This window comes from Oceaniradius stylonematis, from assembly GCF_003149475.2.
Taxonomy (GTDB): domain Bacteria; phylum Pseudomonadota; class Alphaproteobacteria; order Rhizobiales; family Rhizobiaceae; genus Roseitalea; species Roseitalea stylonematis.
Window position 1 is genome coordinate 285774 of sequence record NZ_QFWV02000008.1, and the last position, 56027, is coordinate 341800.

56 protein-coding genes, 1 tRNA gene, 1 other RNA gene and 1 pseudogene (2 of these 59 cut by a window edge) are annotated in these 56027 nt (G+C 66.9%); 25 read left to right on the forward strand and 34 right to left on the reverse strand.

Features of this window, described 5'->3' with window-relative positions:
- From mraY to DEM25_RS14590, 14 genes and pseudogenes are all read right to left on the reverse strand, one after another.
- Positions 1–461, reverse strand: a pseudogene (gene mraY, locus DEM25_RS14530) (phospho-N-acetylmuramoyl-pentapeptide-transferase) (its annotated part extends 511 nt beyond the left edge of the window); the annotation flags it as partial.
- 27 nt (positions 462–488) lie between these two features.
- Positions 489–1922 carry a UDP-N-acetylmuramoylalanyl-D-glutamyl-2,6-diaminopimelate--D-alanyl-D-alanine ligase gene (locus tag DEM25_RS14535; RefSeq protein ID WP_109766425.1) on the reverse strand — a complete coding sequence of 478 codons (1434 nt, stop codon included), beginning with the start codon at positions 1920–1922 and terminating at the stop codon, positions 489–491.
- Positions 1919–3370: a UDP-N-acetylmuramoyl-L-alanyl-D-glutamate--2,6-diaminopimelate ligase gene (locus tag DEM25_RS14540; RefSeq protein WP_109766426.1), complete on the reverse strand. Its 1452-nt coding sequence runs from the start codon at positions 3368–3370 to the stop codon at positions 1919–1921. Before DEM25_RS14540 ends, DEM25_RS14535 begins: the two co-directional genes overlap by 4 nt.
- Before the next feature lie 36 nt (positions 3371–3406).
- Positions 3407–5122, reverse strand: a complete 1716-nt coding sequence (locus DEM25_RS14545) for a peptidoglycan D,D-transpeptidase FtsI family protein (RefSeq protein ID WP_109766427.1) — start codon at positions 5120–5122, stop codon at positions 3407–3409.
- A gap of 2 nt (positions 5123–5124) precedes the next feature.
- A complete protein-coding gene (ftsL, locus tag DEM25_RS14550; RefSeq protein WP_109766428.1) occupies positions 5125–5499 on the reverse strand; it encodes a cell division protein FtsL in 375 nt (124 codons plus the stop codon).
- Positions 5496–6506, reverse strand: a complete 1011-nt coding sequence (rsmH, locus tag DEM25_RS18225; protein WP_281004554.1) for a 16S rRNA (cytosine(1402)-N(4))-methyltransferase RsmH — start codon at positions 6504–6506, stop codon at positions 5496–5498. The genes ftsL and rsmH overlap by 4 nt, the downstream gene beginning before the upstream one ends.
- Positions 6497–6952, reverse strand: coding sequence for a division/cell wall cluster transcriptional repressor MraZ (mraZ, locus tag DEM25_RS18230; protein WP_245412926.1), 456 nt, complete (start codon positions 6950–6952; stop codon positions 6497–6499). Before mraZ ends, rsmH begins: the two co-directional genes overlap by 10 nt.
- Before the next feature lie 400 nt (positions 6953–7352).
- Positions 7353–7739, reverse strand: a complete 387-nt coding sequence (locus DEM25_RS14560) for a hypothetical protein (RefSeq protein WP_147393333.1) — start codon at positions 7737–7739, stop codon at positions 7353–7355.
- A gap of 142 nt (positions 7740–7881) precedes the next feature.
- An RNA gene (gene rnpB / locus DEM25_RS14565) (RNase P RNA component class A) lies at positions 7882–8276 on the reverse strand.
- Between the two features lie 51 nt (positions 8277–8327).
- Entirely contained in the window at positions 8328–9476 is a 1149-nt protein-coding gene (locus DEM25_RS14570; protein WP_109766430.1) for a Gfo/Idh/MocA family protein, read from the reverse strand.
- A gap of 54 nt (positions 9477–9530) precedes the next feature.
- A complete protein-coding gene (gene yacG, locus DEM25_RS14575; protein ID WP_109766431.1) occupies positions 9531–9734 on the reverse strand; it encodes a DNA gyrase inhibitor YacG in 204 nt (67 codons plus the stop codon).
- 3 nt (positions 9735–9737) lie between these two features.
- Positions 9738–10385 carry a Maf-like protein gene (locus DEM25_RS14580; protein WP_109766432.1) on the reverse strand — a complete coding sequence of 216 codons (648 nt, stop codon included), beginning with the start codon at positions 10383–10385 and terminating at the stop codon, positions 9738–9740.
- 11 nt (positions 10386–10396) lie between these two features.
- Positions 10397–10615, reverse strand: a complete 219-nt coding sequence (gene infA / locus DEM25_RS14585; protein ID WP_109766433.1) for a translation initiation factor IF-1 — start codon at positions 10613–10615, stop codon at positions 10397–10399.
- A 166-nt stretch (positions 10616–10781) separates the two neighbouring features.
- Complete coding sequence (locus DEM25_RS14590) at positions 10782–11669, reverse strand: LysR family transcriptional regulator (RefSeq protein ID WP_109766434.1); 888 nt, start codon at positions 11667–11669, stop codon at positions 10782–10784.
- A 97-nt stretch (positions 11670–11766) separates the two neighbouring features.
- On the opposite strand from DEM25_RS14590, the gene DEM25_RS14595 reads away from it, so the two are divergent.
- Entirely contained in the window at positions 11767–12840 is a 1074-nt protein-coding gene (locus tag DEM25_RS14595) for a sodium-dependent bicarbonate transport family permease (RefSeq protein ID WP_109766497.1), read from the forward strand.
- Between the two features lie 65 nt (positions 12841–12905).
- On the opposite strand, the gene DEM25_RS14600 is transcribed toward DEM25_RS14595, so the two are convergent.
- The 7 genes from DEM25_RS14600 to DEM25_RS14635 form a co-directional block, all read right to left on the reverse strand.
- Positions 12906–13973: a hypothetical protein gene (locus DEM25_RS14600; protein WP_147393334.1), complete on the reverse strand. Its 1068-nt coding sequence runs from the start codon at positions 13971–13973 to the stop codon at positions 12906–12908.
- A 514-nt stretch (positions 13974–14487) separates the two neighbouring features.
- Complete coding sequence (locus DEM25_RS14610) at positions 14488–15162, reverse strand: trypco2 family protein (protein WP_109766436.1); 675 nt, start codon at positions 15160–15162, stop codon at positions 14488–14490.
- A gap of 186 nt (positions 15163–15348) precedes the next feature.
- Entirely contained in the window at positions 15349–15840 is a 492-nt protein-coding gene (locus DEM25_RS14615; RefSeq protein ID WP_109766437.1) for a UPF0262 family protein, read from the reverse strand.
- The gene (gene hisD, locus DEM25_RS14620; protein ID WP_109766498.1) at positions 15830–17146 is read right to left on the reverse strand and encodes a histidinol dehydrogenase; all 1317 of its coding nucleotides are present in this window, start codon (positions 17144–17146) and stop codon (positions 15830–15832) included. Before hisD ends, DEM25_RS14615 begins: the two co-directional genes overlap by 11 nt.
- A 17-nt stretch (positions 17147–17163) precedes the next feature.
- Entirely contained in the window at positions 17164–17601 is a 438-nt protein-coding gene (locus tag DEM25_RS14625) for a DUF2948 family protein (protein WP_109766499.1), read from the reverse strand.
- A gap of 90 nt (positions 17602–17691) precedes the next feature.
- Positions 17692–18981 (reverse strand): UDP-N-acetylglucosamine 1-carboxyvinyltransferase, encoded by a 1290-nt coding sequence (gene murA / locus DEM25_RS14630; RefSeq protein WP_109766438.1) that lies wholly within the window; start codon positions 18979–18981, stop codon positions 17692–17694.
- Positions 18982–19271: 290 nt separating this feature from the next.
- Positions 19272–19454, reverse strand: a complete 183-nt coding sequence (locus tag DEM25_RS14635; RefSeq protein WP_109766439.1) for a hypothetical protein — start codon at positions 19452–19454, stop codon at positions 19272–19274.
- Positions 19455–19654: 200 nt separating this feature from the next.
- Between DEM25_RS14635 and DEM25_RS14640 the strand changes: the two genes are divergently transcribed.
- Positions 19655–19729 (forward strand) — tRNA-Thr (locus DEM25_RS14640).
- A gap of 98 nt (positions 19730–19827) precedes the next feature.
- Here the strand turns inward: DEM25_RS14640 and DEM25_RS14645 are convergent.
- Positions 19828–20109 carry a hypothetical protein gene (locus DEM25_RS14645; protein WP_120222773.1) on the reverse strand — a complete coding sequence of 94 codons (282 nt, stop codon included), beginning with the start codon at positions 20107–20109 and terminating at the stop codon, positions 19828–19830.
- Positions 20110–20363: 254 nt separating this feature from the next.
- Between DEM25_RS14645 and DEM25_RS14650 the strand changes: the two genes are divergently transcribed.
- Both DEM25_RS14650 and DEM25_RS14655 read left to right on the forward strand, forming a co-directional pair.
- Positions 20364–21338 (forward strand): ABC transporter substrate-binding protein, encoded by a 975-nt coding sequence (locus DEM25_RS14650; RefSeq protein ID WP_109766441.1) that lies wholly within the window; start codon positions 20364–20366, stop codon positions 21336–21338.
- Between the two features lie 3 nt (positions 21339–21341).
- Entirely contained in the window at positions 21342–23054 is a 1713-nt protein-coding gene (locus DEM25_RS14655) for an ABC transporter permease (RefSeq protein WP_245412927.1), read from the forward strand.
- Here the strand turns inward: DEM25_RS14655 and DEM25_RS14660 are convergent.
- Entirely contained in the window at positions 23051–24073 is a 1023-nt protein-coding gene (locus DEM25_RS14660; protein ID WP_109766501.1) for an ABC transporter ATP-binding protein, read from the reverse strand. The two genes, DEM25_RS14655 and DEM25_RS14660, sit on opposite strands and share 4 nt — an antisense overlap.
- A gap of 139 nt (positions 24074–24212) precedes the next feature.
- On the opposite strand from DEM25_RS14660, the gene DEM25_RS14665 reads away from it, so the two are divergent.
- The 6 genes from DEM25_RS14665 (at position 24213) to DEM25_RS14690 (ending at position 31524) form a co-directional block, all read left to right on the forward strand.
- Positions 24213–25046, forward strand: coding sequence for an HAD-IIB family hydrolase (locus DEM25_RS14665; RefSeq protein WP_245412928.1), 834 nt, complete (start codon positions 24213–24215; stop codon positions 25044–25046).
- 34 nt (positions 25047–25080) lie between these two features.
- Positions 25081–26301, forward strand: a complete 1221-nt coding sequence (locus DEM25_RS14670; protein ID WP_109766442.1) for a glycosyltransferase family protein — start codon at positions 25081–25083, stop codon at positions 26299–26301.
- Between the two features lie 165 nt (positions 26302–26466).
- Positions 26467–27294, forward strand: a complete 828-nt coding sequence (locus tag DEM25_RS14675) for an alpha/beta fold hydrolase (RefSeq protein WP_196780393.1) — start codon at positions 26467–26469, stop codon at positions 27292–27294.
- Positions 27295–27591: 297 nt separating this feature from the next.
- Positions 27592–29316: an AMP-binding protein gene (locus DEM25_RS14680; protein WP_109766443.1), complete on the forward strand. Its 1725-nt coding sequence runs from the start codon at positions 27592–27594 to the stop codon at positions 29314–29316.
- A 6-nt stretch (positions 29317–29322) separates the two neighbouring features.
- The gene (locus tag DEM25_RS14685) at positions 29323–30204 is read left to right on the forward strand and encodes a bile acid:sodium symporter family protein (RefSeq protein WP_120222774.1); all 882 of its coding nucleotides are present in this window, start codon (positions 29323–29325) and stop codon (positions 30202–30204) included.
- Positions 30205–30321: 117 nt separating this feature from the next.
- Complete coding sequence (locus DEM25_RS14690; protein WP_196780394.1) at positions 30322–31524, forward strand: OmpA family protein; 1203 nt, start codon at positions 30322–30324, stop codon at positions 31522–31524.
- A 12-nt stretch (positions 31525–31536) separates the two neighbouring features.
- On the opposite strand, the gene DEM25_RS14695 is transcribed toward DEM25_RS14690, so the two are convergent.
- The 5 genes from DEM25_RS14695 to DEM25_RS14715 form a co-directional block, all read right to left on the reverse strand.
- Entirely contained in the window at positions 31537–33396 is a 1860-nt protein-coding gene (locus DEM25_RS14695; protein WP_109768190.1) for a sugar phosphorylase, read from the reverse strand.
- Between the two features lie 94 nt (positions 33397–33490).
- Complete coding sequence (locus DEM25_RS14700; RefSeq protein WP_109768191.1) at positions 33491–35353, reverse strand: CHASE2 domain-containing protein; 1863 nt, start codon at positions 35351–35353, stop codon at positions 33491–33493.
- A gap of 6 nt (positions 35354–35359) precedes the next feature.
- Positions 35360–36283 (reverse strand): FecR family protein, encoded by a 924-nt coding sequence (locus DEM25_RS17960; protein WP_196780395.1) that lies wholly within the window; start codon positions 36281–36283, stop codon positions 35360–35362.
- Positions 36284–36293: 10 nt separating this feature from the next.
- Complete coding sequence (locus DEM25_RS14710; RefSeq protein WP_158585282.1) at positions 36294–37598, reverse strand: tetratricopeptide repeat protein; 1305 nt, start codon at positions 37596–37598, stop codon at positions 36294–36296.
- A 341-nt stretch (positions 37599–37939) separates the two neighbouring features.
- Positions 37940–39142, reverse strand: a complete 1203-nt coding sequence (locus DEM25_RS14715) for a pyridoxal phosphate-dependent aminotransferase (RefSeq protein WP_109768194.1) — start codon at positions 39140–39142, stop codon at positions 37940–37942.
- A 190-nt stretch (positions 39143–39332) separates the two neighbouring features.
- On the opposite strand from DEM25_RS14715, the gene DEM25_RS14720 reads away from it, so the two are divergent.
- The 5 genes from DEM25_RS14720 to DEM25_RS14740 all read left to right on the forward strand — a co-directional run bounded on the left by DEM25_RS14720 (position 39333) and on the right by DEM25_RS14740 (position 43151).
- Positions 39333–40184, forward strand: coding sequence for an EAL domain-containing protein (locus DEM25_RS14720; protein WP_109768195.1), 852 nt, complete (start codon positions 39333–39335; stop codon positions 40182–40184).
- Positions 40185–40264: 80 nt separating this feature from the next.
- A complete protein-coding gene (locus DEM25_RS14725; protein WP_109768196.1) occupies positions 40265–40888 on the forward strand; it encodes a glutathione S-transferase family protein in 624 nt (207 codons plus the stop codon).
- 145 nt (positions 40889–41033) lie between these two features.
- On the forward strand, positions 41034–41366 hold the full coding sequence (locus tag DEM25_RS14730) for a hypothetical protein (RefSeq protein WP_147393336.1): 333 nt from the start codon (positions 41034–41036) through the stop codon (positions 41364–41366).
- A 97-nt stretch (positions 41367–41463) separates the two neighbouring features.
- Complete coding sequence (locus DEM25_RS14735) at positions 41464–42618, forward strand: PQQ-dependent sugar dehydrogenase (protein ID WP_109768287.1); 1155 nt, start codon at positions 41464–41466, stop codon at positions 42616–42618.
- Positions 42619–42644: 26 nt separating this feature from the next.
- Entirely contained in the window at positions 42645–43151 is a 507-nt protein-coding gene (locus DEM25_RS14740) for a DUF1499 domain-containing protein (protein ID WP_109768198.1), read from the forward strand.
- A gap of 42 nt (positions 43152–43193) precedes the next feature.
- On the opposite strand, the gene DEM25_RS14745 is transcribed toward DEM25_RS14740, so the two are convergent.
- The gene (locus DEM25_RS14745; RefSeq protein ID WP_109768199.1) at positions 43194–43778 is read right to left on the reverse strand and encodes an HD domain-containing protein; all 585 of its coding nucleotides are present in this window, start codon (positions 43776–43778) and stop codon (positions 43194–43196) included.
- On the reverse strand, positions 43775–44857 hold the full coding sequence (locus tag DEM25_RS14750; protein ID WP_109768200.1) for a DUF1176 domain-containing protein: 1083 nt from the start codon (positions 44855–44857) through the stop codon (positions 43775–43777). Before DEM25_RS14750 ends, DEM25_RS14745 begins: the two co-directional genes overlap by 4 nt.
- 184 nt (positions 44858–45041) lie before the next feature.
- On the opposite strand from DEM25_RS14750, the gene DEM25_RS14755 reads away from it, so the two are divergent.
- The 3 genes from DEM25_RS14755 to DEM25_RS17830 all read left to right on the forward strand — a co-directional run bounded on the left by DEM25_RS14755 (position 45042) and on the right by DEM25_RS17830 (position 47096).
- The gene (locus tag DEM25_RS14755) at positions 45042–45953 is read left to right on the forward strand and encodes a DMT family transporter (RefSeq protein WP_109768288.1); all 912 of its coding nucleotides are present in this window, start codon (positions 45042–45044) and stop codon (positions 45951–45953) included.
- 333 nt (positions 45954–46286) lie between these two features.
- Positions 46287–46538, forward strand: coding sequence for a DUF1344 domain-containing protein (locus DEM25_RS14760; RefSeq protein ID WP_120222776.1), 252 nt, complete (start codon positions 46287–46289; stop codon positions 46536–46538).
- A gap of 318 nt (positions 46539–46856) precedes the next feature.
- Positions 46857–47096 carry a DUF1344 domain-containing protein gene (locus tag DEM25_RS17830; RefSeq protein ID WP_158585283.1) on the forward strand — a complete coding sequence of 80 codons (240 nt, stop codon included), beginning with the start codon at positions 46857–46859 and terminating at the stop codon, positions 47094–47096.
- Positions 47097–47148: 52 nt separating this feature from the next.
- Here the strand turns inward: DEM25_RS17830 and DEM25_RS14770 are convergent, their stop codons facing one another.
- Positions 47149–48363 carry a mandelate racemase/muconate lactonizing enzyme family protein gene (locus DEM25_RS14770; protein WP_109768204.1) on the reverse strand — a complete coding sequence of 405 codons (1215 nt, stop codon included), beginning with the start codon at positions 48361–48363 and terminating at the stop codon, positions 47149–47151.
- Between the two features lie 2 nt (positions 48364–48365).
- On the reverse strand, positions 48366–49457 hold the full coding sequence (locus tag DEM25_RS14775; protein WP_109768205.1) for a Zn-dependent alcohol dehydrogenase: 1092 nt from the start codon (positions 49455–49457) through the stop codon (positions 48366–48368).
- A 162-nt stretch (positions 49458–49619) separates the two neighbouring features.
- On the opposite strand from DEM25_RS14775, the gene DEM25_RS14780 reads away from it, so the two are divergent.
- Positions 49620–50015, forward strand: coding sequence for an acyl-CoA thioesterase (locus DEM25_RS14780; protein ID WP_109768289.1), 396 nt, complete (start codon positions 49620–49622; stop codon positions 50013–50015).
- 6 nt (positions 50016–50021) lie between these two features.
- Here the strand turns inward: DEM25_RS14780 and DEM25_RS14785 are convergent, their stop codons facing one another.
- On the reverse strand, positions 50022–50807 hold the full coding sequence (locus DEM25_RS14785) for an extensin-like domain-containing protein (RefSeq protein ID WP_109768206.1): 786 nt from the start codon (positions 50805–50807) through the stop codon (positions 50022–50024).
- Between the two features lie 232 nt (positions 50808–51039).
- Here DEM25_RS14785 and DEM25_RS14790 point away from each other — a divergent pair, with 232 nt between their 5' ends.
- From DEM25_RS14790 to DEM25_RS14800, 3 genes are read left to right on the forward strand one after another with little or no spacing between them, the layout of a single operon-like run.
- The gene (locus DEM25_RS14790) at positions 51040–52281 is read left to right on the forward strand and encodes an HlyD family efflux transporter periplasmic adaptor subunit (RefSeq protein WP_158585284.1); all 1242 of its coding nucleotides are present in this window, start codon (positions 51040–51042) and stop codon (positions 52279–52281) included.
- Positions 52278–53453: an FtsX-like permease family protein gene (locus DEM25_RS14795; protein ID WP_109768208.1), complete on the forward strand. Its 1176-nt coding sequence runs from the start codon at positions 52278–52280 to the stop codon at positions 53451–53453. Before DEM25_RS14790 ends, DEM25_RS14795 begins: the two co-directional genes overlap by 4 nt.
- Position 53454: 1 nt before the next feature.
- Positions 53455–54183, forward strand: coding sequence for an ATP-binding cassette domain-containing protein (locus tag DEM25_RS14800; protein ID WP_109768209.1), 729 nt, complete (start codon positions 53455–53457; stop codon positions 54181–54183).
- 48 nt (positions 54184–54231) lie between these two features.
- On the opposite strand, the gene DEM25_RS14805 is transcribed toward DEM25_RS14800, so the two are convergent.
- Complete coding sequence (locus DEM25_RS14805; protein ID WP_120222777.1) at positions 54232–54831, reverse strand: hypothetical protein; 600 nt, start codon at positions 54829–54831, stop codon at positions 54232–54234.
- Positions 54832–55002: 171 nt separating this feature from the next.
- Here DEM25_RS14805 and DEM25_RS14810 point away from each other — a divergent pair, with 171 nt between their 5' ends.
- The 3 genes from DEM25_RS14810 to DEM25_RS14820 form a co-directional block, all read left to right on the forward strand.
- A complete protein-coding gene (locus tag DEM25_RS14810; protein WP_109768211.1) occupies positions 55003–55362 on the forward strand; it encodes a hypothetical protein in 360 nt (119 codons plus the stop codon).
- 97 nt (positions 55363–55459) lie between these two features.
- The gene (locus DEM25_RS14815; protein ID WP_109768212.1) at positions 55460–55816 is read left to right on the forward strand and encodes a hypothetical protein; all 357 of its coding nucleotides are present in this window, start codon (positions 55460–55462) and stop codon (positions 55814–55816) included.
- Between the two features lie 113 nt (positions 55817–55929).
- On the forward strand, positions 55930–56027 hold the 5' end (the start) of the coding sequence (locus tag DEM25_RS14820) for a zinc metallopeptidase (protein ID WP_109768213.1). It continues 589 nt past the right edge of the window; 98 of the gene's 687 nt are visible here — the first part of the coding sequence; it begins with the start codon at positions 55930–55932; its stop codon lies off the right edge, out of view.

Consider the following 56027-nt stretch of genomic DNA (forward strand, 5'->3'; position numbering starts at 1 on the left):
GTCGCGCCCGCCCGCATGATCACATAGGCCGCAAGCCCCGCGATCACGAACTCGATCGCCAGCCGGGCGCGGCCGGAAAAGCCCTTGTCGGTCTGCTTGGTGACCTTCAGATAATCGTCGTAAAAGCCGATCGCGCCAAAACCGAGCGTCACCGCGACGACCACCCAGACGTATGGATTGGTCAGATTGCCCCACAGGAGCGTCGCGCCGATGATGCCGAACAGCATCATCAGCCCGCCCATCGTCGGCGTTCCGGCCTTCTTGAAATGGGTCTGCGGCCCGTCGGCGCGGATCGGCTGTCCCTTGCCCTGGCGCAGGCGCAGCGCATCGATGATGCGCGGTCCGGCCAGGAAGACGATGAAGGCCGAGGTCAGAAGCGCCCCGCCCGTCCGGAACGTGATGTAGCGGAACAGATTGAAGAACTGGACCTGATCGGAAAATTGCGTCAGCCAGTGAAGCATATGGTCGGTTCCCTCAGGTCGGGCCGCTCAGGCGCGCGGCTTGGCGTTCTCGAACATCGACACCAGCCGCGAAAAGCCGATCCCGTTGGATGATTTGATCATGACGACATCGCCGGCCGATACGTCGCTCCGCAGCGCTGCGGCAAGCGCGTCGACATCGTCGAAATGGTCGGTGACCGGCCCGTCCTGGCCGATTGCGGCGGCCAGCGCGCGCATTTCCTCGCCCGCCAGGTAGAGCCGGTCGATCCCGGCCTTGCCGACCGGTTCGGCAAGCCCTTCATGCAGACGCGCCGAATGGCTGCCCAGCTCCAGCATGTCGCCCAGAACGGCGATCCGCCGCCCGCCCGACTTGGGTTCCAGCGCGGCCAGAAGTTCGAGCGCGGCGGCAACCGACGCCGGATTGGCGTTGTAGCTCTCGTCGATCAGCGTGAACGGCCCGTCGCCCGCCTCGAACGCATACTGCCGGCCGCGGCCGTCCGGCGCCTGCAAGTCCGCCAGCGCATGGGCAACCGTGGTCATGTCCGCGCCCATCAGATGGCAGGCGGCGAGGACGCCCATCATGTTCTGCACCACGTGGCGTCCCGGAAGGCCGACCTTGAAGGCGACTTCCTCGCCGAAGACCCTGGCCGTTACGGTCGAACAGTCGGCGTGATATTTGGCGTTGACCAGCCGCGCATCGGCCTTCTTGTCGGCGCCATAGCCGATGATCTTGTTGACGCCGGCCTGCCCGGCAAGGTCGGCAAGCAGCTTGAACCGCTTGTCGTCGCGGTTGATCAGCGCCGTGCCGCCGCGCACCACGCCGGCAAAGATTTCCGCCTTGGCGTGCGCGATGCCGTCCAGATTCTTGAAATTGCCCAGATGGGCGGCGGCGATCAGCGTGATCATGCCGATATGCGGCCGCACCAGCTTGACCAGCGGCGTGATCTCGCCGGCATGGTTCATGCCGATCTCGAAGACGCCATAATCGGTGTCGGCTGGCATCCGGGCCAGTGTCAGCGGCACGCCCCAATGATTGTTGTAGGAGGCGACAGAGGCATGCACCTTGCCGCAGCGGCCGAGCACATGGCGCAGCGCATCCTTGGTGGTCGTCTTTCCGGCCGATCCCGTCACTGCGATGATCTGCGCCTTGGTGCGCGCGCGCGCCGCCCGGCCAAGCTGGCGCAAGCCTTCCAGAACGTCCGGCACGACCAGCAGCGGCACCGTCAGCCCGCCGAGCGCGGCCAGCTTGCCCTCCTGCACCACAAGGCACGATGCGCCGGCCGCCACCGCCTTGGATGCAAAGGCATGGCCGTCATGCACATCGCCCTGAATGGCAAAGAACGCGTCGCCCGGCTGGAGCGTGCGCGTGTCGATGGAGATGCCGGTGACGGCATCGGCAACACCGCCGACCGGCCGGCCGTCCATCGCGTCCAGCATGTCCTGGCCGGTCCACAGCGGGGTTGGTTCTATCTCCGCGCTCATGCGGCCACCTCGGACAGGGCCGCCCGCGCCTCTTCATGGTCGGAGAAGTGCCGTGTGACGCCGCCCGTGGTCTGGCCGGTCTCGTGGCCCTTGCCGGCGATCACCAGCGTGTCGCCGGTCGAAAGCGCCGCCACCGCCGTGCGGATCGCCGCGCGCCGGTCGCCGATCTCGGTGGCGCCGGGCACGGCTGCCATGATCGCCGCGCGGATCGCCGCCGGATCTTCAGAGCGCGGATTGTCGTCGGTGACATAGACGAGATCGGCCAGCCGGGAGGCGATCTCACCCATGATCGGCCGTTTGCCGGGATCGCGGTCGCCGCCGCAGCCGAAAACGACGGCGACCTTGCCGGTCGTAAAGGGCCGCACGGCCTCAAGCACCTGTTCGAGCGCTTCGGGCTTGTGCGCATAGTCGACATAGACCACCGCGCCGTTCCTTGCGGTGCCGATCAGGTCGAGCCGGCCCGGCGCGCCCTCGATGTGCTCGAGCGCGCCGAAAGCGGTCTTCGGCGCGACGCCGGCGGCGATCGCCAGCCCCGCCGAGACCAGCGCGTTGGCGACCTGGAAGTCGCCGGCGAGCGGCAGCACGATGCGGTGGGTTTCGCCGTCATGGGTCAGTTCGACCACCTGCTTGTGCTGTTCGTGTTCGACACGCTTGAGCGTGATGAACGCGCCCTTGCGGCCGACCGTGAGAACGTCGCAGCCGGCGGCCTGCGCGGCGTCGATGGCACGCGCCGACCAGGCATCGTCGGCGAAGATGACGGCCGGTTTGCCGGCGCCGAGCAGCGTGTCGAACAGGCGCATCTTGGAGGCGAAATAGCTCTCCATGTCCGGATGGTAGTCGAGATGGTCGCGGCCCAGATTGGTGAAACCGGCTGCCGCGAGTTCGACGCCGTCGAGGCGCCGCTGGTCGAGCCCGTGGCTGGATGCTTCCATCGCGCCGTGGGTGATGCCCGCTACCGACAGGTCGGCGAGAATGCGGTGCAGCTTGACCGGGTCGGGGGTCGTCAGCGCGCCCTCGATGGAAACGCCCGGCGCGATCACGCCGGTCGTGCCGATCGCGGCGGCCTTCAGGCCCGCTTGTGCGAAGATCTGCCGCGTGAAGGCGGCGACCGAGGTCTTGCCGGCGGTGCCCGTCACCGCGACCATGGTTTCGGGCTGCGGGCCGTACAGCTTCGCCGCGATCAGCGCCAGCGCGCGGCGCGGGTCTTCGGCGCGGATGACGGGCACGTCTACGGACACTTCGGCGTCCGGGCTGCACAGGACGGCGACCGCGCCCTTGACGGCGGCATCGGCGGCAAAGGCGGCGCCATCGGTCGTCGACCCGGGCAGCGCCACGAACAGGTCGCCTGCCGCCACGAGCCGCGAATCCGCCGTCACGCCGGAAAACCCGCCTTCGGGCAGGGCATCCGGTGCAAGGCCGGCGACGGCGGTCAAATCGGAGAATCTCATATGCCGTTCCGTCAGAATCGGGCTCCTTGTTAGCGCCTAATACGACACAAGCAAGGCGTCACGGTCCGCCTCGTAACGCGGCGTCAGCCCCAGAAGCGGCACCGCGCGGCGGATCACCCGGCCGACCGTGGGCGCCGCGTTGAGGCCGGCCGTCGCGCTCGGCTGGCCCTCCTCGGGCTTGGGTTCATCGATGATCACCAGCACCACATATTGCGGGTCGTCCATCGGAACGGCGCCGAGAAACGCGTTGAACCGGTGATCGCTCGAATAGCGGCCATTGATCACCTTTTCGGCGGTGCCGGTCTTGCCGCCGACGAAGAAGCCGTCCACCTCGGCGCGCCGGCCAGACCCGTTTTCGACATTGAGCCGGAACAGATAGCGCATCATCGCGCTGGTCTCGGGCTTGATCACCTGGGCGGCGACGGCGTTGGCCTGCGCCTGGGACCTTGGCAGGAAGCTCGGCGGGATCAGCTTGCCGCCATTGACGAGCGCGGCGGCGGCGACGGCGGTCTGCAGCGGCGTCGTCGACACGCCATGGCCGAAAGAGATGGTGATCGAGTTGAGCTGCTTCCATTCGGACGGCTCGGTCGGCCGCGCCACCTCGGGCAATTGCGTGTCCATCCGGTCCAGAAGGCCGAGCCGGGCAAGGAACTCCCGGTGCCCCTCAATGCCCACCACCTCGGCCATCTTCGCCGTGGCGATGTTGGACGAGTAGATGAAGGTTTCCGGCACCGACAGGATGCGCCGCTTGGCGTGGAAATCATCGATCGTGAAGCGGCCGTATCGGATCGGATTGCGCGCGTCGAACCGGCTTTGAAGATTGACCCGGCCGCTGTCGAGCGCCATCGCGGTGGTGAACGCCTTGAAGGTCGAGCCCATCTCGAACGTGCCCGCCGACATGCGGTTGAGCCGGTCCTTGTCGTGCGCGTTGAACGGATTGTTGGGATCGTAATCGGGCAGCGAGACCATGGCGACGACTTCGCCCGTCTTTGCATTGAGGATCACCCCGCCCGCCGCGATCGCCTGGTAGCGCTGCATCGCCTGCACCAGTTCGTCGCGCAGGACATGCTGGACGCCCGTGTCGATGGAAAGCCGCACCGGTTCCAGGGCGTCGGACTGGTCGAGACCCAGATCCTGCAGCGTGCCCAGCCCCTGATCGTCGACATATTTCTCGATGCCCGCCGTGCCGGCATTGTCGACATTGACCAGACCGACAATGTGCGAGGCGGTTGCCCCGCCGGGGTAAAAGCGCCGCGTCTCGTTGCGGAAGCCGATGCCCGGAATGCCGAGCGCCATCACGTCGGCCTGCTGTTTGGGCGTGATCTCGCGCCGCAGCCAGACGAAGCCCGCGCCCGAGGACAGTTTGCGGTGCCAGTCCTGATAGTCGACATCCGGCAGGACGCTGGCAAGCGCCTCGACGGCCTCGTCGGGATCGATGACGCGGCGCGGTTCGCCGTAAAGCGCGGGCACGCGAATATCGGTCGCCATCAGCTTGCCGCGCCTGTCGATCAGGTCGGGCCGCGCGGCGAGGATACGGTCGTTGACGCCATAGTTTCGGGCGTGGTCCAGATCGGTCAGCCCATACTGGACGAGCCGGCCTCCGATCACCGCATAGACGGCGACGAAACAGACGATCGCGATGCCGAGCCGGCCGCGCCCCATGCGCAAAAGCGCATCGCTGCGCCGCAGCGGCGGCCGTGCCGGGCCACCGCCGAAACCGCCGAACCGCAAACGGGGAAGCGTCAGCGCCATTCTCACCGCTCCCCGCCGATCGAGCCGGTCGTCAGCGCGTCATCCGGTTCACCGGCAATGATGTCGCCGACCGCGTCGCCGGGATCGAATTGCGGCGGACCGGGCAGTTCGCTGGCCGTGATGAACTGGCTGGCATCCGGCGTTTCGAGGCCGAGCTCTTCGGAGTAGCGCTCGGCCAGCGCCTGCAGGCGCTGCGGGTGGCTCAAATGCGCCCAGTCGGCGCGCAACAGGTCGATCGTCTCATGTTCCAGCGCGATCAGCCGTTCGAGCTTGCGGATTTCGGCCAGCCGCTGCTCGGATTCGTGCTTGACCGAATAGGTCCAGGTGGCGGTCGCGATCACCAGCGCGATGAGCGCGATGTTGACAAGACGCATCATGCGGTCGGCTTTCCCTGTTCGCAATCGCCCGGCCAGGGCAGGTCGGGCAGGCCGAAGATCGCCATGTCGGCGTCGCGGGCCGGCGCTTCGGTGCGGGTGGCCGCGCGCAACTTGGCCGAGCGCGCGCGGGGATTGACCTCGACCTCCGCGGGCCCCGCCGCCACCATCGCCTTGCCCCTGACCTCGAATGTCAGAGCACGCGGCTCCGCCGCCGGCAGATGGCGCGAGCCCGATGCCTGGCTGGTCCGGTCGGCGATGAAGCGCTTGACGATCCGGTCTTCCAGCGAATGGAAGGTGACCACGACGAGCCTCCCGCCCGGTTTCAGGCAGGTCTCGGCGGCAAACAGCGCCCGGGCCAGCTCCCGCAGTTCGTCATTGACGAAGATGCGCAGGCCCTGGAACGTCCGCGTCGCCGGATGGATGGTGTCTTTCGCCTTGCGCGGCTGCGCCTTTTCGATGAGCGCGGCGAGCTGGCCGGTCGTCTCGAAGGGCGCTTCCTCTCGTGCGCGGACGATGGCGTGGGCGATCCTCGGCGCGTTGCGCTCCTCGCCCAGAATGCCGATGATCCGGATCAGATCCTTGACGCCGAAATTGTTGACGATGTCGGCGGCGCTCGGCCCGGACTGCGCCATGCGCATGTCGAGCGGACCGTCCTGGCGGAACGAAAAGCCACGCCCGGCCTGATCGAGTTGCATGGACGAGACGCCGATATCGAGCACCAGCCCGTCGAGCGAGGCCGGCGCGACATGATCGGCAATGGTGGAAAACGGCGCTTCGACCAGCCGCAGCCGGCCGTCGCTGGCGTCAACCAGCGCATGTCCGGCGGCAATGGCATCGGGATCGCGATCGAACGCGACAACGTCGGCCCCGGCATCGACAATGGCCCGCGTGTAGCCGCCCGCGCCGAACGTGCCGTCGGCCATGGTCTCGCCGTGCGCCGGATTGAGCGCGGCCAGAACCTCGGCCAGCATGACGGGAATGTGCGGCGCGTCGGCGCTCACGGCGATTGCGTCCCGGCCTGCGCCTCGCGTTGAGCCAGAAGCCGCGCCCGGACGGTCTTGCGATGCTCGGCAAAGCGCTCGGGCGACCACATCTGAAAGAACTGGCCGCGCCCGACGAAATGGACCTCGTCCGAAATGCCCGTATGTTCGCGGATGAAATCGGTGACCGTGATCCGGCCCGTGCCATCGAGCTTCAGGAACGCCCCATCGCCATGCACATAAAACGACATGTCGTCGGACGCGCGCATGAACGGATCGTCGTCCGCCAGCCGCTGCTCGAACCGTTCCAGAAGGTCCATGCCGCCCGCATCGATCGCCGCCATGTCGATCGATTGCAGTGCGTACAGATCCGTCAGCCCCCTGGCCTGCAGCACGGAGCGGAAATGCGCCGGAACGGACACCCGCCCCTTCGCATCGATCCGGTTCACCGCATTCGACAGAAACCGCTCCACGCACGACACCCGCTGTTTCCGTCCGGCCAAGAGCCCTGCCACGAGCCATTGCCAAACCTGTCCCCTTCACCGCGGATCCCGATCCGCCGGCGGCCCCGCCGGCCGCTGCAACGGCATCGTTCCGTTGCGCCTTTTGCTGTGATGCACCTGCGCGTTCGCGCACGCCCGGGGTCTCCGGACATGGGCTGCATGCCGCATCACAAAACGCTGAAAGAACGAATACGCCGTTGCTGCTTGGGGTAACATGGGCTGGCATGGGCGTCAACGGGATCAAGCAACCCGGAAGCGGGTACGAGCCGCGCGAACGGGCGCTTCGGCGCAACCGCACCGTTTATCCACGGTTAACCTTAAGGAATGGTTGAAGTGCGGACGGCGGCCCGCGCGGCAAGCGATCCGGCGTTTACGGTTCGCCGCGCAGCGAAACGATCTCCGCCATCTCCCAATCGTCAAGCTCTTTGCGGATCTCCGGCAGATACTGTTCCACATCCCAGCGGATCGCCGCAAAATCGCAGACCAGCCCACGCACGTTGCGGATGGCGTACCAGACATCCTGCGACAACACCGTCGCGGCATCCTTCAGGCGCTCGGGGTTTCCGGAATTGCCCAGTGTCCATGAGCCGGTGACGCAGAGCTTGTGTCCGGTGAAGTCATGGTCCGGGTCCCGCAACTGCTCATTGTACTCGGCCGGCGAGAAATATCGGAACACGATCCGGCTGTCCTCGGCATGGGCGACCGGCGCCGCGGCCACAAGCAGGACCGCCGCAATGAGCGCTGTCGTTTTTCGCATGGCCATTCCCCTCCGGTTCAATTGCCGTCCGCTCGCGGCCGACACGACGCACCAAGCCGTGGGCACGGCACTATCGGGCAGGCGCGGGGCAATGGCAACGGCGGCGCCATGGAGCGCCGAAGCCCGCCTTGGCGAGGGAAACATTGCCAGCCGGCCTGTAAGCCGGGTTCTGTGAGCCGCAAAGCGGCCCGGCAGCCATTCATCTGGGACGGCCATCGCTGACCGCCTCATGCAACCCACCCGGACGACTGGTGCGGAGCCACCGGGCCAAGGCCCGCGCCGTCCCTATTCGGTCTTGCTCCCGGTGGGGTTTACCCTGCCATGACCGTTACCGGCCACGCGGTGGGCTCTTACCCCACCCTTTCACCCTTACCTCAGCAACTTGCGCAGCAAATGCGAAGGCGGTTTGCTTTCTGTGGCACTTTCCCTGGGGTCGCCCCCGCCGGACGTTATCCGGCACCGTTGCTCCCTGGAGCCCGGACTTTCCTCGACGCCCGCCTTTCGGCATTGGAACGCCGCGGCTGCCCGGCCGACTGGCAATGATCGTATGTAGTTGAACCAACGCCCGACCGCAACGCGCCCGAACGGTCAGAGCGCGCTCTGCATCGCATAGCGCCCGCCATGGTCGGCAAGGCAGTTGAGCGCGAGCGCGGCCTCGGTGACATGCAGCGCCTCGGCGGCAAGCCGCGTGCGCCCTTCCCCGCCGGCCGCGATGCAATCGGCGATCGCGGCGATCCCCGCACAAAAGTCGATCTGCGACGGATAGGCCGGAAGATGGGATCGGTTGGCTGGCGCGCGATAGACGAGCTTTCGCCCGGCCGCCAGCCGGAGCGGCAGCGGCCGCCCCAATTGCCGTTCGAGCCGCCGGACGATACGATGGCCGAACGCGGCCTTCTTTCCGGCCGCCTCGAGATGGATCGCCGCGCGATTGTCCCACAGATCGGCGACGGTCAGCGTGCCGGTTTCGCCCATCACGGTCAGCGCCCGGTCGCGCGGCGCGGCAAGGCCCGAGGTCAGCCGTGCCATCACGCCATTGTCGAACTCCAGCAGCGCGCAGGAGAAATCCGGCGCCATCTCATTGGCCGGAATGCCGGCGCCCTTGTCGAAGAAGAACGTGCCGGACTGGCCCGTGATGCGCCGCACCGGGCCGAACAGGCCGATCAGCCAGGTCAGCGCGTAGCCCGCATGTTCGAGCGTGCAGCCGATGCGGAACTCGTGCGCGCCCGGCCATGGCGCGCCGGAGACCGAACGCCAGTCGCGCCAGTTGAGGCGGAACACCGGCCCGTCCTCCATCTCGGCATAGACGAGCTTGGGCGCACCGATTGCACCAGCGTTCAGTGTCGATTGCATCAGCGCGAACGCGTCCGACCGTGCATTGGCCGGCGCGCCGGCCAGAACGAGCCCGGCCTTTCCGGCCATCCCGGCCAGTGTCCGCGCATCGTCGAAGGACATCGCCAACGGCTTTTCGCAGTAAAGATGCTTGCCGGCGCCGAGCACGGCCATGCCGATCTCGAAATGGCTTTCGGGATTGGTCAGGACCGCGACCGTTTCGACCGTTTCGTCCGCCAGAAGCGCGGCCTGCGACCCAAACGCCGGCACATTCCAGTGGGCGCAGAACTGCGCCAGCCGCGCATCGTCGCGGTCCCACACGCCGGCCAGGTCGAGGCCGGGATGGTTGGCAAGCGTCGTCATGTAATAGTCGGCGACGAACCCCGTGCCGATGATCGCAAAGCGCATGAACCGGTCCCCAGATCAGGACCGAAGGCTAGCGCCGATCAGCGAAAAAACCGTTTACGGCTGCGGATCGGCCGAGCCGGACGGCACGTCCTCGTCCTCATCGTCGCGCGCCGGGATCACATAGGCCCCCGACAGCCAGCGGTTGAGGTCGACATTCTTGCAGCGCGTCGAGCAGAACGGATAGGTCTCGCGCGACGAGGGTTGGCCGCATTCGGGGCATTTGCGCTTCGGGCGCAGCGGTTCGACGGTGGCGGACATGGCTCAAACGCCCCCCGACAGCCAGTTGAAATGCACCCGGTAGCCCTCGCCTGTCAGAAGCGCGACGGTCTCGGCCAGCGGCAGTCCGACGACATTGGTGTAGGAGCCGACCAGCTTGACGACGAACGTGCCGGCAAAGCCCTGAATGGCATAGCCGCCCGCCTTGCCCTTCCATTCGCCCGACGCCAGATAGCTCTCCAGTTCCTCGCGGGTCAGCCGCTTGAAGCGGACCCGCGTCTCGACGACGCGCTGGCGCATCTGGCCCCTGGGCGTGACCAGCGCCAGCCCGGTATAGACGCGGTGCGCCCGGCCCGACAGCATGCGCAGGCATTGCGAGGCTTCGTCCAGAAGTTCGGCCTTCGGCATGATGTTGCTGCCGACGGCGACCACCGTGTCGGCGGCCAGCACATAGGGCGCAGCACCGCGCTCGTCTTCGGGCAGCGCCTTGCGCTCTTCGTCGATCAGCGCGCGCGCCTTGTGCGCCTTCTCGCCGGAAAGCCGGCGCGCCAGCGAGCGCGGATGCTCCGATTTGAAGGGCGTTTCGTCGATGTTGGCGGGCAAAAGCCGCTCGGGCTCGATGCCGGCCTGTGCCAGAAGTTCCACGCGCCGCGGCGAGCCCGAGGCCAGAACCAGTGTCTGCGGCGCATCCATGGCGGGTCTGGTTACTTGAAGCGGTAGGTGATGCGGCCCTTGGTCAGGTCATAGGGCGTCATTTCGACCAGCACCTTGTCGCCGGTCAGCACGCGAATGCGGTTCTTGCGCATCTTGCCGGCGGTGTGGGCGATGATTTCGTGCTCGTTTTCCAACTGTACGCGGAAGGTGGCGTTGGGCAAAAGCTCCGTAACGACACCGGGAAACTCCAAAAGTTCTTCTTTCGCCATGCGATCCTGTTCGATCCCTGTTCATGTGGCTGGAGGGGAATGCCCGGCGGCGGCCGGACCCCGCCGCCCGGATGGGCGGGTCTTTAGCGCAAAGATGGTGATTTGAACAGCGGCTTTGAAGGGGCGGCGCAATCGGGCTTTCCGGGACTGGCGCGTTGCCCGGCCATCAGTACGGCACGCCCGCATCGGACCGCGCCAGAAGCCGCGGCAAGGCCGGATGGGGATATTTGCGCGGCGCGGTGACCGCATAGAACGGCTCGACGATGTCGAGCGCGAACGGCGCGGTCTTCACGCGGCCCGTCCGGATCTCGTCGGCCAGCACGACCGAGGGCGCCACCGCAAGGCCCGCATCCTCGCGCGCCAGCAGGCGGACCATCGCCATGTCGTCGACAAGGGCGGCGATGCGCGGCGTCACGCCGTGCCTTGCGAACAGCCCTTCGAGCTGCTGGCGGATGTCGCCGCCCGTCGGCACGATGAGCGGTTCGTTGGCCAGAAGGTCGGTCAGCGTGGCATGCCGGTCGACACGGGCGGGCGCGCCGTGCACGCGCACAGGCTGCTCGTCGAGCCGCTGCACGGCGAACCCGGCATCGTCCTCGCCGACCGGCGCCTGGGTGGTCAGAACGACGTCGAGCGACAATGTCTTCAACCCATCCAGCAGCACCGGCAGGCTGCCCGACCGCAGGACGATATCGACGCCGCCCTGCGCCATGGCCGGCCTCAGGAAGGCGATCTGGAAGTTGCGCGACAGGGTCGACAGCGCCCCGACGCGCAGCGGCGGCTCGGCCGAACCCGACCGGTCGAGCGTTGCCAAGAGCTCCTCGCCGACGCCGAAAATGCGATCGGCATGGTCGAGCGTGATGCGCCCCACTTCGGTCAGGACCAGCGTCCGGCCGATGCGCTCGAACAGGGCATGGCCAAGACGGGCTTCCAGTGTCCTGATCTGGCTGGACAGCGCCGACTGGGCCACGTTCAGCCGTTCGGCCGCGCGGCTGAGATTGCCCTCATGGGCGACCTCCCGAAAATAGCGCAGATGGTGATAGTTGAGCCGGTCCATGTTCTTAAAAATAGAACGAAATGTGAAAAAAGATATGTTTTTCTGAGGAAATCGCGGCCTGTATCCGAAGCGGCGTCAACAAATGGAGGGACGCCGCATGGAAACCGTGTCGGACATCGCATCATCGATCCTCAACCAGTTCCAGAAGCCCACGCTCGCCTTTCTGATCGGCGGCATGGTGCTGGCCGCGGCGCGCAGCCGGCTGGAAGTGCCCGAGGCGATCTACAAGTTCATCGTCGCGCTGCTGTTGCTGAAGGTCGGCATGTCCGCCGGCATGTCGGTGCGCAGCGCCGATCTGATGGCGCTGCTCGTCCCGGCGGTCATGGCGATCGCCGTCGGCGTCGGCATCGTGCTGCTTGGCACCGTAACGCTGACGCGGATTCGCGGCGTCGCGCCCATCGACGGCTATGCGACGGCGGGCCTGTTCGGCGCGGTCTCCGCCTCGACGCTGGCCGCCGGCATGGCGGTGCTGGAGACCGAGGGGATCGCCTATGAGGGCTTCATCGGCGCACTCTACCCCTTCATGGATGTCGCCGCGCTGATCACCGCGATCGTGCTGGCGCGCATGGCGACAGCGCGGCGGGTGGCCGCCGCCGGCGTCTCGCCGGACGGCACGATGGTGCTTGGCGGCGGACGGCCGGCGGCTGCGCCGGGCCAGCCGGGCAAACCCGGTCTTCTGAAGACCATTCTTCTGGACACGGTGCGCAGCCCGGCCATTTCGGCGCTTTTCCTTGGCCTCGCGATCGGCCTGCTGTCGAAACCCGAAAGCGTCTATCAGAGCTTCTACGAGCCGCTCTTCCGGGGGCTGTTGTCCATCCTCATGCTGATCATGGGCATGGAGGCCTGGGCCCGGCTGTCGGAATTGCGCAAGGTTGCCCACGCCTATCTGGTCTACGGCCTTTCGGCGCCGATCATTCACGGGCTCGTCGGCTTCGGCGCGGGGCTGATCGCCCACCATCTGACCGGGTTTTCGCCCGGCGGCGTGATCCTTCTGTCGGTGATGGCCGCATCGAGCTCGGACATTTCGGGCCCGCCCACGCTGCGCGGCGCACTGCCCGAGGCAAACCCGTCCGCCTATGTGGGAACGTCGACCGGCATCGGAACGCCGATCGCCATCCTGTCGATCCCACTGTGGGTGGCGCTTGCCGATCTCACCATCGGGCTCGGCTGAAACGGACGAGGCGTCCGCCCCTCGCAGGCGGGCGCTTGCGGTGCGGTTCAAAGATCCGAGTATTGTTAGCTGGACTGTCCAGTTGCCAGATCGAACAAAAACTGCTCGCTCGGGACGCCGTTACTCAACTGCTCAGCAATATCCGGATTGCCCGACGCGGCGTAAAACAGCGTATCAGCGTTGAGCGCACGCCATTGTGGGCTGGTGCCCACAGCCGAACCCACTGCCGCGGCAGTTATCGCCGCGTCAGTTGTGCCTTCCGAAAAGAGGAAATAGTCCGCATGCCCCGAACCCGACATAGCATCGGTGACAAACTGTCCTCTGGACGCAGCGCGCGCAAAATCGTGCAAAGCAACGGCTAACCGATCAGACGTATAGGTCTTGAAACGGTCGATGTTCTCGGGCGACACGTTCACAACAATGTTGTCAGGCGACTTTACACCCAACCTGCCAGCAAGTGCTGCCAGCTCGCTCTCATATTCAAGAGAGCGGTCACCCGAGCTTGCTCGCGCAAGCAAACCTGCAAACGCGCGCTGGGCCCCGCCTTCGCCCAAGATGGAGGCAAGCTCGCGACGGTAAGCATCAATCGCAAGGTCGTAGGCAGCAGCCGCCACGGCAAGATCACCGCCAGCTTCAAGAGAAACCGCTCGGTTCAAAATCTCCGGCGCCGGCAGGTCCGCCCATTGCCTGCTCAGAAACTCGGCGATCATGATGCTTGCGTACTGACCAATTTCTCGCTCTTCCGCAGCTTTGATGAGGGGGCATGAAAGCAACTCTCTATCGAGTCGACTGATAGAGTCTTTCAGCTTCATCTCTCTGATGGCCGTCACCCACTCAATGTTGGATACGCTGCCATCCTGGAAAAGCATGGCAATTTCGCGCCGCTCGATCGAATTGCCGCTGGAATGACTGACCAGTCTCTCGACGAAACTCGACACATCATTCTCCAAGCGGAATACGTTTATCAGTCGATCCTCATAGCGATACATGGGATGAACCAACGCTTGACCCGAACCCATCTGCCGCAACACCAGTCCTATGACGTTGCCATTGCGCAGAAAGACGGGCCCGCCACTGTCTCCACCGTCAACCGATGCCGCAATCCTGTAGACGCCCTCTTCGAGCCGGGCCAAATCCCATTCGCTGTTGTCGATTATGCGCGGCGCCACGNCGGATGGCCAGTTCCAGCGGATTGGCGTCGGCAGGAAGCTCAAAATCGATCAGCCTCAAAAGCGCTAGGTCATCAACCTGATATGCAAGCTGCCCGTCATCCGAACTCTGGCCGCCGGCAAACACATCGACGAGTTCAAGCTTGAGGCGCCCTTCGCCAACGAGCGGGTTGCGCGCGAAGACAAAAGGAGCTTGACCGTTGGCACGTCTTTGCTCCACGCGCTTCATGACGACATGCGCAGCAGTCAGATACAAGCCGTCGGCATCGATAAGGAAAGCGGTCCCTCGGGCATCATTGTCATTTATATATAGAAGTGATTTTTCGTAACGCTGCTCCATCTCAGATGGGCTCAAATCGCGCTTACCGAAGAAGAAGGCGCATTCGTCGGCATGCGCATCATTACTTGTGAAAAAAAATGCAACAAGAAGATATGGCAAAAAAGAGAATCTGGAAAAAAATGATCTCATGACCATTTTCTAACATTCACTAGAGCAAAATTTCAAATGAATCTCATGAGTTTTTACACTCGAAACTCCGCCTGATACATCAACCGTCAGCGGGAGAATTTTGAATCCGGCGCCAGCAGTCCCGTCTAGCTCGACGATGAACTTCAACGTGGACTCTATGCTGTCCAGCCGGAGCGGCGGGTCGCTCAGTTCGGCCGATGCAACCGCACCATGCGCTTCGATAATTGCCTGTGCCAACGCATCGCCGACATCGGCAACCGGTATGTCGTCACCCGAAGCCGGCGGGCGCAAATTCATGACCAATGACTGAGTGCTGGCTTCCTCAACCGAGCCGCCAGCCGACACGACCCAAAGAGACAGCTTGCCGCCAGCTTCCTGCCGGTAGACGGTCGATAAACTCAGGCGCGCATTCGTTAACCGCAGACCATCATTGGTGCCCTCACGAACGCGAATAAGCGTGTCGCGAACCTGATAGAGCAATGAATCAACAAGAACACCTGTCTCTCCATTGCTTCGTTCCGCCGCAACGGCCGAACTCACAGTTAAACCGCCAGCTGCAAGAGCAGACACCGCGCAAATCACAAAGGCTCTTGAGAAATTTGCAAACATGGCAAAAAATTCCAGAAGCTCCGGACCACCATCATTGTAGACAATTTTCCGGAAAACTCCAGTTATTCGTTCCAAGTCGCAGAACAGATAAACGAAAGACGAGAATCCAATGGCGTTCGATCTGCGCGAGTCGACAAGGCGCCTGCCATCCAACTCTGGCCAAGCCGGTAAATGACAACTGCTCGCGATCGATTGGCGCTTGTGTTTGTCGATGATCGGTATTGGGGCGTTGATTGTCCCGCCCCAGCGGAAATCCGCCCCTCACCCCTTCCAGTGCAGCACGCAGACCAGCGTGAAGAGGCGCCGGGCGGTGTCGAAATCGATGGCGATCTTGCCGTCGAGCCGGTCCATCAGCGTTTCCGAACCGTCATTGTGAACGCCGCGCCGTGCCATGTCGATCGTCTCGATCTGGCTCGTCGTCGCGCTCTTGATCGCCTCGTAATAGCTCTCGCAGATCATGTAATAGTCCTTGACGATCTTGCGGAACGGGCCGAGCGACAGGATGTGCGTGGCAACGTCCTCGCCACCCTCGCGCCTGACGGCGAAGACCAGCTTTCCCTCGATCACCGACAGATGCAGCGTGTAGGGGCCATTGCCCGCATCGCCCACCGGCTTGAACCGGTTTTCCTCGATCAGGTCGAAGATCGCGACGGCGCGCTCATGCTCCACATCGGGCGTCGACCTGCCGATCGAATCGTCCAGCGTCAGATCGCTCAGCCGGTCGTCCGGCGCAAAATCGGTCTCATCCGCCATCGGGCCCTCCCGGGTTCATGCGGATGGCGACCGAGCGCGCATGGGCGCCAAGACCCTCGGCCTCGGCGAGCCGGATCGCGGCGGGGCCGAGCGCGCGAAGCTGGTCCGGGCCGAGTTTCAGGATCGAGGTGCGCTTGACGAAATCGAGCACCGAAAGTCCCGACGAAAAACGCGCCGACCGGGCCGTCGGCAGCACATGGTTGGAGCCGCCCACATAGTCGCCGATCACTTCGGGCGTGTGCCGGCCGACGAAGATCGCGCCCGCATTGGTGACCCGGTTCGCCAGATCGTCGGCGTTCTCGCAGGCGAGCTCCAGATGTTCGGCGGCGATGCGGTCGATCAGCGCGAGCGTGTCGCCGGAATGGATGTCGTCGACCGTGACGATGCCGCCGAAATCGCGCCAGCTCGCCGCCGCGGTCTCGCCGCGCGCCAGCGTGGTCAATTGCCGCTCGACCGCGCCGGCCACCGCGTCGGCAAAGCCCGCATCGTCGGTGATCAGGATCGATTGCGCGTTTGCGTCATGCTCGGCCTGGGCCAGAAGGTCGGCGGCGATCCAGTCGGGGTCGTTGTCGCCGTCGGCGACGACCAGCACTTCGGAGGGGCCGGCGATCATGTCGATGCCGACCGTGCCGAAAACGGCGCGCTTGGCCGCCGCCACATAGGCGTTACCCGGTCCGACGATCTTGGCAACGGGTGGAATCGTCTCCGTGCCATGGGCCAGCGCGGCCACCGCCTGCGCCCCGCCGATCCGGTAGATCTCGGTGACGCCGGCCAGATCGGCCGCCGCCAGCACCAGCGGGTTGAGCACACCGTCGGGCGACGGCACGACCATGACGATGCGCCCGACGCCGGCGACGACCGCTGGCACCGCGTTCATCAACACAGACGAGGGATAGGCCGCCGTCCCGCCGGGAACGTAGAGCCCGACCGCCTCGACGGCCGTCCAGCGGCCGCCAAGCGTCACGCCGATCGCGTCGGTGTAGATGTCGTCCTTGGGCATCTGCCGGCCATGGTGCGACCGGATGCGGTCGCGCGCCAGGGTCAGCGCCTCCAGCGTTTCGGCGTCGATCCCGGCGACGGCTTCAGCCACCTCGTCGGCGCCGACGCGCATCGGCACCGCACTCAAATCCAGCCGGTCGAACTTCTTGGTCAGCCGCGCCAGCGCTTCATCGCCGTTCTGGCGCACATCGTCGATGATCGCGCGCACTGTCGCTTCGACATCGGCCGACACTTCCCGCTTCAGCCCCAGAAATGCACCGAAACGGGCGGGAAAATCGCGGTCTGCGCTGTCGAGAAAATGCGGCACGGCGAACGATCCTGTTGTCAGCCGGCCGGGTGGCGGGGTTTGAAGCGTGTCTCCCACGCAGCGCCCAGATCGGCCATCTGCGCCTCAATCACCTCGACATCGAGCCGGATCGCCGCGTCGTCGGCAAAGATCAGTTCGATCGTGCCGGCCGGCGCCTCGCCGGGATGAAAGCGGATCGCCAGAAGCGACAGCGCCTGGCTGTCATCGCCGCGCCGGATGCCGATGGTTCGGACACCGGTGACGCGGGCGAAGGAAAGCGCGGTCTTGCGCCGCTCGTGCGTGGTTGAGCGGGCGCCGTATTCGGCGTCCCAGGCAAACCGGTTGGCGACGATGGTCAACCGCTTTGCGCCCGGCGCGTAGTCGATCTGGTCGGGCTTGGTGATCGCGTCCTGCATCTGCGCGGAGATCACCGTCAGATCGGACGCGTCCAGCGCCATCAGTTTCAAGCCGTCCATCGGTCCGTCACGCGCCTGCCGGTCGGGGAAAAGGGTCTGATCGACTGCTACGCCTTTCGCTTTCGCGGTGCAACAGGAGCGCTGCCGCAATCAGCCCGAAACGCGGGCGATTTCCGCGCCGCAGGCGCCGAGCTTCTCTTCCAGGCGCTCAAAACCCCGGTCCAGATGGTAGACCCGGTTGACACGGGTTTCGCCTTCGGCGGCAAGGCCGGCAATGACCAGCGACACCGAAGCGCGCAGATCGGTCGCCATCACCGGCGCGCCCTTGAGCACCGGAACGCCGGTCACGGTCGCCGTCTGGCCGTTCAGCGTGATGTCGGCACCCAGCCGCGCCAGCTCCTGAACATGCATGAACCGGTTCTCGAAGATCGTCTCGGTGATGTGCGAGACGCCGTTCGCCTTGGTCATCAGCCCCATGAACTGCGCCTGCAGATCGGTCGGAAAGCCCGGAAAGGGCTCGGTCGTCACATCGGCCGCCTTCAGCCCGTTGCCGTTGCGGTAGACGCGCAGGCCGTCCTCTTCGGCCGTGATGTCGATCCCGGTCTCGCCCAGAACGTCGACGGCCGTCTGCCAGCTCGACGCTTCGGCGCCCTTGAGCAGCACGTTGCCCCCGGTCATGCCGACCGCCATCGCATAGGTGCCGGTTTCGATCCGGTCGGCGATCACCCGGTGCCGCGCCCCCGAAAGCGAGGTGACGCCGTCGATGGTGATGGTGCGCGTGCCGGCGCCTTCGATCTTCGCGCCCATGGCGTTCAGGCATTCGGCGAGGCACACCACTTCGGGCTCGCAGGCCGCATTGTCGATCACCGTCTGGCCGTTGGCGAGCGAAGCCGCCATCAGCGCCACATGGGTCGCGCCGACCGAAACCTTGGGGAAGCGGTAATGCGCGCCGGTCAGCCCGCTGCCCGCCGTCGCATGCACATAGCCGTTTTCGATCTCGATCTGCGCGCCGAGCGCCTCGAGCACCTCGATGAACAGATCGACCGGCCGGGTGCCGATGGCGCAGCCGCCCGGCAGCGACACGCGCGCCTCGCCCATCCGCGCCAGAAGCGGCCCGATCACCCAGAAGCTGGCGCGCATCTTCGAGACAAGCTCGTAGGGCGCGGTGATGTCGACGATGTCGCGCGCGGTGAAATCGACCGTGCGGGCATAGCCCTGCCCCTCGGCCCGGCGCCGGCCCTTCACCGCATAGTCGACGCCATGATTGCTCAGAATGCGGATCAGCTGCTCGACATCGGCCAGATGCGGCACGTTCTCCAGCGTCAGCGTATCGTCGGTCAGGAGCGAGGCGATCATCAGCGGCAGCGCCGCGTTCTTGGCGCCCGAAATCGGAATTGTGCCGTTCAGTTCATGGCCGCCGACGATGCGAATGCTGTCCATCTGGAAACTGGTCCCCTTGCTGCGTGCGCCCCTTCACCGGAACCCGCCGGTCCGCGGCATCGGCGCCCTCTAGACGATGATCGGGGCCGGTTCAAGGCAGGCGCCCCTGCGCCGCCAAAGCCGCCATGGCGGTCAACACGGCGGGCGGACGCGAACCCTTTGTGTGCCAAACAGGATTGAAGGGATGGTTAACGCATGGTTGACCGCAACGGCCGCATTTGACGGAACCGGCCATCCGGACGGCTCTGCGGCAGCGGCGGCGCCGCCCGACGCCCGCCTCGCGCGCCGCGCTAGCCGCCCTCGCCGCCTTCGGCGCCCGGCTTGGTGTCCTTGGCGGCGGCAATGCCCTCGTCACGGCAATCGGCATCGCCCGCCCGGCGGGCGCGCGCCTGGGCCTTGCGCTTTTGCAGATTGGCGCGCAGTTCCGCCGCCAGCCGTTCCTGCCGCGCCCTGGCGCTTTCGTTCTTTGCCATCGGCCTTCGCCTCCTTGCCGCCAGCGCCGCGCGGCGCATCGGTCCGCCGCTTCGCTCCGGACATGCGCCGGACTGGCCATCCGCCGCCCATGATGTCCGTATCGCGCATGTGGTCAATATCGCTTGACGCGGGCAATTGACGCCTTGATATGCGAAATGGGCTGTGGCACAAGCCGCCCGTCGCGGACACCGCCGCCAATGCTGCTATAGCTCAGGGGTAGAGCACTCCCTTGGTAAGGGAGAGGCCGTGAGTTCAAATCTCACTAGCAGCACCATTTTTCAGCATCATAGCGCACGTGGGCGCCATCGCTTGGCAAGCCCGTTTACGGGAGCGGCCGCCACGGGCGGCCGCTCCCGCGCCCCATCGCTCCGATCATTCGTCGACGCAGTGGTAGGAATGGTTGGTCCGGGTGCCGTCGGGCAGTTCGTCATACATCACGAAGACATTGCCGGCGCCGCCGCAGGCCTCGAACGCCTTGCCCGGCGTCGGATAGCCGTCGGCGGCCGACCCGCCTCCGGCCTTGGCAGCCAGCTGCATGGTGCCGGCGGCGGCAATGCCGTGGCGCTTCATGCCGGCATGGCCGGCGGTGGTGGCCGCCGTGGCGATCAGCGCGGCGCCGGCGGCAAGGGCGGCAAACTTGGAAAGACGGGTCATGGCAAAAATCCTCTGTGCTGTGCGGCGCGTCCGGTGCGCCCTCAACCGCAACGCTAGCGCTGCACGGCCCGCGGCCCTGTGCACTTGCGCACATGCCGCAACACCATTGGCGCGAAAACCCGGCCAGGGCGGCATCCAGTGCGATTTTCACCGGAATCCATCGGCTTGGCCCGATGGTGATCTGGACTTTTACACCGCTGTCACATTGGGTTGTTAGCCGCGCCCTGTCTCCCACCCATCAGAGGACCTCACCCATGCGCACGCTTCTGTCCGCCCTTGCCATCGCCACCATGCTCTCCGGCCCGGCCCTTGCCGCCTCGGGCAAGCTGGTGCTCTACACCTCCCAGCCCAACGAGGACGCCCAGGAAACAGTGGACGCCTTCACCGCCAAGCACCCCGATGTCGAGGTCGAGTGGATCCGCGACGGCACGACAAAGGTCATGGCCAAGCTCGCCGCCGAGTTCGAGGCCGGCGCGCCGCAGCCCGACGTGCTGTTGATCGCCGACATGGTCACCATGGAAGGGCTGAAGGCCGAAGGCCGGCTGATGGCCCATGAAGGCGCCGACATCTCCGCCTACGACCCGGCCATCATGGACGACGAGAAATTCTATTTCTCCACCAAGCTGATCACCACCGGCATCGTCTACAACACCGCCGCCGAGATGGTCCCCACCTCCTACACGGACCTGCTGGACGAGGCGGCGAAAGACAGGATCGCCATGCCTTCGCCACTGACCTCGGGCGCCGCGACCATCCACATGGCGGCGCTGACCGCCAACCCCGATCTCGGCTGGGCCTATTATGAGGGTCTGGCCGACCAGGGCGCCAACCCGCAGGGCGGCAATGGCGGCACCTACCGGGCGATCGCCGGCGGCGAAAAGCTGTACGGCTTCGTCGTCGACTTCCTGCCGATCCGCGAAAAGGCCAACGGCGCGCCGGTGGAGTTCGTCTTCCCCGAGGAGGGCGTCTCCGCGGTCACCGAGCCGGTCGCCATCCTGTCGACCGCGCAGAACCCGGAAGCCGCCAAGGCCTTTGTCGACTTCCTCCTGTCGCCCGAAGGCCAGCAACTCGCCGCCGACCAGGGCTATCTGGCCGCCCATCCGGACATTGCGCCGCCCGAAGGCTTTCCGGCCCGCGACCAGATCAAGCTGATGGACTTCGATCCCGCCGCAGCCCTTGAAAACGATGCCGCAAACAAGGAACGGTTCGTCGACATTTTCGGCGGCTGACCCTTGAGCGAACGCATCCTGCCAAGACCCGATGGCGAGGGGCTGACCCTCGCCATCGTCATTGCGGTGGCGCTGGTCCTGTTCGTCATGCCGCTGGCGCTTCTGGCGCGCGCCGGGCTGACGCTGGACGGCGCCGTGACGCTCCAGCCCATCCTCGATGCGCTCGACAGCCGCTCGGTGCCGCGCGCGCTGATCAATTCGCTCGACAGCGCTTTCTTCTCCGGCCTGATCGCGCTGGTCCTGGGCACGATGATCGCGCTGGTCATCGGGCTGACGGACGTGCGCGCCAAGGGCATCTTCACCTTCCTCTTGCTGATCCCGATGATGGTGCCGCCGCATGTGACGGCTATCGCGTGGATCCAGGCGATGGGGCCGTCGAGCCCGCTGCTGCAAATGCTCGGCATCGCGCCCGAACCGGGTTCCACCCATCCGCTCTATTCGCGCGGGGGCGTGATCGCGCTCCTGTCGATCCAGCACATGCCGCTGGTCTTCCTCGTCGTGCTGGCCGCACTGCGCGCCCTGCCGCGCGAGATGATCGAGGCGGCGCGGATCGCGGGCGCAAGGCCGCTCGCCGTCTTGCGCCGCATCGTGCTGCCGCTGCTTGCGCCGATCCTGATCTCGGCCTTCGCGCTCGCCTTCGTCTCGGCGCTGGGCAATTTCGGCATCCCGGCGCTGCTCGGCATTCCGGCGCGCTACACCACGCTGCCGGTGCTGCTGTGGCAGCGCCTTGCCAGTTTCGGCCCCGATGTCCTGACCTCGGTCGCGGCGATCGCCGCGCTTCTGGCCGCCATCGCGATCGCCATCATCGCCGTCCAGATGACGCTTCTGGCGCGCACCCGCAGCCCGCTGATCGGCCCGCCCCAGCCGCCGCTCGCAATCCGGCTCGGCGCGCAGCGCCCGCTGGTCGAGACGCTGCTAGCCCTTCTGGTCGCCGCAACGCTGGTCCTGCCGGTTGTCGCGCTGACGACCACGGCACTGATCCCGACCTATGGCGTGCCGTTCAACCTGACGACCATCACCTTTGCGAACTTTGCCGAGGTGCTGTTCCGCCAGCAGGTCACGCTCAGGGCCTTCGCCAATTCGACGCTCGTCGCCGGTCTTGCCGGGCTGATGCTCGCGGTGATCGCCATGGCCGTCGGCCATTTTCTCAATGCGCGGCAGAAGGGCTACCGGCGCGCCGGAACCGCGCTCGCGACCCTTGCCGAGACGACCTATGCCATTCCCGGCCTCGTCATCTCGATCGCCTTCATCCTCGCCTTCATCCGGCCGATCCCTGTCATCGACGTGTCGATCTACAACACGCTGATCATCATCGGCCTTGCCTATGTCTGCGCGTTCCTGTCGATCGCGCTCAAACCGGTGACGGCCGCCTGCGCCCAGCTCGACCCGGCGCTCGACGAGGCCGCGCGCATATCCGGCGCACGCTTTTTCATGCGCATGCGCCGCATCTTCGCGCCGCTGATCGCGCCGGCCGCCGCCTCCGGCGCCATCCTCGTCTTCCTGACCGCCTACAATGAGATCACCGTCTCGGCGCTTTTGTGGTCGACAGGCAACGAGACCATAGGCACCACGATCTACAATTACGAGGATGGCGGCTACACGACGCTGGCCGCAGCCATGTCGGCGGTAACGGTTGTTGCCACGATCGCGCTGATGGTGGCGCTCGACCGCTTCGGCAAGCGCCTGCCGCCGGGTGTGGTGCCCTGGCGGATTTAAGCCGGCAGCACCCACGCCTTGTCGAACGCCACGCGCACCGGCTCGCCGGCCGCCAGCGGCTCCGTGCTCGTCGCCTGAACCGGAGGCTCGATCCCCGGCAGCAGCACCGTCGCCTCCCAGTGCCCGCCCCGATAGAGTGCAGCGCCGACACGCCCCTCCATGCCGCCCGCATTGCCGAGCGTCACATGTTCGGGCCGGATGAAGGCCGTCGCCGGCCCGTCGGCAGGCTCTCCGTCAACCGCGACCGAATGCCCGTTCACCGTGGCGCGGCCGCCATCGACCGTGACCGGCACCAGCGTCCCGCGCCCGATGAAGCGCGCCACCGCCGCATTGGCCGGCCGCTCGTAAATCTCGCGCGGCGTGCCGACCTGTAGGAATCGACCCTTTTCCATCACGGCCACCCGGTCGGCGACAGCCATCGCCTCGCGCTGGTCATGGGTGATGTAGACGGTGGTCACGCCCGAGGCGCGGTGAAAGCGCGTCAGCTCCTCTTCCATCACCGCGCGCAGATGCGGGTCGAGATTGGCGAGCGGCTCGTCCATCAGGATCGTGCGGGCGCCGCCGGCAAGACACCGCGCCAGCGCCACGCGCTGCCGCTGCCCGCCCGAAAGGGCCGCCGGCTTGCGGTCGGCGAACCCGGTCAGCGACACGGTTTCAAGATGGTCCATCGCCTGCCGGCGCGCCTCGGCCTTGCCAAGCCCCTGCGCTTCTCCGGGAAAGGCGACATTGTCGCGCACGGACAGATGCGGCCATAGTGCATAGGACTGGAAGACGAAGCCGGTCCGGCGATCCTCCGGCGGTACATGCCGGTCCGGACCGGACATGGTTTGGCCGCCGAGCGCGATCCGGCCCTGATCGGCCATTTCCAGCCCGGCGATCAGCCGAAGAAGCGTTGATTTTCCGCAACCCGAAGCACCCAGGACGCAGAAGAATTCGCCCGTCGCGATCTCGGCATCAACGCCGGCGACCGCCCGGTCGGCGCCGAAGCTCTTGTGCACATTTTCAAGAACGACGGACATTGATACACGCGGCGGGTTGGCAACGGCCCGATCCATAGGGCGCTCCGGCCGCCGGCACAAGCACGTCCGGCTTTCGCGCGGCCCGGCCTTGGGTGCGGCGCACAAAAAGTGTTAGCCTTGTCGCATCCCTGTAACAGAGTTGCGTTTGTTCACCGCCATGCCCGCCGCCGCGCCCGACCGCCCGCTCATCGTGTTCTCCGATCTGGACGGGACGCTGCTCGACCATGAGAGCTATGACTGGCGGCCGGCGGAACCGGCGCTCGCCGCCCTGCGTGAGCGCGCCATCCCGCTCATCCTCGCCTCATCGAAGACCGCCGCCGAGATCGCGCCGCTGCGGGCCGGGCTGGGCTTTGCGCATTGCCCGGCCGTCGTTGAGAACGGCGCCGGCATCCTGCCCGCCGAGGGCGAAGACGCTGGCGACGGGCAAGCCCGCTATGCGGAGCTGCGCGCTGCGCTCGACCGCGTGCCGGCCAGGTTGCGCCGGCATTTTTCCGGCTTCGGCGATCTGGGCACCGTCGGCATCGCCGCCGCGACCGGGCTCGACGACCGCAGCGCGCGGCTGGCCGCCGAACGCCGCTTTTCCGAGCCGGGCCTCTGGGCGGGAACGGACGGCGACAAGGCGCGTTTCGTCGAAGCGCTGGCGGAAATGGGGGTCAAGGCCCGGTCCGGCGGCCGCTTCCTGACGCTCTCCTTCGGGGGCACCAAGGCCGAACGCATGACCGAGATCACCGCCGCCCTGTTCGGCGCCCGCCTGCCGTTCATCGTCGCGCTCGGCGATGCGCCCAACGACACCGAGATGCTTCAGGCGGCCGACCGCGCCTTCATCGTCGCCAACCCGCACGGCACGCCTCTGCCGCACCTTGCCGGCGAGACAGATGGCACCATCAGCCGCACCGCCGAACCCGGCCCCGCCGGTTGGAATGACGCCGTGCTGCCGCTAGTGTCGGCCTGGCCCCAGGCGGGCGGCGCCTGAACAATGCAAGTGTAACCGGAGTGCGATCGGACCCATGGCAGATTTTCACCAGAACGGCGCCGTCGCCACGCTTCACAATCTGCGCACCCGCACGCCCGAGGATCTCGAGCGCGAACTGATCACCATCACCGGCCGCCAGAAGGTGACGCTGATCCTGCCCTCGCTCTATTCCGAACTCGAAGGCCCCGCCCTGCCCGCCATTCTGGACGAACTCAACACGGTCAAGTTCGTCCACCATGTGGTGATCGGCCTCGATCGCGCGACCAGGAAGGAATACAAGGCCGCGCGCAAGTTCTTCGACCGGCTCGAACTGCCCCACTCGGTTCTGTGGAACGACGGGCCGCGCCTGCGCGCCATCGACGAGCGCCTGGCCAGCGCCGGCCTGTCGCCGACCGAGCCCGGCAAGGGCCGCAATGTCTGGTATTGCATCGGATACACGCTGGCGCGCGCCGAAAGCGACGTGATCGCGCTGCACGATTGCGACATCCTCACCTATTCCAAGGAGATGCTGGCGCGGCTGGTCTATCCGGTCGCCAACCCCGAATTCGCCTACCAGTTCTGCAAGGGCTATTACCCCCGCACCGCCGACGGCAAGATGAACGGCCGCGTCAGCCGGCTTCTGGTCGCACCGCTGCTTGAAGCCATGCGCAAGACCATCGGCGAACGCGACTATCTCGATTATCTGCGCTCGTTCCGCTATCCGCTCGCCGGCGAATTCGCCATGCGCACCTCGATCCTGCCGGCCATGCGCATCCCGTCCGACTGGGGGCTGGAGATCGGCACGCTGTCCGAAGCATGGCGCAATCTCGCCCCGCGGGCGGTCTGTCAGGTGGAGATTTCCGACGCCTATGACCACAAGCACCAGCCTTTGTCCGAGGACGATGCCAAGAAGGGCCTGTCGCGCATGTCGACCGACATCTGCAAGGCGCTCTACCGGAAGCTGGCGACCGACGGCACGGTGTTCTCCAAGGAGACCTTCCGCGCGCTCAAGGCGAGCTACTACCGCACCGCGCTCGACTTCGTCGAAGCCTATTACAACGACGCCCGCATGAACGGCCTGCATGTCGACCGGCACAAGGAGGAGCGCGCGGTCGAGCTGTTCGCCGGCAACATCGTCGATGCGGGCAAGACCTTCCTCGACAACCCGATGGAGACGCCCTTCATTCCCGCCTGGTCGCGCGTCCAGGCCGCCGACCCGGACCTGGTGCGGGATCTGTTCGAGGCGGTGCAGGCGGACGATGAGGAGTTCGGATAGGGGCGCCCGACCTCTACACAGACAACCCGCCGCGGTCTGACCCGGTATCGGCGGCCAACACGGTCAATCGCGCTTAAAGGACCGTTCAGCGTTTTTGGCTGGCCGAAACGGCTGTTCAATGCTCGGTAACGGCAGCCAAAGCCTGACAATCCGGGAGTGCCGCTCATGTCCGTGCTCGACCTGCCCAACCGTTTCCTACATCGCGGCGCCAGCATCGCCTGGGGTCGCCTCGGCGAGGGGCCGCCATTGGTGCTGGTTCACGGCACGCCCTTTTCCTCGCAGGTCTGGCGCCGAATCGCACCGCTTCTGGCGCGGCACCGGACGGTCTACTGGTTCGACCTGATCGGCTATGGTGCCTCGGACAAGGGCGCCGGCCTCGATGTTTCCCTCGGCGTGCAGAACGGCCTCATGGCGGCACTGTTCGGCGAATGGCAACTCGACCGTCCGGACGTGCTGGCCCACGATTTCGGCGGCGCGACGGCGCTGCGCGCGCACTATCTCGACGGATTGGCCTACCGGACGCTGACGCTCGTCGATCCCGTCGCCGTCGCGCCGTGGGGCTCGCCCTTCGTCTCCCATGTCCGGCAACATGAAGCCGCCTTTGCCGGACTGCCCGCCTATGCCCATGAAGCGCTGCTGGCCACCTACATTGCCGGCGCCGCCCATCGGCCGCTCGACGAAGACGCGCTGGCCGTCCACATGGCGCCCTGGCTCGGCAAGGCCGGACAAGCGGCCTTCTACAGCCAGATCGCCCAGATGGACCGGCGTTTCACCGACGAGGTCGAGCCGCGCTACGGCCCCGCCGGTTTTCCGGTCACGCTGCTCTGGGGCGAGCAGGACACATGGATCCCGATCGAACGCGGTCATGCGCTGGCCGAAAGGCTGACAGGCGGCCGGCTGGTCGCCGTGCCCGAGGCGGGCCACCTGGTACAGGAAGATGCGCCCGAAGCCATCGTCGCGGCCATGGTCGCGATCTTCGCCGACCGGGCGTGATGCGTTGACCGGCATGCCCCTGTCGGCATCCTTCGCCGTGGCAAGGACGCGCCGCATGCCTGGCCGGAAAATCCGCGCTCGGCAAAGCGCCTGTCGCGGCAATGCGACCGCCAGGGCAGCAACCGCGTCAGTCAACGAACAAGGGCACGCCCGCTCTGAATGACCAACCGGCGCCACCCCTCCCCAAAAACCTTCCCGCCAAACTCAAAAATAAGTTGCGCAAATCTCGGTTGATGCTCCACCTTCGCGGGTTCACGGCCAAAAGACCGTGCAACGGGAGCAATATTGGGGAGGAACATGGCTCAACCGGACAGGCCGTGGACGGCATTTTACGGACCTGGCGTCCGCACCGACATCGAGGCCGCATCCTATCGCAACCTGCCGGATCTGATTCGCTCGGTCGCCGAGACCTATGGCAACGCCAAGGCGTTTACCTGCTGCCTGCCCAACGGCATGAACGGCACGCTCACCTTTGCCCAGGTCGACGAGATGTCCGATGCGCTGGCCGTCTATCTGCGCGAGGTGGCCGGGCTTCAGGCCGGCGACCGCGTCGCCGTGCAGATGCCCAACTGCCTGAGCTTTCCGGTCGCCGTGTTCGGTATCCTGAAGGCCGGCTGCGTTCTGGTGAACGTCAACCCGCTCTACACCGCCGAGGAGATGGAGCGGCAGTTCACCGACGCCGAGCCCCACGCGCTGATCATCGTCGACATGTTCGCCGACAAGATCCCCGCCGCCACCCGCGGCCACCCGATCCCCAACGTGATCGTCACCCGCATCGCCGAATTCTTCCCGGTCATGCCGCGCGGCATTGTCGGTCTCGTGCAGAAATATTGGGACCAGTCGGTCAAGCCCGTCGAGGTCGCCCATCTGCGCCTGCCCGACGCGCTCGACGCCGGCCGCAGCCACATCGCCAGGGACCATGTCGAGGTCGATGCCTACCATCAGCCGGTCACCCACGACGACATCGCCGTGCTGCAATATACCGGCGGCACGACCGGCGTCGCCAAGGGCGCCATGCTCACCCACGGCAATCTGATCCTCAACATGGAACAGGCCATGGAGCTTCTGGGCGGCGATCTGAAAAAGGGCGAGGAAGTGGTGCTGACGGCGCTGCCGCTCTATCACATCTTCGCCTTCACGGTGAATTTGCTGGCGTTCTACTGGCTTGGCGGGCGCAACATTCTGATCCCCAATCCGCGACCCCTGTCCAATTTGAAGCGCGCCTTCGAGAACTACAAGGTAACCTGGATGAGCGGCGTGAACACGCTCTTCAACGGGCTCACCAACGAGATCTGGTTCCGCGACACGCCGCCCCGGCACCTGAAATTCGCCGGCGCCGGCGGCATGGCGCTGCAATCCTCGGTCGCCGCCCGCTGGCGCGAGATCACCGGCACCGAGGTTCTGCAGGGCTACGGGCTGACCGAGACCTCGCCGGTGCTGACGTTCGAACCCTTGGGCAAGGCGCGCGAGGGCACGATCGGCATTCCCGTGCCATCGACCGAGATCGCCTGCTTCGACGACAACGGCAAGCGCCTGCCGATCGGCGAAACCGGCGAGATCGGCGCGCGCGGACCGCAAATCATGAAGGGCTACTGGAAGAAACCCGACGAGACCGAAAAGGTCATGGCCGGCGACTGGTTCCTGACCGGCGATATCGGCGTGATCGATGAGGACGGCTATGTCCGCATCGTCGACCGCAAGAAGGACATGGTCGTCGTCTCCGGCTTCAACGTCTATCCCAACGAGATCGAGGACGTGCTTGCCGGCCATCCGGCCGTGCTGGAAGCGGCGGTGATCGGCGTGCCCGACGATGCGGCGGGCGAAGCGGTCAAGGCGTTCATCGTCCGCGCCGATCCGGGCCTCGACACCGACGCCGTGCGCGCCTTCTGCAAGGAACATTTGACCGCCTACAAGGTGCCCAAGCTGGTCGAATTCCGCGACGAACTGCCGAAATCCAATGTCGGCAAGATCCTTCGAAAAGAACTGCGCGCCGAACAGATGGCGCAACTGGCAGCGGAGTAAGCCCAAATGGTCGATGAGTTCACGCAAACGCTGCTCGGCCTGATGGTCGCCATCATCATGCTCGGCATGGGCGCCTCGCTGACGCCGCGCGACTTCTATCTGGCGCTGCGCCGCCCCTATGGCCTCGCCATCGGCGTCATCAGCCAGTACGGCATCATGCCGCTTCTGGGCTTCGTCCTGGCGCTGACGCTGGCCGTGCCCGAAACCATCGCCATCGGCATCCTGATCATGGCCTGCATGCCCGGCGGCACCACCTCCAACATCTTCACCTATTTCTCCAAGGGCAATCTGGCGCTGAGCGTCCTGATGACGGTCACCTCGACCGTCGCGGGCGTCGTGATGATCCCGCTGATCCTTCTTCTCTATGCGGCCGCGCTCGACCTGCAAATCCCGCGCGAGGACATCGTCGCCGTGCTGATCGTTCTGCTGGTTCCGGTCGCCATCGGCATGGGCATCCGCAAGCTGAACGCCAATGCCGGCGCCGTCATCGAGTTTTGCGGCTCGATCCTGGCGGCGTTCTTCATCGTCTTCATCATGGCGACCTGGGTGCCGCAGAACTGGCAGTTCCTGCGCGACACGACGCCATCGACCTATGTCGCGGCGATCGGCCTGGGCCTTGTCGGCATCACGATCGGCTATTTCTTCGCCAAGGCGCTCAGGCTGCATCCGCGCAATGCGCGCACCGTGGCGCTGGAGACCGGCATCCAGAACGGGCCGCTGGCGATCGCCATCGTCATCTTCTCGTTTCCGGCCGAACAGCAGCAGGCGGTCATGGCCGTGCCGGCGCTCTATTCGCTGTTCATCGTGATCGTGTCGACCTTCGTCACGCTGGTCTTCCGCCGCGCCAACACCGCGGCGGAGCAGAAGATGCCGGACAGTTTGCTGTGAGGGAGTGGGGCCGGCCCTTGGTGGCCCACCCCCCCCCGCTTGCCGCGATGCCGCCCAACCGCTAGCGTCTCAAGATGGTCCCGGCGGCAGGAGGGCGATGTGCGGCACGCGGCGACAATGACGGGATGGGCCCTGGGCCTGTCGGCGATGGCAATGACGGCCCTGGCGCAGGAGGCGCCGCCGCCGGACGATCTTCTGACGCTCGCCAAGGGCGCGGTTCTGGTCTCCGCCTCGGTCGATCCCAACGCCGCGCTGGCGCTGACCGACGGAAATCCGGCGAGCAACTGGAGCACCGGCACGGCGAAGAACCCGCCGCCCTATACGTTCGTCTTCGAACTGGTCGCCCCCGCCACGATAGAAGCGGTCGGCATCCATGGCGCCGGCGAGCGGCCCGGCGGCGTCGCCGGCGGCTCGGCCGGCCCTGTCCGTGTCGAAGCCTCGGCGGAAGGCCCGGGCACCGGGTTCGCGCCCATGGCGACCCTTGAGGCAGGGCCGGAAGGCGCAACCATGGCGGCGAGCACGATCGATACGCCCGTGCGCTGGCTGCGCTTCACCGTCGACGGCCCGATCGGCGCCGACGCCGCCTGGGTCTATTTTGCCGAAGCCATCGCCCATGGCGCGGTCACCCCACCGGACGAAGAGGGCCGCTTCACCGGCATCTTCCAGAGCGGCCGCGCCGATTTCATCGAGCTTCGGCAGGACGGCAGCTCGGTCAGCGGTTGCTATCTGGACAATGGCGGCCGCACCAACGGCACGCTGTCGGGCGCGGTCGACGAAGGCGTCGCGCGGCTCAACTGGACCTCCGACCAGGGCATCACCGGCACCGCGCTCGCCACCATCGACAGCACCGGCGCGCTCGCCGGCGTGCGCTACCGTCAGCGCAGCCGCAGCGCCTGGGGCGGACCGCCCGCCCCGGACGGAACCACGACGCCCTGCAGCGCCACGGAACCCGCCAACCCGATCGTCACCGCGCTTGAGGAAACCGGCGAGGCGCGCATTTACGGCATCCATTTCGACCATGACAGCGATGTGCCCAAATCGTCCGCCGCCGCCGCGCTCGAACAGCTTGCCGAGGCGCTCGAAAGCGCGCCCGAACTGAACGTCGTCATCGAGGGCCACACGGACGCTGACGGCGAGGACAGCTACAATCTCGACCTGTCGGACCGGCGCGCGCGCTCGGTGGTTGCATGGCTCACCGAACGCGGCATCGATGCGGATCGTCTGACGCCGCAGGGCATCGGCGAGGCTGAGCCCGTCGCCAGCAACGACACCGCCGACGGCAAGGCGCTCAACCGCCGCGTCGACGTGGTGGCGCGGTAGAAAGACGGCGCCTCAGGCCCGGTTGGAGATCCAGCGGCACTGATAGGGCGCAAAACCGATGTCGCCCTTGGAGCGCGCCCGGTCGCCGGCCAGAACGTCGGTGCCGTGCGCGCGCACATGTTCTCCCGACAACAGGTCCGTCCAGTGGTCGCCGCCGATCAGATTGATCGCGCCGACCGGGATCGTCACCTTTTCGGCGCTGACATTGTGGATGGCGAAGATCGACTGGTCGCGGTCCAGCGATTGCCGCCAGAAGCCGAACAGTTTCGGCCCGAACTGCATGGTGAACTGCGTCGCATTGGGGTGGAAGGCCGGCTGCGCGCAGCGGATGCGGATGCGCGCCGAAAGCCGTTCGAGAATGCGCGCATGGACGTTGTCGCCCTCGCGCCGGTCGAGCAGCGCCCGCAGTTCCGGATAGTCCCAGCGCTTGCGGTTCAGCGCCCGGTTCTGGCCGGTCTTTTCGAACCCGGCCTGATCGTTGTGCGTGGCGATCAGCGAATGGATGTAGAAGGCCGGCATGCCTTCGAGGGCCATCTGGATGGTCTGGCTGCACAGGAAGCGCTCTTCCTGCCACTGGTCGGGGCCGGCGAACGTGCCGGCCATCGCGTCGAAGAAGGTGATGTTGAGTTCATAGGGCCGGCGCGTGCCGTCTGGCATCGCTCGCATCGACACCTTGCCGCCGAACGCCTCGACCGTCTCGGTCATCCGTTCGAGGTCCGGCTCGGTGATCAGTCCCTCGCCGCCGCGCACGCCGATCCCGTCATGGGAGGCGGTGAAATTGAGGTATGCGCAGCCCAGCGGCGCCGGCGGCATCGCCATCTGCCAGCGGTTCAAGAGCTCGGACGAGCCGCACCACATGGCGTGCAGGACCAAGGGCGGCAGAGGGAAATTATAGACCGCGTGTGCCTCGTTGCGGTTGCCGAAATAGGAAAGGTTCTCCGTGTTCGGCACGTTCGTCTCGGTCAGGAGCACGATGGGCTCGGCGGCATAATCGGCCAGAACCCGCATCAGCCGGACGATCGCATGGGTCTGCGGCATGTGGATCGACGGCGTGCCCACCTGCTTCCAGATGAAGGCGACCGCGTCGAGCCGGATGATCCGCACGCCATTGTCGACATGCAGCCGCATGATCCGGATGAATTCGAGCAGCACCTCTGGATTGGCGAAATCGAGATCCACCTGGTCGTGCGAGAAGGTGCACCAGACGTGGCGCGTGCCTTTGGCGGTCTCCACCTCGCGCAACAGATCGTGGGCGCGCGGCCGCACCACCTGGCTCAGATCGTCCTCGGGCGAGGCTTCCACGAAAAAGCCGTCATAGGGCTCGTGCCCCTGCAGATATTCGTTGAACCATGCGCTCTGGCTGGAGACATGGTTGAGCACCAGATCCGACATCAGCGAGAAATCGGCGGCGATGCGGCGGATATCGTCCCAGTCGCCGAGCGCCGAATTGACCGCGCGGTAGTCGGTCACCGCGAACCCGTCATCGGAAGTGAACGGAAAGAACGGCAGGATATGCACGCCATTGACCGTGCCGCTCATGTAACGGTGCATGAAATCGTTCAGCAGGTCGAGCGGCTTGTGCGTGCCGTCGACGAAGCTGTTGCCGTAGGCGATGACGATCGCGTCCTCTTCCGACCACAGCGTGTTGCCCGGCTGGCGGCCGCGCTGGCGCGATTTGAGATTGTCCGGCCAGAACGCGTCGCACATGGACTGCACCAGCGCATCGGCGTCCTCGTCGGGATAGACGAAGGCGACAAGGCTTCTCAGCTTGGCGCGCAACTGCGCGTTCTTGCCGCGCGTCGGTCCGCGCCGCGGCACCCGCGCCAGCGGAAGCCGCTGCCATGCGTCCCGGTCGATCTCCGTCCTGTCCATCCGGTCCCGTTGCCCACTGTTTCGGCCGTCCATTCGCGACACCCTACAGATCGCTGCATACCGTTCAATTAACAAGTCCGGCACGGACGGCCGGTCATTGTTGCGGTGCGAACACCTCGGTCGGCCCGTCAATGCCGCGCAGATTTACCGTTGCGACCCGCCGCATGGCCCCGCTCGCCGCCCCCGCGCAGGCCGGCCCGGCCAGCACCGGTTCGCCAAGCTGCTTGCACTGCTGTTCGAGCCGCGACACCATGTTCACCGCCGGCCCGATGGCGGTGAAATCGACGCGGTCGGCGGTGCCCATATTGCCGACCGAGCAGGTGCCGGTCTCGACCGCGGCGACCACCGACAGCGCCGGCAGGCCCTTTGTGGTGAGTGATGCGTTCTCGCGTTCGACCCGCGCGACGATGGCCTGCGCCGCCTCAAGCGCCAGATCGGCATGGCCGGGCTGTTCCACCGGTGCGTTCCAGAAGGCGAGCACCGCGTCGCCGAGATATTTGTCGATCGTTCCGTTGCGCGCGAAGATCTCCGCATTGGCGATGGCGAGGAAATGGTTGAGCGCGGCGACCGTCTTGTCCGCCGGCCAGCTCCCGGTGAGCGCGGTGAAGCCGCGAATGTCGACCATCATCACCGTGATCGGCCGGTCCTCGACGGCCAGCGCGGCGCGCGCGTCGGTTTCGGCCAGCCGCCGCACGATCTCCGGCGACAGGAACTGCGCGAACTGGGTCTGCAGCGTCCGGCGGCGGCGCTCGGCCTGCCGGTAGAGCCCGTATCCACCGGCCAGCGCGACGAAAAAAAGCCCCGCCGACGGCTGGGTCCAATCGATCAGCAGCCCGTTCGCATAGGCGGCGAAACCGATCGCCGGCGGCAGGGCAATCATGCCCAGCGCGGTCAGGGCGGCCAGCGCAGGCCGTCGCGCGAGAAACGCCAATGCCAGCAAAATGGCGAGCCCGCCAACCGCCAGAAGCGCGAACTCGGCCAGCCGCGCGCCGGGCATTTCGAGCAGGAACCGGCCCGCCAGCATCTGGCTGACCGCGATGGCATGAAGATCGGCGCCAAGCCGCAACTCGCCGCGCGCGGTCAGATGGTAGCGGTCGAGCCCGGCCGCATCGACCGCCAGCACGACGATCCGGCCGTCCAATGCCGAGTCGGTGCCATTGGCGAGAAGGTCGGCGGCGGACACGCGCATCGGCGAAGCCGGCACGTCGATCAGCCGCAACCGCCCGTCGCCGAGCGGCACGATGGCGCCGCCGACCCGCAACGCATCGTCGCCCGCGCCGCCCATGCGCACCGCGAGACCCGCTTCGCCCTGCGCGACGCGCAGCATCTCCACCGAAAAGGCCGGCCAATGGCGCAGCGGCGCCCCCGGCCCCTGTTCGGCCCAGACGAGCGGGATAGCCCGCATCCGCCCGTCCGCATCGGCAAAGGAGCGTATGACGCCGAGGCCGCCTGCGGCGTCCGCGAGCGGCGCGATCGGTGCAACGCCGCCGCCATAGCCCCGATCGAACGCGTCCGCGCCCGCGCCGATGAACGAAAAGCCCGCCTTGGGTTCGGCGCGCACCGGCGGCGCATCGGCGGCGAGCGTCATCGCCAGCACGGATGGTGTCCGCGTCAGGGCTTGGGCGAACGCCGCATCGCTGGCAGCGCCATCGGCAGAAGCGTCCGGCTCGGGGAACAAGAGATCGAGCCCGATCGCCGCCGCACCGCTTTCGGCAATGGTCTCGACCAACATGCCGATCCGCGCGCGCGGCCACGGCCAGCGCCCCTCGGCGGCAAGGCTCGCCTCGTCGATGGCGACGATCGCCACCCGGTCGAGCGGCACGTCGCCCGGCCACAGCGTCTGGTAGAGATCGAACCCGCGCTCGCGCAGCGCACCGAACGGCGCCATGGCGGCGAGGACGACCGCCAGGGCGAGCGCGGCGACCGCAACGGGATGGCTCAGCCGGACTGACCCCATCTCCGCTCAGGGACCGCAGGTCGCCGTCTGGGTATCCCAGAACCCGCCCGCCGCGATGCAGTCGGCAACCGGATCGGCGGTCGTTTGCCCCGGCGGCGGGGGCGGCGGCGGAGGAGGTGGCGGGGGCGGCGGATCGGGCTGGTCCGGCTCCGGCGGAGGTGGCGGGGGCTCGGGCGGCGGGGGCGGAGACCCGCCCGGCGCGCCGCCGGCCGACGATGCGCCGAAACCCGATTGCGGGCCGGGAAGTCGGCCGTCCCGCGTCGCGCAGGCCGGCGAACCCATGCCCGCCTCAGAGGCGCAATGGTTCGACACCGTCCGCGAACCGCTACCGCCCTGCCCGCCCGCCGGATCGACAAACTGGTTGTCGCCGCCGCCAAGCCGGACGGTCTGCACGCCCGATCCGTCCGACACGCACGAAAAGCCCGGATTGGTCACCGTACGGCGCTCGCCGCCCGCTTCGCACGTCATCGTGCCAGCGAGCAGCGTCCCCGACGAGCCGCCGGGCCCGACGGTCACGTCGGCGATGCCGCCGCGCAGACCGAGCACGATATGCGGCGTGCGCACCTCGGACCGGCCGCGCTTGGATATCTGGCCGCCGAAGATGCGCGCCGTGCCGCCGCGCTGCAACAGGCGCACCGTGCCGTTCCGGCGCTGCGGATCGTAGACGAAACTGTCGATCGTCAGGTCGGCATTTGGGCCGAGCCGGGCGCTCGATTCGTCCTGGAAGACGATGATCCCCTCGCCCGACGCATTGCTGCGCAGCCGGTCGCCCAGCGCGATCGGATCGCCCGCCCGCACCCGTCCGCCATCGCGGGTCACCGCCGCGCGTTCGGCGGTCATCGTGCCGACCGTCTGCGCCGCCGCGGGCATCGCCGCGCACGCTGCCAGGGCGGCGAGGCCGGCGGCAATCGTGCGCGAATGTGGTCTCATGGCGGGCATCCTAGTCGAACCGGTACGTGTAGCGCAGCCGGCCGGTCCATGCGTCTGTCCGGGAACCGGTGCCGCCCGGCCCGATGCGTTCGTGATGATAGCCTACCCCGAAACGCAGGCGCCCCTGTGCGCTCAATTGCACAGTGTGATCCCAATCGACGCGCCAGACCTGCCGGCCCTTGACCAGCGCGCCGCGCCCGGCGCCGACCGCGCCATAATCGAGGATCGTGTCGTCGGCATAGCTGGCCGCAAGCGTCTGGAACCAGGCGCGACCGTCCTCGAACACATGCAGAAGATGGGTCAGCGCCGCCCCGCCCTCGGTTCCGTCCGTCCGGTAGCCGAATGCGGTGCCGCCGAGCACCGCCGCCGGCACCGTGCCGCGCCGCTGGTAGTGCCGCACGAACCCGTCCGCCGTCCAGCCCGGCGCGATGCGATAGCGCGCGCCGACCCCCACCGACCATTGGTCGTCGGCGAACAGCGCGCGCGATTCGCCCAGCCAGCCATAGGACGCATCCAGATAGATCTGCGTCTCGACGCTCGGCCGGAAGCCGATGCGCGTGCGCACGCCCAGTTCGCGCTTGTCGCGGCCACCGCCCAGAGCCTCATAGTCGCCGAACAGCGTCAGATCGGCGCGCAGCGTGTCGATGGCGTCCGGCAGACCCTTGGACAGGGTCAGCGCGCCATGGCCGGCAAGCGCGGTGAAGCCGTCGCCCGTGCCGTTGAAATCGGTGTCGAGAAACGGCCGGTCGACCGATATTCCCGCATCCAGCAGGACGAGGTCGCGGGTCGCCGTGTCCGGATCGAAGACGACCCGCCCGTCGATCATCGCATAGCCGCCGACATTGGTCTGGCTCGTGCCGGCCGCAAAGCCGGTCGGGAAGGCCGCGCGCCGATGCACGATCTGCCCGCCGGCGGTCACGTCCAGATGGGCGCGCACCGGCTGGCGGGCCCGTTCGATGCGTGCCTTGAGCTGTCGGAGCGAGACCTCCAGCGACGGCACGCCCAGCGCCAGCGCCTCGTTGACATGGCCCATCGCCAGATCGAACGAGCCGACATGGAAATAAAGGCGCGCCAGCGTCAGCCGCGCGCCGGCATCGCCCGGGTCCTGGAATATGACCTGTTCGAGCGTCGAGATCGCCTGGTCGTACTGGCCGGTGCGGACGGCTTGGCCGACGAAGGCGCCCAGCGTTGCCGGGTCGGCATAGTCGGTCAGGCGGGCCTTAAAGGCGCGGTCGTAGAGGCTGTCGGCCCGCGCCGGCGCGAAACCGGCCAGCACGATGAACACGGCAAACGCCGCCAGTGCACGCGCTGTCATCGCTGTACCGACCATCTTCAATGCGCCCGTCTGTGCCAACGTATTAGCCCGTCCGACCTTAGACCGGCCCGGCGCGGTCATGCCAGTGCAGGCCGGCAACACTGGCCGCATTCGGCCCGCGTAACAGGTGTCGTGTAACCGGTTGTAACCTGCTGATACCTGACCATGCGGCCCGCCAGCCAGTAACAGGAAGACGCGCGGCGGGGGATCACCATGATCGATGGGGCGCTGATCCTCTCAGCCAGCCGCGCCAATCACAACATAAAAAAGACCGAACGGCAGCGTGCTCGCCGCACGCTGCCGTTCCTCGTTCCAAAGCGCTGTGAATGCGTCCTGCCCGATCAGGTGCAGGCCGCGCAAAAACGCTGGATGCGCTCGCAGGCTTCCGTCAGCGCCTCGGTCGAGGTCGCATAGGAGATGCGGAAGTTCGGCCCCAGCCCGAACGCCGAACCGTGCACCACCGCCACGCCCTCGGCCTCCAGAAGCGCGGTGACGAAGTCCTCGTCGGTTTCCATCTTTGTGCCGTTCGGCGCGGTCTTGCCCATCAGCCCGGCGCAGGACGGATAGACATAGAACGCGCCCTCGGGCATCGGGCATTGGATGCCGTTCGCCTGGTTGAGCATCGAGACGACCAGATCGCGCCGCTCCTCGAACACCGCGCGCCGTTCGGCGATGAAGTCCTGCGGCCCGTTCAGCGCCTCGACCGCCGCCCATTGCGCGATCGAGCATGTGCCGGACGTCTGCTGGCCCTGCACCTTGGTCATCGCCTTGATCAGCTCGACCGGGCCGCCGGCATAGCCGATCCGCCAGCCGGTCATCGCATAGGCTTTCGACACGCCGTTCATCGTCAGCGTGCGCTCGTAGAGCGCGGGCTCCACCTGCGCCGGCGTCGTGAAGGTGAAGTCGCCGTAGCAAAGATGCTCATACATGTCGTCGGTGAGCACCCAGACATGCGGATGCCTCATCAGCACATCGGTCAGCGCCGTGAGTTCGTCGCGCGTATAGGCGGCGCCCGACGGGTTGGACGGCGAGTTGAAGATCAGCCATTTGGTCTTCGGCGTGATCGCCGCTTCCAGCGCCGCGGCGGTCAGCTTGAAGCCGTCCTCGAGCGTGGTTTCGACGAACACGGGCTCGCCGCCGTTGAGCAGCACCATGTCGGGATAGCTGACCCAGTAGGGTGCCGGGATCAGCACCTCGTCGCCGGGATTCAGTGTCGCCGCAAACGCGTTGTAGAGCACCTGCTTGCCGCCGGTCGCAACGATGATCTGGTCGGGCGTGTAGTCCAGCCCGTTCTCGCGCTTGAACTTGCCGCAGATCGCCTCGCGCAGTTCGATGATGCCGGGCACCGCGGTGTATTTGGTCTCGCCGCGATTGATCGCCTCGACCGCCGCCGCCTTGATGTTGTCGGGCGTGTCGAAGTCCGGTTCGCCCGCGCCCAGGCCGATCACGTCGCGGCCGGCCGCCTTCAACTCGCGCGCCTTGCTGGAAACCGCGATCGTCGCCGAAGGCTTCACGCGCGCAAGCGTATCGGAAAGAAAGGCCATGTCATCACTCCGTTGGGCAGCCCGGCGCGAGGCGGCGCGGGCGGCGCACTTATTGCGCCATCGACGCGCATGCGCAAGCCGGTCGCGGCGACGATCGCGTTAACCATATCGGCCGATCGCGCAATACTCCGTTAACCACGTCCGTTAATAATGCTTACCTTGACATGATGGCGCCCCGGAGACGGCACTGATGACGACGAAACAGAACGACGGCACCGCCGGGGCACGCCGCACGGTTCGCAATGAAGACGGCACGCTCAACGCGGTCGACGGCATGGTGCTCGTCCGCTCGGCGTTCCAGCCCGTCTTCCGCTGCCACGGCGATCGCATCGTACCGGTCGCCTTCGAGGCGCTGGCCCGTCCGTTTCGCGGTGACACGCCGCTTCTGCCCGACAGCTATTTCAGCCAGATCGCGCCCGCCGACCTGCGCAGCGTCGAGGCGCTCATCCGCCACGTCCACGTCCAGAACGCCAGGTTCCTGCCGCACGGCGCAAGGCGCCTGTTCCTGAACTTCCATCCCGCCGCGATCGACGCGCCGGCCACCTTCGAGCCCGCGCTCGCGGCCCTCGGCGAGGATCTGCGTCAGGCGGACATCTCGCCGCGCGATCTGGTCTGTGAGTTCACCGAGCATGAAGCGACCGCGCCCGACGCGTTGCGCCATTTCGTTTATGCGCTGCGGGCCCGCGGCTTTCTGATCGCGGTCGACGATTTCGGCGCCGCCTTTTCCGATCCCGACCGCATCGCCCGGCTGACGCCCGACATCGTCAAGCTGGACGGCGCGCTCGCCCGCCGCCATCTGCACTCAGAGGACGGCTTCAATGAACTGTCGCGCATTGTCGATACGTTCCGCCGCCAGGGCATTCGCTGCGTCATCGAGGGCCTGGAGACGATGCGCCAGGTGGAGCTGGCCCGGCGCACCGGCGCGCATTTCCTGCAAGGGTTCGCACTGGCCCCGCCGCAGGCCGCGCCCGGCGACTTCACCGCGCTGATCGCCGCCAGCCGCGACGAACCGTACACCGGACGCATCGCCGCCTGGAACTGAGCGCGCCGGTTCAACGCGGTTGAACGCCGCTTCACCAAAACTGCTTTGACAGGGTCGCCGCCCGCGACTACGCAACGCGCATGCTGACTCTCTGGTCGATGCCCTCCTCCGGCAACTCCTACAAGGTGCGCCTGCTTCTGGCGCATCTGGGCCTGCCGTTCCGCCATGTGCCGGCCGAACAGGGCTCGGGCGTGACCACGAGCGCCGAATTCCGTGCGATCAACCCGGCCGGCAAGGTGCCGCTGCTGGTTCTGGAAGACGGCCGGACGATCCGCGAATCGAACGCCATCCTGCTTTATCTCGGCGACGGCACGCGCTTCGTGCCGGACGACCGCTACGCCCGCGCGCTCGTCCATCAATGGATGTTCTTCGAGCAATACAGCCACGAGCCGGCGATTGCCGTGCGCGCCGGCATCCTGACCTATGACGACCGCGCTCATCTGCGCACGCCGGACGTGCTCGACCCGCTTCTCGAAAAGGGCCATGCGGCGCTCGGCCTGATGGAGCGGCAACTGGAAGCCACGCCATTTCTTGCCGGGGACCCCCTGTCGGTCGCCGATATCTGCCTTTACGCCTACACCCATTCGGCCGGCGACAAGGGCGGGTTCGAGATGGAGCGTTTCCCGGCGGTCAACCGCTGGATCGAGCGGGTTGCGGCCGAACCGGGCCATGTGCCGCTGGAGTGGCTGCCGGACGCGGTCTGAGCGCAAAAACAGGCGTGTTGCCACGAAATCGCCGCACTTTTTCCCCGTGCGCGGCCCAATCCGATCCACATCGTGCCCCAAAGCGCAACTATCCGTGACCATAGCAGTTTCGGACAACGCCCCGCCGGGAGCACGGACCATGTTCATGGACTACACCGCACGGCGCGCCCAATGGCGCCAATCGAGCGCCAAGGCGTTCGCCGCGATCGCCGGCGTCTTTGCGTTCGCGACCGTGATCGCCCTGTTCGGCCTGTCGTCGGCGGCACACGCCGCCACCTACACCTCGTCGCTCGACGCAGCGGCGCTGGCGACCATGCTGGCCGCGCCGCAACTGACCCTGCCCGCCCCGCTCTTCGGCCGCGAGGCCTTGCTGGCCCTGATGAGCCTCGGCCTGGTCGGCATGAGCGCTGGCGCGTTCGCCTTCTGGCGCGGGCTCTCCGCCGATTGGCAGAACGCGCCGGTCCGCCGCACCCGCTGACGCAAGGCTGCCACGCACCCTTTTTCCGGGCTGCCGCCCTTGGTCCGGCAGGCATGCGGCCTACATGATCGGCAGAGCCTCAACGCCCGGAGAAATCATGCGCCCGAACCTCTTGTCCGCCGCCCTCCTCGCCGCCGCGACCGCGCTGACGGCCACTGCCGCCGCCGCGCAGGAACGCACCGCCACCACCGCCGACGGCATATCGCTTCGCACCGAAACCCTCGCAACCGGGCTTTCGAGCCCATGGGCTGTCGAGATCCTGCCCGACGGCGCGCTTCTGGTCACCGAACGGCCCGGCACGATGCGGATCGTCCGCGACGGCACGCTGTCGGCGCCGGTCTCCGGCCTGCCCGACATCGCCGCCGGGGGCCAGGGCGGGCTTCTCGATGTGGCGTTGGCGCCCGATTTCGCCGAAACGCGCGAGGTCTTCTTCACTTTCTCCGAACCCGGTCCGGGCGGTTCGGGCACGGCGCTGGCCAAAGGCGTCCTGACCGGCGAGACGACGGGCAACCCGGCGCTCGAGGGAACCGAGACGATCTTTTCGATGAACGTCAAATCCTCGGGCGGACGCCATTTCGGCTCGCGCACCGGTTTCTGGCCCGACGGCACGGTCTATGTGACGACCGGCGACCGCGGCGAACGGCCCCGCGCCCAGGTGATGGGCGATCATGCCGGCGCGGTGATCCGCATCAATCGCGACGGCACCATTCCCGCCGACAATCCGTTCGTCGGCCAGCCGGGCGCTGCGCCCGAACTCTGGTCCAAGGGCCATCGCAACATTCAGGGCGCCGACATCGATCCCGAGACCGGCCTTTTGTGGACGGTCGAACACGGCGCGCGCGGCGGCGATGAGATCAACCGGCCCGAAGCCGGGCTCAATTATGGCTGGCCGGAAATCTCCTATGGCCGCCACTATTCGGGCATGCGCATCGGCCAGGGCACCGCGGCGCCGGGCTTCGAGCAGCCGCTCCATTATTGGGACCCGTCGATCGCACCGTCGGGCCTCGCCGTCTATCGGGGCGAAATGTTTCCCGAATGGGAGGGCGACCTTCTGGTCGGCGCATTGCGGGCCCAGCTTCTGTCGCGGCTCGACCGCGACGAAAGCGGCGCGATCATCGGCGAGGAGCAGCTGTTCGAGGGTGATCTTGGGCGCATCCGCGACGTCGAGATCGCACCGGACGGCTCGCTGCTGGTGGCCATTGACGCCGATCCCGGCCGGATCGTAAGGATCGTGCGCGATCCCGCATCCTAATCACTCCCGATCCCGGACAATTTGCCATGAACTGGTTCGTCGGCCTTTTGCTGCTGATCGTCGCGCTCGCCATCGTGGCGACCGGCGCATTCCTCCTGATCGGTCGCGAGCAGACCTGGCAGATGGTCGCCGGCGATCCCGATCTGGGCCCGTTCGACCTGGCCGCGCCGCAGCGCGCCGGCCGGCCCAACGACGCGCTCCTGTGCTCGCCCGGCCTGTGCGACGGCGTCAAGACCGACGGCGAACTGCCGGTCTATGCCATGACGCCCGAGGCGTTGATCGCAGCGCTGGGCACCGCCATCGAGACGCAGCCCGAGCGCAAAGAGCGCGTCGATGACGGCGCCGACCCGCGCGCGCTGCGCTATGTCACCTGGACCGACACGATGCGCTTTCCCGACACCAACCAGTTCCTGGCCGTCGATCTCGGCGACGGCACCAGCGGCCTTGTCGCCTATGCCCGCGCGCAGGTCGGCTATTCCGATGCCGGCAACAACCGCGCACGCCTCACCCGCTGGACCGGCGCGATCGAGTGAGCGCTTTTCCCTGTCCCCACAAGCGGGGAGAGGGTTGACCTCCTACCCCGTCCACGCCTTGCGGCCGTCGGCCAGGGCCTCGGTCTCCGCATCGATCAGCGCCCGGATTTCGGCGAGCAGCGGATGGGCGTCGGTGCGCGCCTTGCCGTAGGCGAGATTGAACCGGTAATCGAAATCGGGCGCGTTGGCCCCTTGCGTGTGCTGCAGGATGGTCTCGAGCTTGTCGAACCCCTTGGCGAGCACCGCCTCGGGCGTCCCGGCGGCGGCATATTCGTCGTAGAGCGCGCGGAACTCGTCGCGCAGCGCGGCCGGCAGCACGGCCGTCAGCTTGTGGAAATCGGCCCGCTCGCGCGCATCGCGCCCATCGTCCGCATTCTGGTGGATCGCCGGCACATCGCCCTCATAGATCTCGCCCAGATCGTGAATGATGGCCAGCTTGAGCAGTTTGAGCCGGTCGATCTCCGCCGGCAGCAGATCGGCGAAGGAAAGGATCGTCACGCACAGCCGCCAGGAATGCTCGGCAACGCTCTCGGCGCGCCCCGATGCCGTGATGCCCGAGCGCAGCGTGTCCTTGATCCGCTCCACCTCGCGCACGAACGCCAGCCGCGCGCCGATGTCGCCTGTCACGACTTGTCGCCGGCCGCCGGCCAGACCCGCTCCCAGCTTTCCAGCGTCTCGTCGAAGACGCCGTCGCACTCGTCCTTGACGCGCATTTCGGCGAGCACGAAGCCATAGCCGAAGCCGACCTCGCCGACGTTCCAACTGGTGACGGTGCCGCAATCGCCGATGCCGCGTCCCTTGAAGAAGGATGTGACCTGCCGCGCCTCGGCGTCCCAGATCGCGTTCCAGGCGACCATCACCGCGCCGGGGCCGTCATCGGTCATCACCGGCAGCGGCAGCCTGTAATAGGTCCCGTCGATCTCGGTCCAGAAGGCGAACGGCGCGTTGTAGGCCCCGCCCGAGCCGCAGCGCAGGCCGACAAGCCGCACCTCGTCGTCGATATCGGCGGAAAAGCCGCCCAGCGGATCGGGCACGGTGCCGTCAAAATCGGCGCATGGCGCGCCTTCGCCCTCATAATAGCGGCGCAACCCGGCGGGCACGGCATCCATCGCCGCCATCTGGCCTTCGTCGGCCGGCGCCGGCACCGCGCCGATCGCAGCCAGCGCGTCCTCGCGGCCGACCCGGCCCTGCACCTCGTCCATGAAGATCGCCCCGGCGACGACGCCCGAAAGCGAATAGGGCGCGGTCGACTGGCCCGAGCGGGTGCGGAACGTCACCTGAAGCCGCTCGCCGGCCTTGGTGGCCCCGAACAGCGCGCGCACCTCGTCCTGGTTGGCATAGGAATATTCGGAGATCGCGGCGCGATAGGAAAAGGCGCCTGAAGGCACCGTCAGCACCTCGGCGCCGTCGATCGAAAAGCGCACGTCCGATCCGGCGGCCAGCGGCTCGCGCATCGTCATGTAAAGCGCGACCGGCGCATCGAATGCCGCGGCCCGGCGGAAGCCGACGGTGAACAGCGTGACGCGCGCATTGGTGATGAACAGGTCGCAACGCAGTGCATCGTTGCACGATACGTTGACGTCGCGGATGCGCTTGAACTGGCTGGCGTCCGCCGGCAGCGGCATGGCGGTTGCCAGAAGGCCGGCCAGGGCCATGCAAAGGCAGGCAAGAGCGCCGAACGGCGATCGGATGGGCTGCTGACGCAAGGGTGAACTCCCGTTCGTTTGTTCCTGGCCCTAACATAGGCTGCACGTCGGCCATGATAAGAGCCATTGACCGCGCAATCCCGTGATCGGCGGAAATGTGCCGCGCGCCCGGGGCGTTGGCAAGCTTGTCACGGTGACATGTTTGCCGCTTGCCCGGCCGGCGCCGCCGTGGCACGGGCGCACCATGCAGCGCGCGACCGCCAACGCCCTTTTGCTCGTCACCGGTGCCGTTTGGGGCATGGGCTTCGTCGCCCAGTCGACGGCGATGGACCCGATCGGGCCGGTCTTCTTCACCGGCGTGCGCTTCTTTGCCGCGGCGCTGGCTGTCGCGCCTCTGGCCTTGTGGGAGGCCCGGCGCGCAAGGGCCGCAGGCAGCCCGCCGCTGACACCGCGACAATGGGGCAGCTTCGGCGTTCTGGGCACATTGCTGTTTGCCTCGCTCGCCGCCCAGCAGATCGGCCTTCTGACGACGACGGTCACCAATTCGGGGTTTCTGACCGGCACCTATGTCGTGTTCGTGCCGGTGCTGGTCGTGCTGGCGCTGCGCGAGTTTCCCCATCCGGTGGTCTGGCCCGCCGCCGTGCTGACGCTCGGCGGCATCTGGCTCCTGTCGGGCGGCGCGCTGTCCGGGCTCACCGAGGGCGATCTGTGGACGCTTTTGTGCGCGGTCCTGTGGGCCTGCCACGTCATCGCTCTCGGCCGCTTCGTCAAGGGCGCGCCGCGCCCCTTCACGCTGGCCTTCACGCAATTTGCGGTCTGCGGCGTGATCGGCTGCACCATCGCACCGTTCATCGAGCCCGTATCGCTGGACCTGATCGTTGCCGCCGCGCCCGAGATCGCCTTTGCCGGCATCGTCTCGGGCGGTATCGCCTTCACCATCCAGGCCGTCGCCCAGCGCCACACCACCGCGCCCCAAGCGGCGATCTTCATGTCGACAGAAGCGCCCTTTGCGGCACTGTTCGGCGCGCTGTTCCTTGCCGAACGCATTCCGGCGATCGGCATTGTCGGCTGCGCGCTGATCTTCACGGCGATTCTCGCCGTCGAACTGGTGCCGATGCTCCGCCCGGCCCGCCGCTCGACCGTTCACGAACCCTGACAGCGATCAAATTCGCCTCCCGGCCAAAGGCGCGTTACCGCGCCCGCCACGGCGCGCCGCAAGGCCTGCCCCATTCGGTGCCCGCAGCGCTTTCGAAAAAAGACTGGCCGAACCGCCACTTGGATTGCGCCCGAACGCGATTGTGGCATGCGCCGGCCAATCATGGCCGAATTATGTCGTTGTTTTTGCTGACTTTTGGCAACCGAACGTGAATTGCGCCGCCACCGCCGGCTCGCCAGTTTCAGCCCGTCACCAGCGCCGGCACGCCGCGCAAACGGCACCTTCCCCGCCGGCGCCGGTGGCACCAACGGGAGACAGAAAGGGATACGATCCATGACCAACAAACTGACCGCAGCACTGGCAGGTGGCGCCCTGCTCGCCTCGACCATCTTCGCCATCGCCGGCGAGGGACAGGGCGTGATCGCCTCGATCGATCCGGAAACCCGGATGATCGTCCTGGAGGACGGTTCGAGCTGGCTCGCCGCCGACGAGGTCGAACTGGCGGGCCTTGCGCCCGGCGACACGATCAGCGTCGTCTACACCGACGGCACCACCACGCTGACCGAGGTCACCAAGGTCGAGTAAGGCCGGACGGGCCAAGGGACGGCTCCGGACGGGCGGCAAAAAGCCCGTCCGGAGCCGCGGCGACCGCGCCGGCGCGATGGGCTTGGCGCCACGCCGCGCCATCGCCGGAGAGCTGGCAGAACCGGTCCGCCACAATCGCCGGGCGGGATTCGGGGACGGCAAATTTCAATGAATGATTTCAGAGACTTGCGTCGTCGCATACGGCGTCGAATCCGCTTGCTCCGCCACATTTGCCCGCATACTGATTCATGGCCCGGCAGCGCTGACGGTTTGCGCCGCAGCCTCCTGAGACCGGGTGCACCAATGGAAGTCATGAACATGAAGAAACTCTTCATTGCCCTTGCGGCCGGTCTGGCCGCGACTGCCGGCGCCTTCGCCGCTCAGATGGAAGCCGTGATCCAGAGCGTCGATGCCGACAGCCGGCTCGTTGTCCTGGAGGACGATTCGGAACTGACCGTGGCCGAAGGCGTCGATCTGAGCGCGCTTGAAGAAGGCGCAGCGGTGATGATCACCGTCGATGATGCAACCAACGAGATCACCGAGATCGTCGTCCAGTAAGTCATGAGCGCGCGGCGGAGCATGCCTCCGCCGCGCCGTCCCTGAACGTCCGTCACGGGCGCACCGGTGCATCCTCCATCACCAGATGCAGGTCCGGCCCCTCATAGGGATGCGCGCGGGCGACATCCTCGTTCAGGGCCACGCCGAGGCCCGGCCCGGTCGGCACCAGCGTATCGCCATCCTCGAGCACCAGCGGCCTGTCGAGAAGATCGGCATGAAAGCCGGTCCAGTCCATGATCGCTTCGAGAATGAGGAAGTTCGGCAGCGTCGCGGCAAGCTGGATGTTGGCCGCCGCCGCGATCGGCCCGCAATAGCAGTGCGGCGCGACCAGCGCGTGATGTGTTTCGGCGATCGCCGCGATCTTCTTGGTCTCCAGAATGCCGCCCGAACGGCCGAGGTCGGGCTGGACGATCTGCGCGGCCCCGAGCGCCAGCAGCCGCGCGAACTCGTATTTGGTCGTCAGCCGCTCGCCGGTCGCGACGGGGATCGTGGTTTTCGCCGCAAACTGCGCCATCGCCTCGGGCATGTCGGGCGGCACGGGTTCCTCGAACCACAGCGGATCATAGGGTTCGATGGCTTTCGCCATGCGTGCCGCGCCCGAAGGCGTGAACTGGCCGTGCGTGCCGAACAAGATGTCCGCCCGCGCGCCGACCGCTTCGCGCACCGCGGCCACCATCGCCGCCGAGCGCTCTATGTCGGCCAGAAGCGGCTGGTGCGGATCGTGGATCGTATAGGGCCCGGCCGGGTCGAACTTGACCGCGGTGAAGCCGCGCTCGACCCATTGCAGCGCCGCCTCGGCGGCCATGTCGGGATCGTTGTAGACGTTCCGGCCGTCTGTCTCGGCCGGATAGATCGAGCCGGTGGCCGGGTAGAGATAGGTGTAGGAGCGCAGCCGGGTCTGCACCGCGCCGCCGATCAGCCGGTGCACGGGCTGGCCCGCATGCTTGCCTACAATGTCCCAGCAGGCCATCTCCAGCGCCGAGAAACAGCCCATCATCGAAACGTCCGGCCGCTGCGTGAAGCCGGACGAATAGCAGCGCCGGAACAGCGCCTCGATATTGTGCGGATCGCGGCCCAACAGATGCCGTTCGGCGGCGTCGGCGATCATCGCCGCCATGGTCTTGGGGCCGAAGGTCGCGCCATAGGCTTCGCCGTAGCCGACGACGCCGTCCGAATCGGTCAGCTTGACGAAGATGAAGTAGCGCCCGCCCGGCGTGCCCTCCGGCGTACCGACGATGAAGGTCTCGATGTCGGTGATCGTTGGCATGGTCAGAACACGATCACATTGCGCAGGCCCTGGCCAGCCCTGGTCGCCGCGATCGCCTCGTTGATCTGATCGAGCGTGTAGCGGGCGGTAACCAGCCAATCGAGTTGCAGCACCCCGTCGCCATAAAGCCCGGCCAGATGCGGCACGTCGCGGCACACGCAGGCCGAGCCCATTTTCGAGCCGAGGATGCGCTGGCCCCAGCTTGCCACATTGGAGGGGTTGTAGCCGATCGTGACATCGCTGTGGGGCATGCCGACGATCACCACAGTTCCCGCCTTGCCGACATAGCTGGCCGCGCTTTCAAGCGCGGCGGGCGCGCCCGAGGCGACGAACACGAAGTCGGCGCCGCGCCCGCCGGTCGCCGCCAGCACCTTGTCGACGGCATCCTCGTGGATCGGGTCGATGGTGGCCGTCGCGCCAAGCCGTTCTGCGGCATCGAGTTTCTCGCGCGACAGGTCGATGGCGATGATCGAGGCGGCACCGGCGATGCGCGCGCCCTGCACCGCGTTCAGCCCCACCCCGCCGCAGCCGATCACCGCCGCATGGGCGCCCCGGGGCATCTTCGCGGTATTGGTCACCGCGCCGACGCCGGTAATCGCACCGCAGGCAAGAAGGCTCGCCGACTCGAAGGGAATGGCCGGATCGACGCGCGCCAGCTGGCTTTTCTCGACGACGAGCTTTTCGGCGAACGCACCGGTGCGCAGGCCATGGCCGAGCGGTGCGCCCGATGCGTCGGTCAACGGCGAACGCCGGTCGAGATCGAAGACCGTCTCGCACAGATAGTCCCGGCCGGCGCTGCAATAATGGCAGGCGCCGCAGGCGCGGATCAGCGTGACGACCACCGTATCGCCCGGCCTGACATGGCTGACATTGTCGCCCACGGCCTCGACCAGACCCGCCGCCTCATGGCCGAGCACCAGAGGCAGATCGCCGCCCCAGCCCCCGTCGGCATAGGTGATGTCGGAATGGCAGATGGCGCACGCCTTGACGGCGACCAGCACCTCGTCCGGCCCCGGATCGGCGAGCGTGACATCTTCGATGCGCATCGGTTCGCCGAAGGCGCGGCAGACGGCGGCACGGATTGTCTGCGGCATGGCCTGTCCTCCCCCGGCATGGCATCAGGCCGCCATCTAAACGCGCCTCCGGCCGCGGAAAATTCTGCCGATGCGACATGCCGCGTCGGCTTTTTGAAAACCGGTGGCGGCAAGCGTGACAAAGCGGCGGCAATCGGCCAAAAGCCGGCAAGGGAGATTGCGATGAATGACACCGATCCGTCCGCGCCGGCGGGCACGCCGACGCTCAGGACGCTGGCCATGCCGGGCGATGCCAATGCGGCGGGCGACATTTTCGGCGGCTGGGTGATGGCGCAGATGGATCTGGCCGCCGGCATCGCCGCCGCCGAACGCGCGCGCGGGCGCGTGGTCACCGCGGCCGTCAACGAGATGGCGTTCCGCAGCCCGGTGCGGATCGGCGACACGCTGTCGATCCACGCCCGCGTGGAAAGCGTCCGGCGCACCTCCATGGTGCTCTATATCGAGGCTTGGGCGCAGCGCTATCTGAGCGAGGACACCGAGCGCGTCACCTTTGCGCGCTTCACCATGGTCGCGCTCGACGGCAGCGGAAAGCCGACCGCCATCCCGCCCGAGACCTGATCGCGATCAGTCGCAGTGGCGATAGCCGGTGCGGCGCTGGCGCAAATCGAAATGGAAATGATCGGCATGGTCGGCATCGCTGCCCGGCCCGAGCACCGTCGAGAACTCGTCGCACGCGCCAGCCCGCGCCGCATGCAGGAAGCCGCGTGCCCGCATCGCGAAAAGGCTCTGCCGCGACACGTCGATCACATGGCCGTTCTTCAGCGTGAACGAGCCGATATCGAGCGCATTGCCCCTGGAATGCTCGGACCAGCGGCTGGTCCCGCGTATCCGCCGGCACGAATAGGACGACATGTTGTTCACTTCGGCGATGCCGGTCAGATAGCGCTTGCGCGCGGCAGGGCCCACATCCTTTTGCAGCCATTCGGCGGCGGCCAGCGCCGTCTGGCAGTTCAACGTCGCCGCCGGCTTGAGCGTGACCCCGCGCGCCAGCGTCGATACGCGCACCGGATGGTCGATGCCGCAGGCGGCCGAATCGCGGATCGGCGCCAGATCGGTGAATTCGACGCCGCGCCGCCTGAGCGCGGCCCGGCACTGGCGTTCGCTCGCCGACATCACGCCGCCGCGCCCGCCGAGCCCGAGGCCGGGAAAGCCCATCCGCGGCAGCGAGAAGACCGAGCGCGTCGGCGAGGGATCGACGGCGGTCGGCGGCGCTTTCGACCCGCCGCCCATGAAGCCCCAGTCGAGAAAGCTGCACGACGCCAAAGCCAGGCCGCCGGCAACCACGGCCGCCAGCCGCACGCCGGTGCGCCAAGGCGCCGATCCGCCAATCGGTTCGTGTTTGTCGCTCATCGCACCACTCCGTCCTCGGACGTCCGCTCCCGCAGCGAGGCTACGCCGGCAAGGTGAACGGGCCGTTCGGAGAAGTGGTTAAGCGCCGGTAAACGGACGCGACGGCCAACATGACCCAGATTTAACGTGCCCGGCCTTGTGAGCCGTGGTACCGGGTCGTACAAATCGGCGGCACGGGCGAATGCCTCGCGGCACATCCCCGGCCGCCAGGATCGAAGTCAAGACGAGACCGATGGCCGACACCGACACGAAAAAGCCGGCGGACGCCCCGGCAGGCGAAATCATTCTGCCGCTCGAAGTGATCGACCGGGCGCCGGACGCGGACAGGAAACGGCCCCGACGCCGCTTCCGCCCCATTTTCCTTTTGCCGCTCGTCCTGCTGCTGATCCCGACGGGTGGCGTTCTGGGCATGTATTTCCAGCCGACCGGCCTGCAGCGCTTCTTCCAGACCTTCGGCCTGACGCCCGGCGGCGGCACCGAAACGCCGATCGCGATCGCGGTCGAGCGCCCGCCCGAAGGTGACGCGGCAGCGCCGGTGCCGATGGTCGTCGGGCTTGGCCGGCTGGTACCGCAGACCGACATCCGCACGCTGGCGCCGCCGTTCGGCGCCGGCGATGCGCGCATTGCCGAACTCAATGTGCGCGAAGGCGACCAGGTGGCGAGCGGCGACGTTCTGGCCGTGCTCGACAATCGCGGCGCGCTCGAACAGGCGGTCGCCACCGCCCGCGCCAATGTCGAGGTGCGCACGGCGACGCTCGCCCAGACCCGGCGCAACACCGAAAGCGCAGCCGCCGAAGCCGAGGCGGGCCTGCAAAAGGCGCAGGCCGCGCTGACCAATGCGCAGGCCGAGTTCGACCGCTACCAGACCCTGTTCGAACGCGGCATCGTCACGCGCGCAGCGCTCGACCAGCGCCGGTCTACACTCGATCAGGCGACACAGGAGGTCGAGCGCGCGGCCGCCACGGCAAGCCGCTACGAGCGCAACGGCACCGACGATCAGGTTGATGTCACCGTCGCCAAGCGCAATCTGGACGCCGCGCTGGCCGATCTCGAGCGCGCCCGCGCCGATCTCGAAAAGGCGTTCATCCGCGCGCCCGCCGACGGCACGGTCATCGCCATCCATGTGCGCGAGGGCGAAAAGCCGGGCACGTCGGGCGTGCTCGATCTGGGCGACATTTCCGCCATGACGGCAGAGGTCGAGATCTACCAGTCCGACATCCGCCGCGTCAGCCTTGGTCAAAGCGTCATCGTGACCGCCGACGCGTTCGAAGGCGAACTGACCGGCACGGTCGCCGACATCGGCCTCGAAGTCGGCCGCCAGACCATCGTCGGCGACGATCCGGCGGCGAACACCGATGCGCGCGTCATCACCGTCAATGTCGATCTCGACGAGGAATCCTCGCAGATCGCCGCCCGCTTCATCAATCTTGAAGTGCTGGCGCGCATCGAAACGGACGCGCGGGCCACGCCATGACCGCTCTTCTGGGCGCGCTCATCGGCCGTCTGCCGATCGGCTGGCTGCAGCTGATCCACTCCAGAACGCGCCTTGCGGCGGCGATGGCGGGCGTCGCCTTCGCCAACATATTGGTGCTGGTCCAGCTCGGCATCATGGGCTCGCTCAACAATTCGATCCTGATCTCCTACGGGCTTTTGAACGCCGACATCATGATCTCGGCCGAAAACGCCAACACGCTGACCGAAGGCGACAATGTCGCCCGCCAGCGCATGTTCCAGGCGCTCGGCGTGCCCGGCGTCCAGAGCGCCATGCCGTTCTATGTCGCGACCGCCGACTGGGAGCGCGCCGACGGGACTTCGACGGCGTTCGTCACCTTCGGCATCGACCCCGAAAAGGGCGACTATCTCGATGCCGGGCTTGCGCCCTTCGCCCCGCGCCTCAGGCTGCGCGACAGCGCCGTGGTCGACCGCCTCGCCCGCAACATGGATGCCTCGGCGCTCGAAACGCTGGGGCCGGACGATCCGCTGCGGTTCGAGGTGCGCGGCGTGACCCTGAGTGCCATCGACAGCTTCGCCGCGGGCGGCGGATTTGCCGGCGACGGCTACATGCTGGTCTCCGACCAGACCTTCCACCGCATCTTCCCGAACCGCTCCACCGGCGCGCCCGACCACATCCTGATCAAGATCGCCCCGGACGCCGACCCCGGTGTCGTGCTCGCCGCGCTTCAGGCGCAATTCGACGGCACCGGCCTGCGCGTGCGCAGCTTCGCGGACGCCGCGCTCGAGGATCAGGATTACCAGACCACCGAACGCCCGACCGGCCTCATCTTCGGCTTCGGCGTCGTCATCGGCGTGCTCGTCGGCATCGTCATCGTCTACCAGATCCTGTCGACCGACGTGGCGGACCATCTGGCCGAATATGCCACCTTCAAGGCGATGGGATACGGCCAGTCCATGTTCCTGGGAATCGTGCTGGAGCAGGCGGTGATCCTCGGCATTCTGGGCTTCGTGCCCGGCATCGCCGTCTCCTGGCTGCTTTACGAAATGCTTGGCGCGATGACCGGCCTGCCGGTCGAACTGACCTTTGCGACCACCGCCGCCGTGTTCGTCGGGACCATCATCGCCTGTCTGGTCTCGGGCGCCATCGCCACGCGCCGCCTGGCGGCCGCGGATCCGGCGGACCTTTTCTGAGATGAATGCGCCGGCCAGAAATCCCGCCCTGCCCGCCGTTGCCGAAGTGCCGGCGATCCGCGTTGCCGGGCTGAACCACTGGTTCGGCGAGGGCGAAGCGCGCAAGCAGGCCCTGTTCGACGTCGACCTGACGGTGCGCCCTGGCAGCCTGACCGTGCTGATGGGGCCGTCCGGCTCGGGCAAGACGACGGTGCTGACGCTGATGGGCTGCCTGCGCGAGGTGCAGGACGGCTCGGTCGAACTTCTGGGTCATGAACTGAACGGCGCACGCGAGGCCGATCTCGTGCTCTATCGCCGCCGGCTGGGCTTCATCTTCCAGGCCCACAATCTGCATGGCAGCCTGACGGCGCGGCAGAACGTCATGATGGGGCTGCAGGTGCACGGCCACAGGGACGAAGCCACCCAGCGCAAGGCTGCCGCGCACATTCTGGGCGCGCTGGGCCTGGGCGACCGGCTCGACTATCTGCCCGGCAATCTGTCGGGCGGCCAGAAACAGCGCGTCGCCGTCGCCCGTGCGCTTGTCGGCAATCCGGCGGTCGTCTTCGCCGACGAGCCGACCGCCGCGCTCGACAAGGAAAGCGGCATGACCGTGGTGCGGATGCTCAAGGAACTGGGCCGCCAGCGCGGCACGACCACCATGATGGTCACCCATGACAACCGCATCCTGGAACTGGCCGACAGGATCGTGACCATGGAAGACGGCCGCACTGTCAAAGACACGGCGCCCTGAGAAGGGGCACCGTGTCTTCGCGCGCATCGATTGACTGGAGGGGTGCGCTTATTCCGCGTAGGCGGCGAAATCCTCGGTCACCGGCTCCTGCGTGGCCAGGACCGCCATCGTCATCGTCAGGCCGACCTCGGCACCGTCGAATTGGACTGCATCTACCGGCACATAGACCGGGTGGGCCAGCGCGGTTCCCGGCGCGGGCGTGATGATCACCTCGTCGATCGAACCGTCGGGATTGACGAAAGCGTCGCTGACATAGCCGGCGACCACGCCATCGGCGGTCACCGCGTTCAGGCCCATCCACGCATCGTTCAGCGGGTGGCCGTCATGGGCGTCATGGTTTTCGAGGCCGCGCTGCCCGGCGAACGGGTCCGCGAAGCGCTCGGGCGCCGGCTCGGCATAGGCAAGGACGGCCGGCTCGCCACTGTCCAGCGCATCCAGATCGCCCGCCTGGGCCGTCACGGTTCCGGCGACCAGCCAGATGAGGGCGGCGACGGCGGCCAGTTGGGCGGCGAGGACTGCGATGGCGTCGCGGCGGCGCGGTGCCCGCCGCGCCTGCATGGCCAGTTCCGTCAGGGGCGTCGTCTGCGAAACGGGCGAACCCGAAATGTGCGAGCCATTGTACATCATGTGCTTTCCGGAAGTCATCATGTCTTCCGCCTCCTTGCGATCACCCTATCGCCGCTGCCGGCGCGGGCTTGTGCGCTTGGTCACACCGCATGCGGTGGTGCAGGAAGAAGTCGCCAACGGCCCGAAAGTTCCATATCGTGGTCGACATTGGGGCGCGCGCGACATCTCATTGCGACACAAGGAACCAGTCAAATGCTTCTTCGGACAACGGTTTTCGCCGCCATCATGGCGGGTACGGCATCGCTCGCCCTCGCCCAGGGCACCGGCTCGGAAGGCTATTTCGAGGTCTACAACAACACCGGCGGCAACGTCGTCGTCGGCTTTTACACCAATGACGGATCCGGCTGGAGCGACAACTGGCTGCAGGATGCCGTCGACCCCGGCCAAAGCGCCACGGCAAGGTTCACCGCCGACACCGGTCCGTGCGACCAGGTTTTCCAGGTCGGCTGGCTTGGCACCGACGGGGGCGAGGTGCTCGACGAGCCGATCAGCATCGACATTTGCGCGGCGAGCAATATCTATCTGGACGACAACGAAATCTATTATGACTGACGGCACCAGTGCGGCAAGGCGCCTGCACGCTGCGCCGCATTGATCGCCCGCCCTTTGCCGATTAACGTCGGAAGCACGAGACAAACCGGAATTGACCATGCTTGCCAGAACCGGCCGGACGGCCATCCTGATCGCCGCACTCGCGCTGCCCGCGGGCTGCAACGCCGTTTCCGATCTCAATCCGTTCGATCGCGGGTCGACCGAACCGCTGCCGCCCGTCCAGGGCAATGTGATCGCCACCTCGTCGAGCCGCACGCTGGCAACCCGCATCGGCACCACCAACCCCGCCGCTCTGCCCGGCGATCCCGCCGCGCCGACGATCACCGGTCAGGCCGGCACGAGCGTCGAGGAATGCCGGCAGATCAACCAAACGCCGGGCGCGCCCGGAGCGCCGCCCCTGCCCGACGGCGCCGAGCCGGAAAACTGCGTGCGCGGCACCATCTCGACCAACTGACCGGTTCGGCGCGTTCGGGTCCGCCGATCGTTGCCCCGCGCCGCGCGCTCCCCATATGAAGGGCGAACGGCGGCAATGACGCGCGCCGGAAGTCTTCGGGAGATCGCGCGCAGGTGGCGCTTTTGGGCATCATCGCACTGGTCCTGATCGGCGCCGTGGTCGTGCTGCCGCAACTGTGGGTGCGGCGGACGATGCAGCGCCACGGCACGCC

Coding starts and splice junctions, on each gene's coding strand:
- yacG (WP_109766431.1), bottom strand. CDS start 9,734: ATGTCCGCCACCGTCGAACCGCTGCGCCCGAAGCGCAAATGCCCCGAA.
- DEM25_RS14540 (WP_109766426.1), bottom strand. CDS start 3,370: ATGAGATTCTCCGATTTGACCGCCGTCGCCGGCCTTGCACCGGATGCC.
- DEM25_RS14755 (WP_109768288.1), top strand. CDS start 45,042: ATGCAGCGCGCGACCGCCAACGCCCTTTTGCTCGTCACCGGTGCCGTT.
- murA (WP_109766438.1), bottom strand. CDS start 18,981: ATGGACAGCATTCGCATCGTCGGCGGCCATGAACTGAACGGCACAATT.
- DEM25_RS14720 (WP_109768195.1), top strand. CDS start 39,333: ATGACGACGAAACAGAACGACGGCACCGCCGGGGCACGCCGCACGGTT.
- DEM25_RS14790 (WP_158585284.1), top strand. CDS start 51,040: ATGGCCGACACCGACACGAAAAAGCCGGCGGACGCCCCGGCAGGCGAA.
- DEM25_RS14780 (WP_109768289.1), top strand. CDS start 49,620: ATGAATGACACCGATCCGTCCGCGCCGGCGGGCACGCCGACGCTCAGG.
- DEM25_RS14810 (WP_109768211.1), top strand. CDS start 55,003: ATGCTTCTTCGGACAACGGTTTTCGCCGCCATCATGGCGGGTACGGCA.
- DEM25_RS14690 (WP_196780394.1), top strand. CDS start 30,322: ATGACGGGATGGGCCCTGGGCCTGTCGGCGATGGCAATGACGGCCCTG.
- DEM25_RS14660 (WP_109766501.1), bottom strand. CDS start 24,073: ATGTCCGTCGTTCTTGAAAATGTGCACAAGAGCTTCGGCGCCGACCGG.
- DEM25_RS14670 (WP_109766442.1), top strand. CDS start 25,081: ATGGCAGATTTTCACCAGAACGGCGCCGTCGCCACGCTTCACAATCTG.
- DEM25_RS17960 (WP_196780395.1), bottom strand. CDS start 36,283: ATGAGACCACATTCGCGCACGATTGCCGCCGGCCTCGCCGCCCTGGCA.
- DEM25_RS14625 (WP_109766499.1), bottom strand. CDS start 17,601: ATGGACGGCTTGAAACTGATGGCGCTGGACGCGTCCGATCTGACGGTG.
- DEM25_RS14710 (WP_158585282.1), bottom strand. CDS start 37,598: ATGACAGCGCGTGCACTGGCGGCGTTTGCCGTGTTCATCGTGCTGGCC.
- DEM25_RS14785 (WP_109768206.1), bottom strand. CDS start 50,807: ATGAGCGACAAACACGAACCGATTGGCGGATCGGCGCCTTGGCGCACC.
- DEM25_RS14560 (WP_147393333.1), bottom strand. CDS start 7,739: ATGCGAAAAACGACAGCGCTCATTGCGGCGGTCCTGCTTGTGGCCGCG.
- DEM25_RS14715 (WP_109768194.1), bottom strand. CDS start 39,142: ATGGCCTTTCTTTCCGATACGCTTGCGCGCGTGAAGCCTTCGGCGACG.
- DEM25_RS14680 (WP_109766443.1), top strand. CDS start 27,592: ATGGCTCAACCGGACAGGCCGTGGACGGCATTTTACGGACCTGGCGTC.
- DEM25_RS14590 (WP_109766434.1), bottom strand. CDS start 11,669: ATGGACCGGCTCAACTATCACCATCTGCGCTATTTTCGGGAGGTCGCC.
- DEM25_RS14725 (WP_109768196.1), top strand. CDS start 40,265: ATGCTGACTCTCTGGTCGATGCCCTCCTCCGGCAACTCCTACAAGGTG.
- DEM25_RS14645 (WP_120222773.1), bottom strand. CDS start 20,109: ATGACCCGTCTTTCCAAGTTTGCCGCCCTTGCCGCCGGCGCCGCGCTG.
- DEM25_RS14775 (WP_109768205.1), bottom strand. CDS start 49,457: ATGCCGCAGACAATCCGTGCCGCCGTCTGCCGCGCCTTCGGCGAACCG.
- DEM25_RS14730 (WP_147393336.1), top strand. CDS start 41,034: ATGGACTACACCGCACGGCGCGCCCAATGGCGCCAATCGAGCGCCAAG.
- DEM25_RS14695 (WP_109768190.1), bottom strand. CDS start 33,396: ATGGACAGGACGGAGATCGACCGGGACGCATGGCAGCGGCTTCCGCTG.
- DEM25_RS14675 (WP_196780393.1), top strand. CDS start 26,467: ATGTCCGTGCTCGACCTGCCCAACCGTTTCCTACATCGCGGCGCCAGC.
- DEM25_RS14650 (WP_109766441.1), top strand. CDS start 20,364: ATGCGCACGCTTCTGTCCGCCCTTGCCATCGCCACCATGCTCTCCGGC.
- DEM25_RS14805 (WP_120222777.1), bottom strand. CDS start 54,831: ATGATGACTTCCGGAAAGCACATGATGTACAATGGCTCGCACATTTCG.
- DEM25_RS14770 (WP_109768204.1), bottom strand. CDS start 48,363: ATGCCAACGATCACCGACATCGAGACCTTCATCGTCGGTACGCCGGAG.
- DEM25_RS14700 (WP_109768191.1), bottom strand. CDS start 35,353: ATGGGGTCAGTCCGGCTGAGCCATCCCGTTGCGGTCGCCGCGCTCGCC.
- DEM25_RS14815 (WP_109768212.1), top strand. CDS start 55,460: ATGCTTGCCAGAACCGGCCGGACGGCCATCCTGATCGCCGCACTCGCG.
- infA (WP_109766433.1), bottom strand. CDS start 10,615: ATGGCGAAAGAAGAACTTTTGGAGTTTCCCGGTGTCGTTACGGAGCTT.
- DEM25_RS14740 (WP_109768198.1), top strand. CDS start 42,645: ATGAACTGGTTCGTCGGCCTTTTGCTGCTGATCGTCGCGCTCGCCATC.
- DEM25_RS14545 (WP_109766427.1), bottom strand. CDS start 5,122: ATGGCGCTGACGCTTCCCCGTTTGCGGTTCGGCGGTTTCGGCGGTGGC.
- DEM25_RS14535 (WP_109766425.1), bottom strand. CDS start 1,922: ATGAGCGCGGAGATAGAACCAACCCCGCTGTGGACCGGCCAGGACATG.
- DEM25_RS14685 (WP_120222774.1), top strand. CDS start 29,323: ATGGTCGATGAGTTCACGCAAACGCTGCTCGGCCTGATGGTCGCCATC.
- DEM25_RS14615 (WP_109766437.1), bottom strand. CDS start 15,840: ATGGCGGATGAGACCGATTTTGCGCCGGACGACCGGCTGAGCGATCTG.
- DEM25_RS14735 (WP_109768287.1), top strand. CDS start 41,464: ATGCGCCCGAACCTCTTGTCCGCCGCCCTCCTCGCCGCCGCGACCGCG.
- DEM25_RS14580 (WP_109766432.1), bottom strand. CDS start 10,385: ATGGATGCGCCGCAGACACTGGTTCTGGCCTCGGGCTCGCCGCGGCGC.
- ftsL (WP_109766428.1), bottom strand. CDS start 5,499: ATGATGCGTCTTGTCAACATCGCGCTCATCGCGCTGGTGATCGCGACC.
- DEM25_RS14800 (WP_109768209.1), top strand. CDS start 53,455: ATGAATGCGCCGGCCAGAAATCCCGCCCTGCCCGCCGTTGCCGAAGTG.
- DEM25_RS14760 (WP_120222776.1), top strand. CDS start 46,287: ATGACCAACAAACTGACCGCAGCACTGGCAGGTGGCGCCCTGCTCGCC.
- DEM25_RS14570 (WP_109766430.1), bottom strand. CDS start 9,476: ATGCGCTTTGCGATCATCGGCACGGGGTTCGTCGCCGACTATTACATG.
- DEM25_RS14795 (WP_109768208.1), top strand. CDS start 52,278: ATGACCGCTCTTCTGGGCGCGCTCATCGGCCGTCTGCCGATCGGCTGG.
- DEM25_RS17830 (WP_158585283.1), top strand. CDS start 46,857: ATGAAGAAACTCTTCATTGCCCTTGCGGCCGGTCTGGCCGCGACTGCC.
- DEM25_RS14635 (WP_109766439.1), bottom strand. CDS start 19,454: ATGGCAAAGAACGAAAGCGCCAGGGCGCGGCAGGAACGGCTGGCGGCG.
- DEM25_RS14595 (WP_109766497.1), top strand. CDS start 11,767: ATGGAAACCGTGTCGGACATCGCATCATCGATCCTCAACCAGTTCCAG.